Below are 57,671 nucleotides of genomic sequence, written 5' to 3' on the forward strand. Positions count from 1 at the left end.
GGGCCGAACTTCGGGGTCATGGGTTGATTGGTCGGGCGTTGGTTTTTTGCTGGCCATGAGAACTCCTTGCGGCCCTCGACTTAAGATCATAATCCCAGATCTGTCTCACCTATGTTAGCACAGAGGGGTTCTGCAAGTAGGTCTACGGATACGAAATCGGGCCTTGATACGACGACCGATGATGGCCCACTATTAAAGAGGAGCATTCCTATCATAATGATGGACACGATATTTTTCATAAACTATCCTTTCTTTAAACTCTCAGAAGAAACAATGATTATCAAGGAGCTAAAGCATCAGTGTTTGGTGCTTCAGGTTTTTTAATCTCGGCAGAACTCACAATCACGATCCAATAATAGTGAGTCTGTTTGCAAGATAGATGACGAGCGCAATGCTCAAGGGAAAAAGTGCAAGGCGATAAGGAATTGGAAGGAAAGCAGGAGAGCCACGCTGTTTGAGTAACATCCAGCCATCGAGTCCTATTCCTATCAGTAAACATACAAGCGCTATAGAAAGTGGGATAAACGCCCAGAGGATAGGCCGAATTGCAATATAGTGCTCAAAGGTATCACCGAGCGCTATGTTTTTCTGATACAACGTGAACCGGTATCGGATGATAAGCACATAATAACACTCGACAAGTAGCGCTATCACCATTCGTATGATCATGCGCCACCGATAGGGCGACCGACTCACGGGAACATGATATTCTGTGTCCATAGGATTATTCCTCACGATTAATGAGCATCTGAAGGGCCGTTACCTCAGGGCAATGGGTTTGGGCAACCAAATGCCAACGAAAGCTTTGGCCATCCTTCGAAAAGATTCCATCCGATTCACCAGGTTCACTATCGGCATAATCAATACTAAATCCAGCGACGGGCAGATTCGACTCAAAAAAGGCGGCGATCGCATCAGGATCACCTATCACGCCCCCGATGAACGTAATTGGGCCGGTGTCTTTTTCAAAACGTCCTTTGATCCGCGTTGTCGGTGGCAAGGGAATCGCCGCCAGCTCAGGTTGGGGCGGCAAGGCGGGGACCTCGGTAAAACATGCAGGTAACACTTCGGTCGGCGTTGGGGCAGGTGTTGCACTTGGTATAGCGGCTACTTGGGCTGGTGCTACCGATGGCGACGCACAGCTGATTAACCCGAACGCCACCAACACGCAGCCAAATACGGTCGAACGCATACACACGCTCATCTCTCGGCAATGCACCATTGCACATCGCCATGCCACCATCCTGAAGGGAATGGCTTGAATCTTAAACGTTGCTGTATTGTGAAGATAGGGTACGATGAGGGGACTCATCATTCTCTCAGAATACTGCTGCCAAGATTAACAAATGCTGCGAGGGATTTATATCACCCATCATGGTGGTTAATAGGGGGATACCGGCCAAAATACGACACTGCTGGCCAGAGTTATGCTATAGTGGGCCAATCCTGATACATGACCTAATTCTTGAGTGAAGAATTGAGGGTATGATGCGTTTCACCGCGCGGTTTGAGCGTGGTCAGCAAGCGATCTGGTTGCTTGCTCCATGGCTGCTTGGCACATGCTTGCTCGTTTTGCTGCCGTTGCTTGGCACGCTTGGGTTGCTGTTTACCCAATACGATGTTCTCTCGGCTCCTACCTGGGTTGGCCTCACGAATATCACACATGTTGGCAACAATCCCTTATTTTGGCGGGCCATCACCAATTCGCTGATTTTTCTTGCGGTGGCGATTCCCCTGCGCTTTGGCTTAACGCTTGGGCTGGGCGTAGTGTTGGCCAAGCCACGGCCCCATGCCCGTTGGTATCGCACGATTATCTATATCCCCAGTTTGATTCCTGATGTGGCCTATGCCCTGCTCTGGCTCTGGATTTTCAACCCAATCTATGGGCCATTGAACCTGCTGCTAACGGCACTCGGCCTCCCACCATCGCCATGGTTGCTCGATGCCACTAGTGCGCGGATGAGCTTGGTGTTACTGACCGTGTTTCAAATTGGCGATGGCTTTGTGATGATCATTGCTGGTCGCCAATCGCTTAGCCAACACTACTACGATGCCGCAGCGGTTGATGGGGCCAGCCCATGGCAACAATTTCGGCATATTACGCTCCCACTGCTGGCCCCATGGCTTGTCTTATTGATTCTGCGCGATTGTGTTGTGACCTTACAACAAACAATCACGACCACGGCCCTGATGACCAAAGGCGAACCCTATTATGCCACGCTGTTTTTGCCCTCGCTTATCTATCAAGAAGCCTTTGATCGGTTTCGGTTTGGTCCGGCTGCGGTCATGATGCTGGCACTGTTTGTGGGTTTGGGGCTGATTGCCGTCAGTGTAGTCATGATCACGCGGCGTACTCTGGGTCGAGGCTAGGTCATGCGTGTGCGAATGATCCTGAAGCAGGGGTGTTTGCTGCTCGTCTTGGTCATCTGGCTCTTGCCGTTATATTGGATGCTGCTAGCATCCTTGCGTCTGCCTGGTACACCACCAGCGCCTACGATTACATGGCTTCCGCAGCACCCATCGCTCAACAGCTATGCCCAAGCTGCGGCGATTGTGCCGCTCTGGACATTCTTGGGCAATTCACTGCTGATCATGGGCATCACGGTTCCGCTCACGATCGTGAGTGCTTCATGGGCAGCGTTGGGCATTATGTATTTGCGACCATCGCTCCGCATTTGGGTGCTTGGCACGTTGATTGGCTGTCTGCTGATTCCCACGCAGATGGTCTGGCTGCCGCGCTTTATCCTCTTTGCCAAACTGAAACTGATCGATAGTTATTGGCCGTTGATCGTGCCAGCTTTTATGGGGTCAAGCCCGCTCTTTGTGTTGCTGTTTTACTGGGCTATGCGCCGCATCGAGCCGGAAACGCTGGAAGCCGCCAGCCTTGATGGTGCGCATACGCTCCAGATTTGGGCCACGATTGTGATGCCCCATGTGGTTCCAACCACGGTGACCGTGATTGTGTTGACCACCGTGCTGTATTGGAGCGACTTCATTACCCCCTTGATGTATTTAAAATCGGAGTCGCGCTACCCGCTCTCGGTTGGCTTGTCCATCCTGCAACAAATGGATCGGGCCAATTGGCCGATTCTGATGGCGGGTGCGGTGATCATGACCCTGCCATTAATCCTTGGTTTTTTGCTGATCCAGCGTTTATTTTGGCGCAGTATGTTGGATTCACGCTAGCCCAAGCGAAGCAATCACGTGTATTGTGAGCCTATGTTGAGAGGATCGTTATGAAACACTGGATGAAACTACTCCTGCTAATCCCGTTCATTTTAACCGCCTGTGGTGCTGCCGAACCACAACCCATCCCAACCGTGAGCTTTATGGTGTTTGGCGATCCTGCTGAAAAATAAGCCTATGAAGCCTTGGTCAACGCATTTCACGCCAAACAATCGGCGGTGAAAGTGCAGTTAACCCATATTCCCGGCCAAAGTGAATATCGCCAACGGCTTACAGCAGATTTTGCTGCGGGTACGCCCGCCGATATTGTGTTGATTAACTATCGCCGTTTTGCAGGATTTGCTGCCAAAGGTACGCTGGAACCACTTGGCCCATACCTCGACAAAAGCAGCCTGATCAAACGTGATGATTTTTATACCGAATCGATGGGAGCTTTCGATTGGAATGGGCAATTGACCTGTATTCCCCAAAACCTCTCTAGCTTGGTGGTCTACTACAATAAAAATCTCTTCGATCAAGCTGGTTTAGCCTATCCCAAGGATGATTGGACGTGGGAAGAGTTTCAGGCAACCGCTCAAGCCTTGACGATTGATGCCGATAACGATGGCAATCCTGAACAATATGGGCTTGGTACTGAGGCCTCGATCTTTCGAGTCACGCCCTTTATTTGGCAAAATGGTGGTGATTTGGTTGATGATCCCGCCAAGCCAACCCGCCTCAATTTGAACACGCCTGAGGCAGCGGGAGCCTTGGAATGGTTCACCGATTTGCAAGTGAAGCATCATGTCATTCCGAGCCGTGAACAAGAATTGGCCGAACCGCATGAAGTCCGTTTTCTCAATGGACGTTTAGGCATGATTCTCAATAGCCGTCGGGGAGTCCCAACCTATCGCGAAATCACCAGTTTTGATTGGGATGTTGCGCCCTTGCCTACGGGCAAGAGCCGCGCAGGCATTTTGCATGCGGATGGCTATTGTATGGCCGCCGCCAGCCAAGAAAAAATCGCAGCGTGGGCCTTTATCGAGTTTGCTAATTCAGTCGAAGGCCAAACCTTAGTGGCAGCCTCAGGCCGGACGGTTCCCTCACTGCGCAGTGTGGCCGAATCACCAGCATTTCTCGACCCCAACGCTAAACCTGCCAATAGCCGCGTATTTCTTGATGTCATTCCGTATATCCGCAGTGTTCCGGTGATGGACACCTGGGTCGATATTGAGGAAATTATGAATATCGAGTTTGAACGAGCACTCCATGGCGATATTGGCTACGATGAGGCTATGCGTTTGGCAACCGAACGCTCAGCAGAATTCTTCCCCCAGCCCTAAGCCAATTGCAATACCTTATATCCACCAAAGCAACGCGGTTTACAGCATAAACCGCGTTGCTTGATCTATTTAATTAAGCTTATCGGCGTTTTGACCTAACGTTAGCAGTATTTTGCAGTTGCGGCTGGCGAGAGCCTTAGCGTGATTGAGCTTGGTGATTGATTGTGAGTGGTACAATAGCCGCTGCTGATGTGTGATTGGGGTTGGCGATGCGGCGACAAAAACCATTGGATTGGGCAACACTTGGGCCAATTGCGGTGCTGTTGGGCTTGTTATTGTTGATTGTCAATCAGCTTAATCAGCCCAAAACTCAATATGCTCCGTTGAGTGCCTATTTTAATGATGCAGCGGCGAGTGTGCCTCAAAGCCAAGTTACCCCCTTGCCTCCCACCAGCTTACAAGCGATTGAGCAAAGCAACGCCGCTGGTAGCTCTAACCAAATCGATTTAGTGCTCGAAGCCGAGCTGTATCAAGACCAAAGCAACGAATTAGCCAGTGAACTGCAGACGGCCCTCGATTATGTTCAAGAACGCACCAATATTCGTTTGGCCGAACGGGTGACGGTGGTGATCAGCCAAGATGCCCAATGTGGCTTCCATGGCGTAACCTATTCCGATGTGCGAGTGATTTATATCTACAGTTGTGCTGGGGTGGCGAGGAGCCGCGTGGTGAATATTGCCGCCCACGAATTTGTGCATCAATTGGAGCATGATCGCTATGGTGCTGCCCATTTGAGCGCCGATTTGGCGCTTTCCGAGGGCTTTGCAACCTGGGGCGCTGGCCGCTATTGGCTGGGTAGTGCCAGCGATTTTAGCAGTTTTGCCCGCGAGTATCAGTCCAATGGGCAAGCGTTACCCTTGGAAACTCACTATGCTAGCGTTGGCATCGACGGCATGAATGTACTCTATTACCAATGGGCTAGTTTTGTCGATTATCTGATTAACAACTATGGCCGTGAGGCCTTCGATCAATTGTATATTTCAGGTGGTGAACGTCAGCCTGGCGCAGCTAATTACGCTGCAATCTACAATCGCTCGTTTGGTTTGCTCGAGGCCGAATGGCGGCAAACGCTGGATTAGGCCGTGCTACAATGGCCCAAGCAATTGTGCAAAGGAGAGTCTATGCAACCGCCGTTTGGTCCGAATTTGCTTGAGTTAGGCCCGATTGTAATTCGTATGTATGCGATTGCAATTTTGAGTGGCGCGATGCTGGGGGGCTGGCTTGGCGCTCATCGTGCTCGCGCCCGTGGCTATAACCCTAATATCGTTTGGGATTGGTTGATCGTTGGTTTGATTTTGGGGGTTGCAGGTGGGCGAATTTGGTATGTAGCCTCGTCGTGGCCTCAATATCGCGATGGCCCATTTCTCGATATGATTAACACCACCAAGGGCGGTTTGGCCATCCACGGGGCCATCGTTGGCGCGGTGCTGACGGTGATCATCGCCGCATGGCGCACCAAAACCAATGCACTCACATGGATGGATGTTCTGGCCCCATGTTTGAGCGTTGGCCAAGCAATTGGGCGCTGGGGCAACTTTTTCAATAACGAAGCCTATGGCGGCCCGGTCACCAATGGTTTGCCTTGGAATTTGGATATTCCAGCCCAATACCGGATTCGTGGCACTGAGCAGTATGATGCCGCTACCCGTTTTCACCCAACCTTTTTATACGAATCACTTTGGAATTTAGGCGTGTTGTTCTCGATTGTCTTTATCGAACGCCGCTTCCGTGGTCGCTTACGCAATGGCGATTCATTGCTGATTTATGGCGTGCTCTACTCAATTGGCCGTTTTTGGATCGAAGATCTACGGGTGGATAAGCTCTGTACTGGCGGCGTTGGGGGTGCGATCTGTAACGATAGCCTCTCGACCGCTCGTTTGACCAGCATCGTTTTGATTGTTGGTTGTAGCGCCTTGTTTGTGCTGCGCCGCGTGTTGCAGCGCAATCCACCAGCCAGTAGCTACCAACAATGGGATGAACCATGGCAACCAGAGCCTGAAACGGCCAAAGCCACAGCCTAATCACTATCAGGAGCTTGGGGAATCAACCTCAAGCTCTTTTTTTCGCAACAATCCAGCTTTAACCCACGTATGTTTTGCAAGATTTTCAGCCTCAATTGGCCGTTGCCTACGATGTTCTTTTTGAGAAAGGGTCTGCTATGTTTGGAGTTCTGCGTGGGTGCTCGCCGCACCTTGATCAACCAACCCATGCCGCTTGGTGGAGCCATATTTGTGGTATGTGCCTGACCTTGCGCGACCAGCATGGCCAAGTTGCGCGAATTACCACCAATTACGATGCTGCCTTACTTTCGGCATTGTACGAAGCTCAACGCTCTGAGCAAGGCTCGCGCCGCACGAGTGTCTGTGCGTTACGTGGTTTTCGGGCACTCGATGTGGTCGCGGCTGATGATCATGGTTCGCGCTATGCCGCAGCCGTGAGTTTGCTGATGGCCGCAATTCGGCTGCGCGATAATGTGGCTGATCGTGATGGTTGGGCTGGTAAAGTGCCCTTGGTTGCTAACACAGTTGCTAAACGTTGGGATAAAAAAGCTGAGCAAACCGCGCGGGAGTTGGGCTTTGAGCCAGCTTTATTGCGCCAACAAGCCGTCGCTCAGGCTGAAGTTGAGGCCTTGGTTAATGCCGATTTTTGCACCTACTCGGCTCCGACCGAGGCTGCGGTGGGTGCGGCGTTTCGGCATACGGCGATTTTGGCCAACCAACCGAGCAATGCCGAGCCACTTGAGCAAATGGGCCGTATGTATGGCCGCATGATGTTGCTGCTCGATAGCTACAACGATGTGGCCGAAGATCAAGCCCGTGGCCATTTTAATGCCTTATGTGCCACACCCCAAGCCGAATTGCGCACGGTTGCTCATAAAATTTTCAACGATGCCTTTGCTAATTTGCGCCAACAATGGCAACGTTTGAGCTTGCTGCAAGCGCATTTGGTTGAAGTTTTGTTATTAAATATGTTGCCAGCGATTGGCTCAAAAGCTTTTGGCGCATGCAAGCGCCATAGTTTGGCCTGCGCCACGGCCTTGCCAGTTGCGGCGGCATTATTGCCAGCTATGGCCAGCGATTACGATGACGATCCTTCGCGGCGTGACCCCAATCGCGCCTACACTGGGCCAACCCGTGCCCTCAAGCCCCACGAAAATCCTGAATATCAAGGTCAATATCCGCAACAGCCGCCCTACCAAGGCCAATATCCGCAACAACCATATCAAGGCTATCCGCCACAGTACAATCCAAATGATCCGTCGATGTTGCCACCTGGCTCGTTGCCGCCAGCCAGTTCACATTCTGTTCCACCGCCAGGCCATTATCAAGATAGCAAACGTGATGTAGCCTTGGGTGCAGCTTTGTGCTGTTGCCAAAGTCGCCGCCATCGTCGCCACTCGCATCGTTCACGGATTCGCTGTTGTGATGATGATTGCTGTGATTGTTGCCAATGTACCTGCTGTTGTTGCGATGCGACCGATGTTTGCGAGGGCGATGGTTGCAGTTGCTGCGAATGTGGCGGCTGCGGCGATGGTTGCAGTTGCTGCGAATGTGGTGATTGCTGTAGTTGTGATTGTTAATATGCGTAAGCTCGTTATGCAACCAAGCTGCATGGCGAGCTTACCACAGCATCACAATCACAATCACAATGATACAACTAACGGCTACCAGCCAAGGCCAATTGCGGCGTTGATGGTATTCGGGCGAGGCTAAATACACTTGTTGGGCATGGGCAAAAACAGGCCGCGCATCAACTTGCAATAATTCACAATATTGCAGCAGCAAGGGCTTAATTTGCTTAAGCGGAATTTGCATAAATGCGCCTTGTTCGATTGCCTGCAAATAATCCCAGCGAATGCCTGTACGCCGTTCGGCAGCATACAAACTAAGGCCGGCTTTTTGACGAGCTTCGCGCAACAACGCTGCGCCGCTAGGCGGGCGAGTTGGCTGTGGTTCAGCAGGCTCAACTGCCAAACTCGGCAACCGTGGAACTGGCTCAAGCAAGGCTTGGCGTTGAATCAAGCGTTGCACGCGGGCAATTAATTGAGCCTGACTGAATGGCTTGGTCAAATAATCATCAGCACCTAAATTGAGACCACGCACCACATCATCGTCGCTGGCTTTGGCGGTGAGCATCAAAATCGGTACATTGCTTTCGGCCCGCAATTGTTGGCACAACTCCCAGCCGCTCAAATCAGGCAACATCACATCCAACAACACAATTTGGAAGCAATCGCTGGCCCATAAACGCAGCCCAGCCATGCCCGTGTTGGCAAGTATGGCTTGCCAACCAGCCTCGCGCAAATGCATCAGCAACAAACGCCCAATCGCTGGATCATCTTCGACGACTAAAATGTGGGTCGTGCCATTCACGCCGACTCCTGTAATAGCGGCAGATCGAGCAGGACTGCCAAGGCCCAAGCGCTACTAGCAGGATCGGCGCTTTCGGCTAATTGACTGAGGGTAAGCATGGTTGTTGGCTCGTTGCGCCAAGCTCGCAAGCCGTCGATCGCTCGCCGTCGTAAACTTAAGGGGGCGGTTTGATCAGCGGCTAAGGTTTCAACCTCAGCTAACACGGGCGTAAAACGAGCTTGACATAGACTGCTGAGGGCCAAGCTGCGAATAGCGAGCGCTTCACGATCATTGTGCAATAATTCGGCCAATTGCTGTAACGTAGCTTCATCGGCGGTTTCGGCCAACGCTTGAGCTACCCGCAAGCGCAAAGGCAAAGGGTTGTGAGGCCGCAAAAATTCCAAGGTATCGAGCGGGTTTTTTGCTGCTGCCAACAAAATTTCCAGTGCTAACAAGCGCGTGCCAATCGAGCCTGTGGTCGCCAATTCGCGCACCAAACCAAGATGAATCGCGCCTTCAAGTTCTAACAATACGCGCAAGGCATGTAGCCGAATCCGTGTGCTTTTGCCGCCAGCTTGAGCTAAACGATTGAGCAAAGCAATCGCGGTGGGTTCTTGCAACAAACGCAAACCATCCATCGCGGGGATTGCCAAACTAGGGCTGTCGTGCTGAGCGTAGCGCAAAAACAGCGCAATCGATTCGCGATCGGCAACCCGACCCAAACAACGTAATGCTGCCGCTGCGACCTCCAAGGTTGGCCGAGGGTCGCGCAGAATCTGGCGCACCGTGTTCAGACTGGCCTCAGAAACAGGTGCAACCAAACAATCCATTGCGGCCACATGCAAGGCTGGCTCAGCATGGTTCGATGTTAATAATGCTAACATCAAGCCTTCACTATGCGCCATGTGCAATTTATGAAAACTATGCACCGCATCGACCCGCAAACTCAACGGCGTATGATCATCAACGATCATGGTTTCGAGCAACGGCGCAAGATGGTTATCGCCACTCAGGGCGGTCAGCATGGCGCTACGGGTTTGCGGATCAAGCTGATTATTGATCAACATTTGGTGCAAACTGGGCTTGGCTTGGGCTTGTTGGCTCAGGGTATTGGCGGCAACCCAGCGCAATAACGGCTGGCCATTGCCAATTGTTTGGGCCAATTCATATTCGGCATCGCAATTGGCTAATTGCGCAGCAACCACAGGCGCAACCGTCAAACTATAGCGATCAGGATTGCCAGTCAGGGCTTCATACAGCACCGAACGGGCTGCCGAGCCGCCGATTGTGCTTAGAGCTTGGGCGGCAGCGGCCCGTACATTATGCACCTCGCGGGCGACCAACTCGGCCAAACTGGTTGGCGGATCGGCGCTGGTGTTGCCAACCGCCAAGGCTTCGGCCCAACGCCATTGTAAGGCTGGCGAAAAGCTGGCAACTGGCCATTGAATTGGTGGCTCATGCAAATAACCCATTGGCAGCTCGTGTTGCCACGCTAGCTCCAATTGCTGGGGTAATTCACCAATTACAATTGTGCGTAAAGCCCAAATGCCACTCTCATCGCGGCGCGTGCCAAGGCCAACGATCGCTGCTAGCAAGGCTTGCAGATCATTGCGTTCGTTTTCAACAATACCTGCTAAAACCGCCTGCGATTCATCATTTTTGAGCTTGGCAAGGGTGCTGATCGCCGCAGTTCGCACCATAAACGCCGATTGATCGCAAGCGAGGCCGAGCAAACGTTGCATAAATAATGGCTGAGTTTGCGGATCGCTGCGATAAATAATCCCGCTACGCAGGGCATTGCCAAGTTGAGGTTGCTCAAGCAGCCGAATCAGCCGCTCACTGGTTTCATTTTGACGTTGCATAATTGCTTGTGCTGCCTCTAAACGGGCAGCCAAGGGCAATTGTGAAGTAACTACTCGCAACAGCAAGGGATTCGCGCCGTTGCTTTCGAAGCGCAATAATTCGTGCAAGGCTTCATGACGAGCCGTCCAGTGCACATCATCGCCCAAGACCAAGCGCCCCAAAGCCCGAATGGCCAAACTGGGCGTTGCCTGTAACAAGGCTTGGCGAGCCGCCGCTCGTAAGGGCGCACTCGCCGCAGTACAGGCGTTCAACAAGGCTGGGGCGGTACGCTCAGTGGCACAACCCTGGAGCGCCAGCGAAGCATGCAAATGTACAATCTGATCAAGCTGATGATCATCGAGCAAGGCACTGGCGGTTGCCACGACGAAACGTGCCCCATTTGGCTCGCAATGCAGATAGAAAATCATGCGGCCTGCGTGCAGTTGCTCTTGCAAGTGGCAACGCCCAGCATGACTATTTTGAGCCAGTAAATAATTGACCAATAACTGGCTCCAGTCGTCGTGCTGGCGTTGAGCCAAGCTGATTAAGCGTGGGGTTAATTGAGTGTCGTGCATGGCAAAAAGTTGTTGGGCGGCACTTTGGCGCGTGTTATAGCTGAGGCGGCTATCGCTCAACATATCCAATAAATAGTCGAGCGCCAAATGGCTGGGCAAACTGCGCACAACTTGCAAAGCCCAAGCCTCGCCCTCAGAGCCATTGCTCAGTTGCTCGGCAATTGTGGCGCTAACCACGCTTTCCATGCTTTCCAGCAAATGCCAAATCTGCTCGGTATAGGCTGGCTCATGGCGGGCTACATGCACCAAGGCTCGAATAATTGCGGCGCTCCAGCCAGCAATCGGCACATGATGTTCACGCAAACAGCGCCCAAGCAGCAGCACCCGTTGGCTGGTTAGCGGTCGATTACCACGAATGGCATTGTAGAGTGGGGCGGGGTCGGCCAACAAACCCGCCGTCAAAGGCAATAATTCATGCCATAGTGGGTTATCCAAGTCGAAATCGTGCCAAGCATGATGCGCCGCCAAATGCAGGGCTGCGCAAAACAGGGCAAATAATGGTGATCGAAAGCGTACCAACCCGCGCTGATCAACCTGCACTAAGCCATTCAGGGCTACTAAACTTGGTTGCAACCAATAAACTGCTTTGATCTGTTCGCCTTGGAGCCAAGCATAACCCAATCCAGCCAAAGCTGTACGTACCTTGGGCAAATCGGCTCCGGCGATTGGGCGCAAAGCGCGATCAACGGCGGCGGCGTACATGCGCACGCGATTGGCCGAAAAGCCATGGGTTGGGTAGGTCGCGGCCAAAATTGCTACATCGGCAAAGCGCTCAGCCACCAAACGCCCGCGACCATCATTTAAGAGTGGTGGTAGTAATAATGCTGGCTCTTCATTGGGCAATAATTGGCGCAACCATTGCTCCAAAATCGTGGCATCGGGTGCTTGCACTTGCCAAGTGGCCCAGCCAGCCCAGTTTGGGTTGGTGGCATGGTCGGTGGCAACGGCGGCCAATGCTGGATAGCGCTCAGTCAAATCAAACAACCAATTGCGCCAATGCTCGGCAATATGCGGCTGCGCTTCCTCAAGATCATCGAGTAGCAACATCCATTTGCCCGCCGCCAAGCCGCGCTCGATGCCCATACGATCGTGGGCAAAGCCAGCTTCGGCCAAGGTGCGAGCCAGCGTTGCATCGGGCGATTCGGTAGCACTGGGCACATGCAGCAAAATGGGAAACAAGCCAGGCAAGCGTTCTTGGGTGGCGCACCATTGCAAGAGCATATTGATTAAAACAAACGAACGCCCGCTGCCCAAGCCACCCACCAAACGAATCCGTTGATTGAGTTGGAGGGCTTGCCAAAGGTTGGCTTGTTGACCATTGGCGGGAATGGGACTCAGTTGCAGCACCAAACTACCGATGGTTGGCAACACCCGCGCAGGAAAACGCTCGGCCCAACGCGCCTGCACATACCGCGCATAACTACGCTGGCGTTGCGCACGCCGTAGCCGAGGTAACAACAATCGATCAAATGGTGCAATCGCCATAACATGCCACTCCTTGCTTGGATAGTTCTAGGGTACTCGTTTGGAGCGGCTGGCTCAATTAATATAAATTACAGTTCGGTGACACTCGGCCATTTAAGCCCATTTTTTAGGTCTTGCGATCTTGTCAAAGCCTGTAGCCTCGGCGCACAATAACAGCGGAGGTTTTGACAATGCTACGTCTTTTTTCAGCGATCCAACTTGGCTCACTCGGATTAACCAATCGCTTGGTCGCCACGCCTAGCCCAAGTCGGTTTAATCATGGCGGTGGTTTTCTCAATCGCAGTTTGATTGTCGAATACGGGCGATGGAGTAGCTATGGCATTGGCCTGATTGTCAGCGAGCCGGTGTTGGTGCAAGCAAACTCAAATTTGCCGCGCCCAGCCTTGAGTGCCGATGCCCATATTCAAGTCTTTCGCAATTTAAACCAGTGCTTGCGAGAATATCAGAGCCATTGCTTGCCCTTATTGAGTTTGCTCAGCCAACCAGAAATCCAACTGCAACCGAGCAATTGGCCCAATTTACGTGAGCAGATGCTGCTGGCGGCATGGCGAGCCTACGCGGCTGGCTGCCCAGGGATCGTGATCGATGCCAATGCTGGCTCGCTTTTTCATCAGATGCGGATTAGCAAACAAGTGCCGCCAACCTCGCGCAGCCAATTGTTGCTTGAAAGCATCGAGGCGATTCGCGGCTGGCTTGGGCGACAGTTTGTGGTTGGGGTGCGTTTGGTGGTCGATGATTTAGTGCCCGATGGCGTGAGTTTGCAAGAAAGCCGCGTGTTGGCGCACGAATTGGTGGCCGCCGGAGTTGATTTACTCGATTTGGTGGTTGGGCGCTCGGTTGCGCCAATTGCTCAATTTCCTGGCTGGCAAATACCCTTGGTGGCCGGTATTCGCAGCATTGTGGATGTACCATTGATTGCCCATGGCATGCTGGGTGACCCGTGGATTGCCGAGGAAATGTTGCGCGAAGGCTGTGCTGATTTGGTGGGGCTTGAAGCAGCGATTTCGGCCACACCACATTGGCCAATCTGGGCCCGCCAACAACTTGAGCGCGAAGCTGAGGCAGCATGACGAGTGCCAGCCTGCGTCATGGTATAATAGCCCAACCATGGCGCTGAAAGAAGGATCGAAGATATGGCAAAAACAATCTTCATCATGGACGATGATCTCGCACTCCAGATGGTGATGGAGATCGCCCTGCGCGAGGTTGGCTATGAAGTCGTGCTGGCGAATAATGGGGTCGAGGGCATTGCCCAACTTGAAACCCTAAAACCTGATCTGATTATTTCAGATATTATGATGCCCGAGATGGATGGGGTTGAGGCATTCAATCAAATTCGCGAGCGGATACAGGATGAAGGCATTCCTATGGTGATCGTAACGGCGCTTAATCGTAAGCCATGGTTCAGCGACCTTGAAGAAGAAGGCGCTGTTATTTTACAAAAGCCGTTCGAGGTCGATACATTCATCGACTTGATCAACACTATGGTGAGTGATTAGTGTTCTTTTTGCGCCGACCAATGCGACCATGCTCGTCGCGATGGTCTCGTTTTTCGTTGTAATTTCGGCATTCTGCTGCTATTCCCCTTGTGGTCGAGCCGACCCAAGGGGCTTTTGCTGCCCCAAAAAGCCCCAATTGGCGAAATTGCTCGTTTTCTCATCCAAAATTCTTTTGATTTTTGGCGCTGAATATGATAGCGTAGCAAGCGACGAACAACCAACCGCCCTATGGAGGCTTTGCGATGAGTGATCGCCCAAATGAAGATAAGAAATTGCACGACCCAAAAGCAACTGTGCAGTTAACCGCTGACGATTTGGCCGCCATGCGGGCCGAATTGCAACAAGAAAAAGATAAAGCGAATCAATTTGCAACTGCCCGTTTGAGCGAGGCTGATATCGCTTCTGCTACCAATAAGAAGTTGGAAAATCCTTATGCCACGGTGCAATTGAACCCTGAGGAGATGGCTGCACTACGCGCCGAAGCCCAACGGGTTAAGGCTGAAGCTCAGGCTGCCCAAGCGGCCCAAGCTGCACCAGCTGCTGCACCAGCACCAGATAATATTAGCTCAATGCGCGGCGGGGCGGTTGCTAACACGCCACCAGTGCCTGCAGCACCCCAGTCGTTCCCTGATCAAACGGTGATTATGAGTCCAGGCCAAGCACGGGCACAATATGCCAATGCCCCGGTTGATCAATCATATGCGCCGCCCGCTCAGCAACAGCAATACGCGCCACCACAGCAACAACAATATGCGCCGCCACAGCAACAATACGCGCCACCAGCACAGCAGCAATATGCACCGCCACAGCAACCAGGCTATGGCCAGAATTACCAAAATGTGCAGCAAACCTATAATCCACCGGCGCAAACTGGCTTTCCAGCGCCGCCAGCAGCGCTCAATACCAATGAGAACTTCTTTCAAAAGTATGGGGTATATTTGCTGATTGGGTTTGGGGTAACATTAATCGTCGCAGCAATTTTGTTATTAGTCATTGGCTAATTGTTGGGAGCGAGCAGTAGCCTACTGCTCGCTTTTTTAGGGTTTGCATGATTGAGCTTTTGCAGACGATTGAGGCTAGTGTGCAGCAGGTCGCTGCCGAAGCCTGTAACTTAATTCAAGTTCCGCCATTTGTGGCCATGCTTCACCCCGATGATCCTGCGCCATGGTTCAACTATGCGATGCCGATGGCTGGCTTGGAGACGGCTGCCGCCAATTTACCAGCCTTGCGCCAAGTTTTTCACGCCCAACAACGCCAACTACGCTTTGAATGGACTCGTGAGTTATGGCCAGAGTTGGAAGCGATTTTGCGTGATGCTGGAATCAAGGTCGATCATGTTAATCCCCAGATGATTTGTCTGCTTGAGCAATTCAAGCCCTACCATAACCCCGCTGTTAGCTTGCGGATGCTGACAACTGCCGATGACTTGGCCAACTATCGCCAAGTAACGCGGCTGGGTTTTGGCGATTATTCAGCGATTAGCCAAGCCGATGTTGATAGTTTGCACAATGCTTTGACTGATGGTTGGCGCTATGCCATGGCCACAATCGAGGGCGAATTAGCGGCGGTCGGCGGCTATAAACCAACCAGTCTTGGTGTCGTCGAATTAGTGGCGATTGCGACTCTGCCTGTTTGGCGGCGACGTGGAGCAGCCGCAAGCCTGACCAGTTTTTTGGTGGCTGATCATTTTGCCAATGCTGGCAAATCGGCATTTTTATTTGCCGCCGATTCAATTGCCCAAGCGACCTATGCCAAAATTGGCTTTCAACAGATTGCCACTCACTTGGCAGCAACCGAGGAGTAAGCCTTACAGAGCTAATGATAGCTTATCGTATTTGCTGGGTCTTGTTTGTGCCCTCACCCCCTAGCCCCCTCTCCCGCACGCGAGGCGAGGGGGAACCACCGTATCATGTCCATTGGAACGCCCCTCGCCCACCGCAGTGGGAGAGGGGTCAGGGGTGAGGGTATGCTGGCGGGTTTTAAAACCTACCCCTGTAAAGAGGAGTAAACTCATGCGTCGTTGGCTTTATGGTGGTTTGGCCGTGCTCTTGATTGGCTGTGGTCAAGCCTTCAAACCGACCAGTAGCGAGGTTGAGCCAATTGCCGCGCCTGCTGCTGAGCCAACGATCGACTTGAATGCGCTGATTACGTGGCAGCCAGTGCCAGCTTATACCCCGCAAATTCCCACCCCAACCAATATTCCAATTCCTACGCCCATTCCCGATGTTTGGCCGAATGAGCAGGCTTTGGCGCTGCGCCCTGAATTTGCCGGCGATGGTACACATTCAACGATGCCGCGTTATACAATGCAAATCACGCTTGAGCCAAGTGCAGGTCGTTATAGCGGCAGCCAAATTATTACCTACACCAATACGACTGGCACTAGCATCAATAGTTTGGTGTTGCGTTCGTATACTAATTTTCCACCCGATGCCCAGGGCGATGGCGGTGATACCACGCTTGAGGTTAGCAAGGCTTGGAGTAATGATCGTGAACTAACCATTAATCGCGAAGCTGAAAATACCGCTTTTCGGATTAATCTTGCCACGAGCCTAGCGCCCAATCAGCAGGTTGTGATCAGCACCCAATTTGCTGGCACGATCAAGGCTTGGCCCGATGGTTCGTATCCCTTGCTTTCGGCCTATCCCATGCTAGCGGTTTGGAATGCAGCAGCCAACGATTGGCGTATGGATGTGACCCGTTTTCCTGATCGGGTGTTTGCTGAAACGGCGCTCTATCGAGTACAACTCAATCTGCCTGCTGAATATCAAGTAATTGGCGCGGGCCAGCTGCTAGAACAAAATGCCGATCGTACCAGCCGCACCTATGCTAGCGGGCCTGTGCGGGAGTGGGCCGCCGCGATTGGTCAATTTGCGGTTAGCACGAGCAATCTTGATGGGATTGAAGTTAATGCGTATGGCCCCGATTACCTCGATTTGGCGCGAGTGCGCGAGATGGCGGTTGGCGCTTTAGCTAGCTATCAAGCCAAAATTGGCGCGTATCCCTATCGCAAGCTTGATCTACATGTAATGCCATGGGATAGCGGCGGTGGCATCGAATATCCAGCCTATACCATTATTCTGGTGAGCGATGGGATCAATCGTAATACTGATTATGTGGTATTTCACGAGGTATCCCATCAGTGGTGGTATGGTTTATTAGGTAATGATGTCTATCGCGAGGCTTGGCTGGATGAAGCCATGGCAAGCTACTTGACCTATGTGGCGACCCAGGATGTGCTCGGTCAGGCCGCTGCCAACAGCTATTATGCTGGCGAAATTGAGCGCTTGGACCGGAGCAATCAAGCGAATGGCAATTGGCCAGCTGGCTTGGCGATCAATCAATATCCATCATTTAATAGTTACTATCGTGCGGTCTATGGCAAAGGTGCGGTGATGTTGCATCAGCTACGCATCAAGCTTGGCGATCAAAGCTTCTTCCAAAGTTTAGCTCAACTCAACGAGCAAAAGCGCTATCAGATTATTACCCGTAGCGATTTCCAAACTGCCATGGAGCAACATAGCGGCCAAGAACTAGGCGAGTGGCTGGATCGCTGGCTCAACTGGTGAGATTGACTCTCCCTGTGAGCGTTCGCTGGTTTTGGCCAACAAATCGACCTGCATGCCTTCGCGGGCTACAAAGGCCCAAGGATAAACCGCCTGCGCATCGGCCTCGATTTGGTCGATCTGGCTATCGGTGTGGGCTGGCTCGTGATGAAACAGGGCGACTTGCTTGATATTGGCGGCTTGAGCTAATTCAATTGCCATGGCCCAAGTGCTATGGCCCCAACCTTGGCGACTGGCCTTAGGATTGGCATATTCGGTAGGTGTATAATGGGCATCGTGGATAATTAATTCGCTATCACGGGCAAAATTGGCCAAACGCTGATCGGTGCCAATATACGATTCGATATCGGTGGCATAAATTGCGCTGACCCCATGTTGCTCAACCCGATAACACATCGAGCCACCGCGTGGATGGCCCAGCGAATGATAACTGCGAATTTCAACTGAGCCAGTTGGGCATAGCTCATCAGCATCGACGGCAACCCGTAATGGTGTAGCGGCATCGGCATTCCACCACAAACGTTCGCCACCTTCAATTAATAAAGTACGACGGCGGGCCAAAAGGCCAGGTCGTTCGGCCAACATCGAGTGCGATGAAGCGCTAGCCAATAATTCCCAAACCCGATCTTGATAGAGATTCCACGGAGCCACGATATAGATCATCTGATCTTCGCGATACAGCGGGGCAAAATGCGGCAAACCCTGAATATGGTCATGATGATAATGCGAGAGCAAAATTAAAATCGGGCGTGGATTAGGCTGCTGAACTAATTGCTGCCCAAGCTCGACAATCCCTGTGCCAGCATCAAAAATCAATTGCTGGCCGGCCACACGCATTTCAACACACGAAGTATTGCCACCTGTTTTAATAAAATCAGCGCCAGTGCTGGGATGACTGCCGCGCACTCCCCAAAATTGGGTTACAAATTCCTGCGTCATGAGTGCCCTCGATGTTGCAATGCTTACTCGTCACGTAATTCTACGATAGGGGTATTAGTTAAGAGATGTTCATGCACAATTCGGTTAATCGCTGTGCTATTAAGCTGGCAATAGACCACCCGCCCGGGCTGAATGATTGCATTTGGCCCACGTTCACAGCGACCAAGGCAGTTGCTCAGACGTAGTTCAACGGTTTCGGTTAAATTGGCAGCAGCAAGTGCTTGCTCAAAGGCTTGTTGCACGTGGCCTAGTTGGCTGCCACAATGCAATCCGTGACAAAGATAAATGCGATACGTTGATTGCTGATTCATTCAGTTTGCTATTCACCCGTTCTCGTATGGGTATGATAGGTCAGCGCCTAGCTGCTGTCAACAGGGATATAACCCATTTTTGCTGCCAAGCCAGTTTTATTAATTTTGGCTCAACGCCAGCCGCATCCTATCGCAGACCGTTAATCGTTGCTTAAAAAAGCAAGCTCTCGGGCTGATTCTGCAACGAGAGCTTGCTTTGAGTTATTGATGATTGACTGGTAGTTGTAAGGTGAAGATGCTGCCAACCCCCAAGGTGCTTTCAAGCGAAACTGTGCCATTGTGGGCTTCGGCAACGTGTTTGGCGATCACTAGGCCCAAGCCAGCCCCACCAATACTGGCGAGCGTATCATCGAGCCGCACAAATGGCTCGAAAATTCGTTCAAAGTCGTCTTCAGGAATACCTACGCCATTGTCACGAATTGAAACCCGCACCAATTGATCATCTTGATAGACCGAAACTTGAATTACCCCACCTGGGGCGGTGTATTGGGTGGCATTTTCCAGCAAGTGCCGCACCGCATTATCCACACCATGCACATCCATATGGATCATCAAGGGCGTTTGAATGCCGCTGACATAAATGTTGCGCACCAAGGTTTGGTTTTTTTCCAAGAAGGTTGGCTGCATATCGTTACAAATCGATTGAACCAATCCGCGCAAATCGGCTTGGGCAAAATCCATTTGGTTCGAGCGCACTTGTTGCAGGTAAATCAAATCGTTGATATGGCGTAATAGGCGGGTGCTATTACGCTTCATCAACTCGAGGGCTTCGCGCTGACCATCACTGACTGGGCCAAGCGCCTGCATATTGAGCAAATCAATATAGCCGTGAATCACGGTCAGCGGGGTGCGCAACTCGTGTGAAATCGTCGCCAAGAAATCGTTTTTAGCCTGATCAAGCCGGGTCAAGCGATTGTTGGCAGTTTCCAACTCGCGCACATGCGATTCCAAGCGCCCGACGAGTTGTTGGCTGTATTCGCGCATCACGCTCGGCGCTTCGGCAGTTTCTAAAACTTCACGTGTGCCACCGATATAGCTGGCGACCAAATCGGGCAAGGCCCGCGGGTCGATTGGCTTAGAAATATAGCCATCGCAGCCAGCCGCCAAAGCCCGTTCGCGATCGCCTGGAGTGGTATTGGCAGTTAAGGCGACAATTGGCACCGAGGCCAGTTGCGGTGTGGCTTTGAATTTGGTGGTTAATTCGTAGCCATTCAAACCAGGCAAATTAATATCCATCAAAATCAGATCAGGGCGATCAGTTTGGGCCGATTTCCAACCTTCGTTGCCGTCATTGGCGATGATAATCTGATAGCCACGAGTTGCTAGAACGCGTCGTACTAAACGTTGATTATCGTGATTATCCTCAATGTACAGAACCCGAGTCGAACCTGCCATGACGGTTATTTCCTTCTAACTAGGTGATTGTTGTTCAATTGGCGCTGGGATGCTGGCGGTGGCGATGGCAAATGAGAAGGTGCTACCAACCCCAACTTTGCTATCGACCCACAAATCACCATCGTGCAAATCGACCAACCTGCGGGTAATCGAAAGCCCCAAGCCCGACCCCAAAATGCCGCGTGCCCCAGCATGCACTTGCTGAAACTCTTGGAACAGCTTGCCCAAGGCTTCGGCATCCATGCCAATCCCAGTATCTTGGACGCTGATTACAATCCAATCGCCGGGCAATAAGTAGTGTGAGCCAATCGGGGTGGCTTCTTGTACCACCCGCCGAATTGCCCTCACCACAATTTGGCCTCGGTCGGTAAATTTTACCGCATTTGAAATTAGGTTAATCACAATTTGGCGCAAACGGGTTGGGTCAACATCCATTGGTGGCAAATCGGGAGCAATATCGATGCGCATGGTAACGGGCTTGGAATTCAGTCCATGCATAATATCGACTGCCGATTGCACGACTGGTAGCACCGCCGTTGCCTCCCGATGCAGGGCAAATTTGCCTGCTTCGATCCGTGCCATATCCAAAATATCGTTAATCAGATCGAGCAAGTAGCGGCCATTTTTGTTGATTGTTTCAAGGTCTTCGCGCTGTTCTTCGACCAATAAGGGCGAAAGTTCATCGAGCAACACCGTTGAGAAGCCAATGATTGCATTCAGCGGGGTGCGTAATTCGTGCGAAATGCTGGCCAAAAACTGCGATTTCAAACGATCAGCTGCTTGAGCACGGTCGAGAGCTTCGCGCAACTCGCCAGTGCGTTGGGCCACCAAATCTTCCAAGTTTTGGAACGAGAAGGCGTTTTCAATTGTCAAGCCAACCATATCGGCAAAGTTGAGCAACAACGCCGCATCTTGCACCGTAACCAAACGTCCTTGCTCATAGTAATCGGCAGAAATCAAACCCAGCACTTTTTCGCGACCCAAAATTGGCGCTTGCACATACGAATCGCCGCCCGAAATAAACTGCTTGGCCTGAATTACCTGCGGATGTTCCCAAGGATTATCGACGATCACCGCTTGGCGCGATTTGATCACGCTGGCTTCAATCGTGTCGCTATCGATCGTAATTGGCTCAGACAGCGCTGCCCGCATAAAATCGTATTCAAGCTCGTAGTTGTTGGGGCCAAACGAGGCTGAAACTACCTCGATCACCTCATCGCGCAGCAGATATAGCACCGCTCGATCAAAACCAAGTCGTTGACATAATAATTGTGGAATGTGATCAAGCACCGTATTCAACGAACGTAAGCGTTTGAGTTCATTGCTGGTTTCATTGATCGCGGCCATCTGTTGGGCATTAACTTCCAAGGCATCGACTTTTTCACGCAAGGCGGCAGTCATCTGATTGAACGAAAGGCTCAAGCGGCCAATTTCATCATTGCCATGCACGATCAACTCTTGATCAAGTTGGCCTGAGGCGATGCGTTGAGCGCCAACTTCAAGGTCGCGCAATGGTCGAATGATCGTTCGCGCCAAGCCTGTGGCCAAAATAATAATCAAGCCTGAGGTGATCAACAAAACTGCCAAGAAATTGCGGCGTAGTTGCTCTTGCTCGCGTTCGATTGCCAAACTCGCGTCACGGGCTGGGCTAATCACATCATCGATTGGCAGCACCAAGGCCACGACCCAGCCAACCGTGCGCATCGGCGAATAGGCCAGATAGCGGTCGCCACCATCGAGTTGCAAGCGCGTCACGCCAGCCATATCGTTACGAATATTTTCGCGCAATGAGACAAAATTTGGGTCGTCGCTCTCAAACAAATTTTGTTTCTTAAACGTTTCGTCCCAGCGGGTATTGCCAGCCTCAAGCTCAGGCCGAATCAAAATATTACCATCGTGATCCATCACAAAGGCATAGCCCGAACTGCCTGCATCAATTCGCAACACATCCGATTGAATCGTGGTCAGCAGCAAATCCATGCCAATCACGCCAATCAACTGATTATTGACTTTGACTGGAGCCGAGACCGTGATATTGAGTTGGTTGGTGACGGCATCAACATAAGTTCCAACCCAAGTTGGGCCGGTGGCATTTTCGGCAGCTTGATACCAAGGGCGTTTACGGGCATCAAAACCATCGGGCAACACACTGACTACTCGCACATCATCGAGCACCATCACGCCTTCTTTGGTGGCCAAATAGCCCAAAGAAATCAGCGGATTCAGATCGACGTTGCTTTGGAGTGCCCCAGTAATTTGGCGAGCGCGAGCCACGGTAAGCCGGAGTTGATCAGGCGGAATCAGGGTTGGGCCACTACCAGCCAGCCAAAAGGGGTCGGGGCGGGTATCAGCTAGCCGATCAAGCGGACGGCTGAAGGCCTGTTGGGTAATATTAACCATCGTTTGGACTTGGCGCTGCACACTCAACAAAGCCTGATCATACAGCTCGGCTTTATCGATTGCGCGACTCATCAGCATGTTTTCAGCTTGAATTAAGAGCGTATTTTCGCTTTGTTTGACTGCGGCCAAGCGGGCTTGGGAAATCCCATTCAAGCTCAACCAACCCACAATAATCAAGGCTGGCAGTGAAACCCCTAATGCCAGCAACAAAACCCGCGCTTGAACCCCAAACCGAACATTTCGTGGTTGTGATGTCATAGGCCAACGCCCCGTGTATTGCTGGAAGTCGAGTTAGATCTGTAGGTAGGTTTAATGTCCCCTAGTGTAGCATAAAATAGTTGATTAGAGATCGGATGAATAAGGATGAGCGATGAATTATTTCGGGCCTAGGTTACCAAACACCCGCAATGATTGAAGCGGCGTGGATCGGATAAGGACGATTATCCATTAAATTGTGACCACATCATTTACCGAACGCACGATCGAGGAATCGACGATCGGAGCACCAGCCTTGTGCAATGGATTGACAAGACATCGTGCGTTTGGTATGCTCCCGCACGAGATTAAGAGTCACGCCATCCTTCTCCTCATCCATCATACCCACCACATTACATTCCCTTAATTTCAGGAATGAAGCATGTTCGTAGTGAGGATGATCAACCACTATCCCAGTATTTGCTCTCTTTGTATGTCTAATAGAAATATTTTTTAGCGATAATAGTAACACTTGTTATTATTATTGCATTATTTAGGGTATTTATGAAAATGAATAATAAAATACTCTTCTATTAGTATTTAAAAATTTCATACAAACACATTAATCACTTGAATCTCAATAAAATATTGTATTGACAAATAAAATAATACTATTATGCTCAAAAAGAATTATTTTTGGAGGAATGTATGAAGGTTTCATGGATGAAAGCGGTGAGAAGGTTCATGTTGGTTTTTGCATTCGAATTAATGTCTATCGTCGCGTATGGGCATACCTCGGCACAAAGTCCTCAAGATAGCCAGACAACTAATCAAAAGGATACACCTTTTGTCGGTCATCCCATTGATGAAAAATCTGTTGGCAAAGGATGTGCTGAACAGGCGTTGGAGGATGCAATACGGAACGGTGAAAAAATCGGGTCTACGGAATGTAATACACTGACAGCAGCTGACGAAAATAGTCCGATGGGCATTGTCTTTTCCGGCAGTAATGAAAAATGCGTCTTAGCACCGTATGGGTATGTTTGTACCAAAGCCGATTATGGGGTCTATAGTCCCAACGATAACAAACCCAATATTGTCCGCCTCAATACCGTCTATGTCATCCGTACCCGGCTTGATCCGAATTTTTCCTGTAACTGGTCTACAGAAGCACGCGTGACCAGTAATGGTGTCCTTGTTCTCCAAGGAGGTACTCCCATTCAATATAATTGTGGGACACGCAATGTTGCAACCTATAGCTCAGGAAATGATGTGAAGCGCGGATCGGTTGCCTGCGGCAAATTTTTGGAAAATAATGTAGTACAAGCTGAGGCATGTACCGTTATTTCTCCATAAACGCACCATCATGTGTCATATCGGAGGGGAGCCAGCGATTAGGTGTCGCTCGCTCCCTAGCTGGATAGCTTATTCAGTAACGAGGTTTTCGATGCTTTTGTCGCTTTTTCTTATTGGGATAAGTTTAATTCTATGGATGAGCCTGTGTTATGGCTATGCTTTTTTCAAAACAAAAATCCGTTGGTTCCTCCTCCATAGCTTGCGCTGGATCAGTATCGGCCAATATTTTGCACTCTTTACCTATCTGATGGCGATTGGAGTGCTCCCACTCCCGTATCGCGAACTCATCATTGTAGTGCTGATCGGCCTCATCATTACCCGAAAATATGTGCCAATGGTGCGTAATGCCTACACAGAGGGAGCCTATCAAGCACGCGATATCATCTTGTTTCGCGTCACTGAACCGACAATCGCTCCCGAAAAAGGCGTATTTGTTCCGTTTCATCATGCGGTTGATATTGGGGCACAACGTTCACTCCGAACCCAGCTTCTGATACATGGCGGAATTATCATCATTAATTTCCTCATTCTGTATGGCGCATTTGTGGTTTCTCCCTAACCACAAGTGCGCTGCGGCGCAACCATGAAGGCCGCGAAGGGCACGAAGGGTTGAAACCGCGAAGGACGCGAAGAACGCGAAGGGTGTTTTTGATCCACGAATTCCACTAATTATCCTTCTAATCCCAAACCCATATCTTCATCCCTCATCCTCATCCCTCTGCGTAAAACCTAGCCCCTGATCCCTGAATCCTGACCCCTATGTTCTATGTTCTTTGCTCGCTGCTGTTTTCAGCTTCATCCTTCATCCCTCATAATTCATCCTTATCAAAGCGGTGGTTGTTTGCACTTTTCTTGTATACTTTGATCTGATTCTCTGGTGCTTTGGGAGGCACTGCATGAGCGAACACCAGTCCGAGCAGGATGTGGGCGTGGATAGTCCAGCTACGCCATCACTGCTTCAACGGAATCGTTGGTTGCGGCGATTGATGAAATTTGGCTTTGTAGTAGTTGGCCTGTTTTTCTTTATTTTAGCCTTGCGCTTGTTAAGTAAAGGGGCAGGCGGCTTAGGGCCATTTCTGACTAAAACCTTGGGGATCGAAAATGCCCTGAATACCTTGGGCTTTGGTTGGCTCTTTGCCTATGGGGTGCTGAGTGGCTCGCCCGTAGCGGGGATTGCACTTTCATTTCTCGATAGCAAAGTAATCGATCCGCTTCAGGCTTTTACGATGATTACTGGCTCACGGCTGGGTGCATCGTTTATTGTGTTGGTGATTGGCTTTATCTACTTTTTGCGAGGCCGTGAAAAAGCTGCATCACTTTCAATTGGCGTGCTGGCACTCAGCGTTACTGCCACCACCTATCTACCTGCTTTGGCAATTGGCTATTGGCTATTGACTGATAGCGGCCTTGATAAAGTGCGGATCGCCTTGCCATCGGCAATTTTCGATTTCGTCGAGCAGGTGTTTGATCCGATTGTGGCTTGGCTGATTCGCACGATTGATAGTGGCATTATCAATATCTTTGGGGCAACTCCTGCCACAACTGGGGTTTTGCCAGCTACCAGTGTTGTGATTTTTGTGGTTGGGGTTGGTATCCTGCTGTTTGCCTTTAACCTTTTAGATAAAGCGCTGCCACAGGTTGATGCTGAACATAACGCTTTTGGGCGGATTGGCGGCCTGATCTATCGACCATGGGCGATGTTTTTATTGGGAGCGTTCGTTACCTCATTAACCTTATCAGTTTCGGTTTCGCTCTCAATCCTGGTACCACTTTCGGCCCGCGGCTTTATTCGGCGTGAAAATACTTTGCCCTACATTATGGGAGCCAACATCACCACCTTTATCGATACCCTGATTGCCTCATTGTTGATCAAAGATCCATTTGCTTTTACAGTAGTGCTGGCTGAAATTATCAGCATTAGTGTAATTTCATTAATTATTCTGATTTTTCTCTATCGCCCATATGAGCGGTTAATTTTGCGCTTGCTTGATCGAGTGGTCAACGATACGCCGATGTTGGTTACCTTCATGGTGGTGATGGTCGTGACCCCGATTCTGCTGTTATTTATCTAGGATCAACTATGAAGCCTTTTAATTTGATGATTTACCTTGATGGCTCCTCGGCTGCGCGGCGCATGGTGGCCTATCTTGCGCCATTAGCTCGTCAAGCGCATGTCAAAACGACTTTTTTGGTCGATGAAGCCCATCAAGATGAAGCCGAAATGTATTTTTTCAATGCCGAGCAATTGTTGCAAAGCGATCAAGCACCAACTCGCACGATGCGCGGAGCCACGCCTGAACGGGCGATTGTGCTCGAAACTCGCGCCAGCCAACCTGATTTAGTAGCGTTTGGGCCGTTGCGCAAAGAGGGTTGGCGGCGTTGGCTTGGTCAATCGGCGATTGGTTCGTTGGCTCGGCGTTTAACCTGCTCAATGTTGCTGATGCAAGGCCGTCCGAATGAGTTGCGCCGAGCCTTGGTTTGTGCTGCTGGTGGCCCCGCAACCTTGCACGATGCCCAAATGACGGCCTCAATTATCGGGCCGCTGGGTGGGCAGGTGACAATTTTGCATATTGTTTCGCAACTATCGCTGACCTATAAGCCTGAGGAGCGTGACCCCGAGCGGCTCGCCGATTTGGTGATGGAAAAGCAGGGCGAGGTGGCGCGTAATATTGCCGCCGCCAAAACAATTTTGACCGATCGTGGCATTACTACCACCGTGCGAATTCGCGCTGGCATGGTGCTTGAAGAAATTCAAGAGGAACTCAAAACTGGCGGCTATGATCTTTTAGTGATTGGGGCGCATCGGGCGCGAACGCCGCTTGATCGGGTTTTGCTCGAAGATGTTAGTGCTGAGATCTTGTTTAATAGTCCAATTCCTGTTTTACTTGTGCAAAATACCAGCGATTTCTAAACCGCAATCAAGGAGTTTGCTATGGCCGTCTTGCTACTCGATAACTACGATTCCTTTACCTATAATTTGTACCAATATTTCTGCGAACTTGGAGCCGAGGTGGTGGTCAAGCGCAACGATGAAATTGAGGTCGATGATATTCGCCACATGGAAGCCATCGACCGGATTGTGATTTCGCCTGGGCCATGTACTCCCGCCGAAGCTGGCATTAGCGTGCCACTCATCCGCGAGTTATGCATGGAATACCCTATTTTGGGCGTTTGTCTAGGCCATCAATCGATTGGAGCGGCTTTTGGCGGGCGAGTGATTCGTGCGCCCCAATTGCGTCACGGCAAAACCTCTCCGATTACTCACCTGAATGTGGGGATTTTCGCTGGCGTGCCTTCGCCCTTCACCGCCACCCGCTATCACTCATTGATTGTTGAAGAAGCGAGCTTGCCGAGCGATCTTGAGGCCACCGCTTGGAGCGATGATGGCTTGATTATGGGTTTGCGCCACCGCACCTTGCCAATTGAAGGCGTGCAATTCCACCCTGAATCGATTATGACTGAGCATGGCAAAGTGTTGCTGGCCAACTTCTTGAGCATTGCTAAGCCCGAGTTAGCGGTAGAAAGAACATAGAACATAGAACATAGAGCAAGGGGAATATGAGGCTATCGGCATTTAAGGCTATAGGTTTCAGGCTATGGACTATCGGGAATAGGTTGGAGTACCAAAAGCCAAAAGCCAATTCTCTCTGTGATTTCAGCTGGGATTAGTAGATTTCGAGTAATATGCAACAATTAACATTAAAACCGGAAGAAGTGCCCGCTCATTTGGCCGAATGGCTGCGAGCTAGCCAACAAACCACCATCTTATTGGCGGTTGAGCTTGATGCCGATGGTTATCTTTCGCTGCAAGCCTTGCCCGAAGTAGACCCGCAGCTTGTACCACGGGTACGCAAAGCCATGGCCCAATATGCCGAAACCTTGCGGAGGCTGCTGTGACCCAGTATTTGGGCCTGGCCGATGCCTTTATGCTGCAAGCGATGGTTATTCAGCACATCGGTGGGATTCATGGCATTACTGAACAGGGCTTTGAGAAATTAGCCACGGCCTTGGCTGTGCCCCAACAAACCATGTTTGGCGAGGATCTCTACCCTGATACCTTTAGCAAGGCCGCTGCTTTATTCGATGCACTGATTCATGGCCATTGTTTTAGCGATGGTAACAAACGCACCGCCTTACTGGCGATGATTGAATTTCTGGCTCGGAATGGCTATGCCTTCAACACGCCCGACGACGATAGCCTTTACGATTGGATTTTGCTCGTAGCGGCAGAACGTGGCATGGATCGCGAACAACAGGCCGCTTGGATCGAGCAACGTTGTGAGCAATTATGAGTGAAGAAGCGACATTGCACTATATTACGCTTGAAGAAGCCTTACATATTCGTGATGCAATTGCCGCAGAATATGGCGAGAGCTTCGATGTTTTGCGCTTTCAACAATTACTTTCGGCCTTAGCCACGCCCTTTCAATCGATGTTTGGTGAAGAGCTTTTTCCAACCCTGTGCGCCAAAGCAGGCATGCTTCTGGCTGGGCTGATTCGCAATCATCCATTTTGGGATGGCAATAAACGCATCGCCATCGCGATTACGGCCCGATTTTTGGCTTTGAACGGCTACCAATTAACCGTTGATGCAGCAGAGGCCGACCAATTTACTACGGCTTTGGCCATGCATCGCCAAGATTATGAAACTGCCAGTAGTTGGCTGGCTCAACATTCGCAGCCAATTGGCGAAAATCGTAGCTAAAAAGCCAAAATGGCTGTGGTATAATGGGCCACAAATAGCCCACCGTAAACCACACAACCATAGAAAGAATACCCAAATGGCCATCGCTGACGATCACGCACAATCAGAGCGAAGTGATGCTGTTTTGTTGGAGGCAATTACCACCAACAACGATATGTTGGCGTTGCAACAATTGTTTGATCGCTATCGCCAGCAATTGTTTCAGACTGCCTTGGGGATTACCCGCGATCAGCAATTGGCCGAAGAGGTCTTACAAGATTGTTTTTATCGGTTGTATCGCCACGCCAAAAAGCTTGATGGCAGCATGCCACTGGCCCCTTGGCTCTATCGTGTAACGGTGAATTTGTGCTATAGCCGCATCAAGCGCCAACGCCCATGGTACGAGCCATTTCATCAATTGGCTGAGCGCTTGCGGGCTAGCTCTCGTTCTGCGCCCGATGTGGTAGCTGAACGCCGTGAGATGCAAGATGTTGTGCGCCAAACCCTAGAGCGCCTTTCACCACAGCATCGCGCGGTTTTAGTCTTACATTATTTTCACGATTACTCCCTGACGGAGATTGCCGAAATTCTCGAATGCCCTGAGGGAACGATTAAATCGCGGCTGTTTTACGCCCGTAAAATTCTCAAAGAGCAGCTGCACCAAGCTGCGATCGAGGGCGAACCACTGATTGACGGAATTTCCTTCTAAGATAGTTAGTGCCGAGGAAGATTCAACCATGTCTATCTCCGTCCCACGCATTACACCACGACTATTAATGTCCGGTGATCCACTATTTAGCTTGGTGCGGTTGATTAGCCTTGGCTTAATTTTGGTCGTCGGCGCTCGCATCGATCAACATACGGTTATTCCGCCAACCACCCCATTTGGCTTAATTTGGTGGGCTTATGCAATTTATGGCATAGCGATGGCTAGTTTGGCCTTTGTGCCCCGCTTTCGCAACCTGCCATCGTGGATTTTCATTGTTGATTTTGGCTTTATTGCGCTGTTTGCGTTGTTTAGCGGTTTGCCACCAGCCTTGTTGGTGGCGTTGATTATGCTGCCAACGGTGTGGGCTTCAACCAATCGTTCGCCTGCCCAAGCAGTTGGCACAGGCGTTGGTGCGGCAGTTGTCTATGCAGGCATCACGCTGTATCGGCGGTTTGGCGATGCCAGCAATGTTGGCAGCGAAGAGATGTTTGTTAGCATTGCGGTTAACTGCACAGCTTTGATTTTGGTTTCGTGGTTGGTCAGCACGCTTTCTGGTCAATCTAGCGAAATTAATCGTGAACATGTGATTGCTGCACGGCGTGATGTCGATAGCGCTCAGCGTGATGCTGAATCGTATCGTGACCGCATGCGAGCACTCTACGAAGTTGCCTATAAACTCAGTACCACCATGAATTTTCAAACGGTGCTTGATGCAACCGTGACAGAATCGATTCGTTTGATCAATGGCCGCAGCAGTGTCGTGCTTTTGCCAACTGGCGAGCCAGATGAATTGTATGTAGCAGCAGGCGTTGGGGTTGGCTCTGGTGATCTCAATTTACGGATTGCGATTGAGCCAACTGGCATTATGGCCTCGATTTTGGCCTCGGGCACGCCACGCATTTTGAACGATTTACGTCAATCGCATGCCTTGAGCAGCGTGCCATCGATGCAAAACTGCGCATGTGTTTGCTGTGTGCCGCTAAGTGCAGGCCGCCGTAACTATGGGATTGTGGTGGTCGGGGTTGATCGCGACCAGATCAATGAAGATGAATTGGGTATGGTTTCGGCTTTGGCCAATTACGCGATTATTGCCATGCTCAATGCCCAATTGGTTGGCGAATTGCGCGACGAACGCACCAAATTGATTAGCAAAGAAGAAGAAGTGCGCCAACAACTTGCCCGCGATTTGCACGATGGCCCCGCCCAATCGGTGGCCGCCATCACCATGAATATTGAGTTTGTTAAGCGTTTGCTGGAGCGCGAACCAAGCCGCGTGATGCAAGAACTCACCAAAATGGGCGAATTGGCCCGTCGCACCACCTACGATATTCGCACGCTCTTATTTGAGTTGCGCCCCTTGACCCTGGATAGCCAAGGCCTCGTCGCAACTCTGCGCGAGTATGTGACTCGTTTTAAAGATGGCCCAACCCAAGTGCTGCTCGAAGAAACAGTTGGCGAGTTGCGGCTTGATGCTAAGCGTGAAGGCACCTTGTTCAACATCATTCAAGAAGCCAGCAACAACGCCATGAAACATGCTCAAGCCAAACATATCTGGATTCGGCTGACGCGCCAAGGCGATGAGTTGATGGCCACCGTTCAGGATGATGGCAAGGGCTTCGATTTGCAAGCAGTTCGCGCTAACTACAGTAAACGTGGTTCGTTTGGCCTCTTAAATATTGATGAACGAGCACGCATGGTTGGCGGGAGCGCCGAAATGACCTCAGCAGTTGGCGCTGGTACAACCGTGCGGGTTATTGTACCGCTCGATGCCAGTAGCATTTAGATAATGAATCTGCTGACCCCGCGACGAGTGCTAGTCGCGGGGTTTTGTGGTTAATTGCCCTCATCCCAACTCCTCTCCCACTGCGGCGGGCGAGGGACATTCCTGCTTACCCCTCGCTCGCTTGGCGGGAGAGGGGGCAGGGGGTGAGGGAACAAGCGATAAAAATGCACATAAACTGCTATTGGTTGTACACTAAGCAGCATACGATTTAGCTGGAGCAAGCATCGATGCTGCAAACATATCAAGATGCCATGGATTGGATCTATAGTTTCCTCGATAGCGAGAAGAAGTTACCTAAAAATCCGACAGAGTTTAATTTGCCCCGGGTCAAGGCCATGCTAGAGCTATTGGGTAATCCTCAGTTGCGCTATCCGGCGGTGATTGTGGCTGGCACGAAGGGCAAAGGCTCGACCTGTGCCTTTTTAGAGTCGATTATCCGCCAGAGTGGCCTAAAAGTTGGCTTTTTTAGCTCGCCGCATTTGCACTCTTACCGCGAACGCATGCAAATCAATCGTGAGCCGATTAGTCAAAGCCAACTTGTCGATTTGATTAACGAAGTGCGACCGCTGTTGGAGCCACTTGACCCCGAAATTGGTTCGCCGACCACCTACGAAATTGGGGTGGTCTTGGGCTTGTACTACTTTGCTACGCAGGCAATTGAGTTAGCAGTACTTGAAATTGGCTTGGGTGGGCGCTATGATGCGATCAACACTGTTAACCCTGTGCTCAGCGTGATTGCCTCGATTAGCTATGATCATACGGCGATTCTAGGCGATACCTTGGCCAAAATTGCCTATGAAAAGGCTGGAATCATCAAGCAGTATGTGCCAGTCATTAGCACTGTGCAGCAGGCCGAGGCGGCTGAGGTGATCGCTCAGGTTGCTGCGGAGCAAACGGCTCCGTTGTTTATTGCCGGGATGGCGGGGTTGCAGGAGCAGGCCTCAGGGGTAGTTGCCGAATATCCACTGGTGATTGTACCTGACCAACTGGGCTTGAAGGGTGATTTTCAGATGCAAAATGCCCAACTTGCCACCAGCGCCGCATTGCTCTTACGTGAGCTAGGTTTCCCCATTAGCGATGATGCTATTCGCCAAGGTTTGGCAACGACCCAATGGCCTGCTCGGTTTGAGCAAATTGCCAACGAACCGTTGACGCTTGTTGATGGAGCGCATAACGGCGATTCGGCGCGGGTGTTGTTGCAAGCGCTCAAACAACATTACCCAAACCGACCACTCACCTTAGTTTTAGGCACATCAAGCGACAAAGATATTCAGGCAATTATTCAGCAACTCGCCAATTCGGCAACTCACCTAATCACAACCTGTTCGCGCCATCCGCGGGCTTTAGCGCCCGAAAAGCTAGCTGAACTGATTCAGCAGCAGGTGAATCGCCCTGTTCATCAGACTAACAGCGTGGCCGAGGCCTTAACGCTGGCCCAACAACTCACATCCGCCGCTGGCCTCATTTGCGTAACTGGATCGCTGTTTGTGGCTGCCGAAGCGCGTGAAACCCATGGCCTAGCCCAGCCCGATTAGCCGATCGTAAACTGACTCGTAATGCCAAATCGCGACACTAGCAACAGCAGAGAAGCCTTCGCGATTAGGCATGGAGCAACGAGCATTGGAGTTTGTATGCATATTCTACTTGTTGAAGACCATGAAATGAATCGCGATATGTTGAAGCGCCGCCTTGAACGTCGCGATTTTCAGGTTTCGATTGCCGTCGATGGCCAAGAAGCGATTGATTTGGTTGAAAGCTTGCAGCCCGATATCATCTTGATGGACATGAGTTTACCGAATGTTGATGGCTGGACGGCCACCCGAATCATCAAAGCCAATCCAGCGGTCAATCAGATTCCGATTATTGGTTTAACTGCCCATGCCATGGCTGGCGATCGAGAGCGCTGTTTGGAAGCAGGTTGCAACGAATATGAGATTAAGCCAGTTGACTTTACTAGCCTCGTTAGTAAGATTCAGGCCTTAGTCGAGGATACGCCACTATGACCGCAACCCAACCTCGTATTCTCGTTGTTGACGATAGCGAAGATAACCGCTATTTGCTGCAACGCCAACTATTGCGGCGCAATTATGGAGTAGTGCTTGCTGAGAATGGTCAGCAAGCACTTGATTATGTTCAAAGCCATATGATCGATCTGATGTTGCTGGATATTATGATGCCCGTGATGAATGGCTTTGAGGTCTTGCAAAATCTCAAACAGAACGAAAAATTACGCCATATTCCGGTAATTATTGTTTCGGCAGCTGATGATATGGAAAACGTGGTTAAGGGCATTCAAATGGGAGCCGAAGATTATTTGGCCAAGCCATTTAATACGACCTTGTTGCGAGCACGTATTGAAGCATCATTAGAAAAAAAGCGTTTGCACGACCAAGAACAGGCCTATCTACAAGCGATCGCCTTAGAACAAGCTCAATCCAACCGCCTCTTGCGCAATATTCTGCCGCAAACGATCGCCGACCAACTCAAAGGTCAAAAGGCTAACATCGCCGAATATTTTAGCAGTGTCAGTGTATTATTTGCTGATATTGTTGGTTTTACCGAGTTATCGGGTCATATTAATGCCCAAGAACTGGTAGCATGGCTCAATAGTTTGTTCTCACTTTTCGATCAGATGACGCTTGATGCTGGCTTGGAGAAGATCAAAACCATCGGTGATGCCTATATGGTTGCCGCAGGCTTGCCCATTGCCCAGCCCGACCATGCCGAACGTTTGGCGCTCTTTGCTACCTCGATGTTGGCGGCGATTGAACAAATTCCGATGCCCAACGGCCAGCCTTTACAAATGCGAATTGGCATTCATAGCGGGCCAGTTGTTGCAGGCGTGATTGGCATGATCAAGTTTAGCTACGATCTGTGGGGCGATACGGTTAATATTGCTAGCCGCATGGAAAGTAGCGCTCATCCTAACACGATTCAGGTTAGCGCCGAAACTTATGCCTTGTTGCAAGATCATGAGCATTTTAGTTTGCAGCCACGCCATGGGGTCGAAATGAAACATCTCGGCACGCGCACGACCTATATTCTTACTCGCCACCGGCATCATTAAGCTTAGGAATTGTTATGCACTGGCAAATTCCATCGTATACCTTTCCCACCTTGATTGCGAGCAGCGTTTCGTTTGCAATCGCAATTATTGTCTCACGTCGCCGCTTTGTTTCACAGATGTGGCCGTTTGCTATTTTAGCCTTCACTGTTGCCTTTTGGACGTTGGGCTATGCATGGGAATTGGTCAGTGTTGATTTAGCGACCAAAGTTATTTTTGCTAAAACTCAATATTTAGGCATTGCTACGCCACCAGTAGCGTGGGTGGCGTATGCGTTATATTACACCGGACAAGAGCGTTTTGTAACCAAGCGTAGTTTTTTATATGCCATGATTATTCCTGCAATCACAATTGTTTTAGTCTGGACAAATGAATGGCATCATTTGATCTGGACAAAAACCGAAATTGCGATGTATGGCGAATATACCATGCTCCAAACTTATTATGGGCCATGGTTTTGGGTGCATACGGCCTATTCATATGTGTTTATGGCGGCTGGCACGTTAATTTTATTGCAAGCGTTGGTGCTTTCTTCATCGCTGTACCAGAATCAAATTATTGCATTAATTTTAAGTGCGCTCGCTCCATGGGTTACTAATGCATTTCATATTTTAGGCTATCGGCCATTTCCGTATCTTGATTTAACTCCGTTTGGTTTTGTAATTAGTACGGTTGCTTTGGCGTGGGGTGCATTGCGCTATCGGTTGTTCGATACGATTCCGATTGCGCGGCATATTTTGATGGAAAATCTTAGCGAGGGTGTGATTTTTCTCGATGCCAAACGCCGCGTGATGGATATGAACGCCACGGCTGGTAAGTTGTTAGATATTCGGCCTGATCAACAAATTGGTCAATCGGCGATCGTCAGCATTTTAGAACGTTTGGATACGCCGCAATCGGCTGATCCTGATGAGCATTTGCGCTGGGAATATACGCTCCATCGCGATGAGAAAAAATTAGTGCTCGATGTGCAATTATCGCCATTAAGCGATCGCAATCGCTATCTCGGCCATTTGTTGTTGCTGCGCGATATTACTGAGCGCCATCAATACGAAGATTTGCTACGCTCACAGCGTAATTTATTTGCGGGCTTGGTCGAGGTTGCCCGCGCCACCAGCGCCCAAATAGATCTTGACCAGACCTTACAAAGCACACTGGATGTTGCTTTGCACTTAACGACCGCTGAGCAAGGCAGCATCTTTTTGCTCGATCAGCATCAAATGGTCACCCACAGCATTTTGGCACGTGAAAAAGCTACCCGGATCGAGCAACAAAATTTGGTTGGGCGGGTGATGCGTCAAGGCTTGGCTGGCTGGATTGTCGCTCACAATCAAATTGCTCTGATCAAAGACACCCACACCGATGATCGCTGGTTGCATTTGCCAAACGCGCCCTACAATGCCCGATCGGTGCTAGCCTTGCCGATTTTTGGTACAGCTGGAATTTTAGGCATTTTGATGCTGTTGCACTCAGAGGTTGATCATTTTCGCCAAGAGCATGCCGAATTGATGGAAGCCGCCACAGCTCAAATCTCGTTTGCGATTGGCAATGCCCACGTGTACCAAACCCAGCAACAATTGACTCGCGAGCTAAGCCGTGCCAAGGATGCTGCCGAGGCTGCCAGCCAAACCAAAAGCCAATTTTTGGCCAATATGAGCCACGAATTACGCACCCCGCTCACCGCGATTATTGGCTATGCCGATGTGATGCGCGAAGATTTGCTTGATTCCAACGACCAAATTTATTTAGCCGATTTGGATCGGATTCGCTCGGCGGGAGCACATTTGTTGGGCTTAATCAACGACGTGCTTGATCTCTCGAAAATTGAGGCTGGCAAAATGCCTGTCTATTGGGAGCAAACGCGGGTTAGCATTCTATTAAATGATGTGATTACGACCGTGCGCCCACAGATTGACCGCAACCATAATAGCCTGATGATCGACCAAACTTACCATAACTTGATGTTTTGGACTGATATTTCCAAATTGCGGCGGGTTTTGATCAATTTGCTGGGCAATGCCGCTAAATTTACCGACCATGGCACGATTTCGCTCTCGCTGTTTCTTGATGAGACCGATGAGCCTGCTTGTTTGCAAATACGGGTTTGTGATACGGGTATTGGTATGACGGCTGAGCAAGTTGCCAATTTGTTTCAAAATTTTAGCCAAGCCGATGCCTCAACGACGCGTAAATATGGCGGCACTGGGCTGGGCTTGGCCATTAGTCGTAATCTCTGCAAATTAATGGGCGGCGATATTGAAGTCACTAGCGAACTTGGTCATGGCTCAACGTTTATTGTCAAATTGCCATGGGTCGAGCAGCCATTTAGCGATCAGCGTGAAGTTGGCTCCGATGGACCACCCTACCTGCTTTGATCACCATTGCAACCGGATTTGTACCAAACTTATAGCCAATATGGCGTTCGTCGGGCACATTGAGCAGAGCAATATCAGCTTGCATGCCGACTGCCAAACTACCGACCCGCTCATGCTGGCGAATCGCAAATGCTGAATTGACTGTGGCGGCGTTCAAGGCTTCGGCTGGGGTCAGCCGCAAATAGCGACAACCAATCGCAATTGCCATCGGCATCGATTCGCAGGGGCTGGTGCCTGGATTACAATCAGTGGCTAGTGCCAAAATTCCGTTGGCTTCGATTAAACTGCGAGCTGGGCTGAATTGGCTCTTGCCCAAACCAAACGGCGTGCCCGGCAACGAAACGCCGACGGTTTCCGAGTTGGCCAAGATTGCGATATGCTCAGGCGGCGTGGCGACCAAGTGATCAACCGAGATTGCCCCTAGTTCAACGGCCAGCGGCGTGCCGCCCAACGGCTCAAACTCATCGACATGCAACTTCAATCGAAAGCCTAGTTCCTTGGCCTTAACCAAAATTCGCTGGCTTTGGGCCACTGAAAATGCCCCGTTTTCGCAAAAAATATCGCAAGCCAACGGTTCTTGCCAGATCGATTGTTGCTGCCACCAAGCCGCTACCGCAGGCAACATCTCCTCAATCACCAAATCCACAAAGCCCTCGGGATTGTCGCGATACTCGGCGGGGATGGCGTGCGCTCCCATAAATGTTGGCACGATGCCAATTGGATGGGTTTGGGCTAGCTCAGCGATCGCTTCGAGCATGGTTAATTCGGTGGCAGTATCCAGCCCATAACCACTTTTGATTTCGACAGTAGTTGTGCCATGAGCCAAAAATTGATCAAGCCGTGGGCGGGTTTGGGCCACTAATTCAGCTTTACTCGCCGCCCGAGTGGCACGAACTGTTGACATAATTCCGCCGCCAGCCGCCATTAATTCGCTATAGCTTGCGCCTTTGATCCGTAGCTCGAATTCATGGGCGCGATCGCCTGCATAACAAGCGTGGGTGTGGGGATCGACAAAACCAGGGATGGCCAAATAGCCTTGGGCATCAACCACTTGATCGGCTGTCCATGCACTAAGCTCAGCTTGGTTGCCAAGTGCCACAATTTTGCCTGCTTGGACAGCGACGGCAGCTTGATCGATAGAGGTTAATTGGGCCAACTGCTGGCCACGTAAGGGTGCTTGCGGACCAGTAACCAAGCGACCTATATTGGTAATTAATTGATCTGCGTGAGGCATAACTCCTCCTTGAGTTAACAGCGATGATAACCGCTGTATCCTACCACAGCCATAGTTGATGGTATGAAGTGATTTCTATGATTCGCCACCCTTCCGTTCCTCCGCTGGAGGGAAACGCAGGTGGTTTTCATCGCCCTGCACCCCCTAAATGACAATTGATCAGGCATTGAAGCTTTGTGATTTTCCTAATGATCGTGTGGGGAGTGTAAACTTAATCATCATGCCCTATAGCTGAAAAGGTCGGCTTATCTGCTATAATAGCCGTACCAATAAGGAGGATACACGGTCATGACAATCAATCGCCGTTCGACGCGGGCGCGTCGGCGACCACCAATTCGCAATATCAAAACATCATCATCAGCCGGCATAAACCCAGATGTGGAATATATCTACATTCGCCATGATCTGATTCGGATCATTTTGATGGGTGGTGGGTTGTTGGCACTTATGGTCGTGCTAGCTGTATTAAATGTGTTCTAGCCGACACATTATTGGCTTGCTGCTGGCACGGCCTATGCCGTGCTTCTTTTTTGAGCAGCGCCTATGCTTGAGGTTGCTATGAGCGATGAACGTTTAGCCAGTAAAGCAGCACGTTTACGCTGGATTGAACGCAAACTCTATAATAATCCCCAAGGCTTGCGGGTGATGGATTTGGCCGAGGCCACGGGCATGGATCGGCGCACCATCTACCGTGATTTGGGTGCGCTTGAAGACATGGGCGTGCCAATGTGGCAATTTGAGGGCAAATTTGGGATTAATCGTGAAGATTATCTCTCGACGGTGCGCTTAAATTTGAATCAAACAATTTCCTTATTTTTTGCTGCCCGTTTGCTGGCTCACCATAGCGACGAGCAAAACCCGCATGTGGTGGCGGCGCTTGAGAAAATTGCGGCCTCGCTGCCCGATGAAACAATTGCTAAACATTTGAGCAATGTGGCGGCCCAAATTCAGTTGCGCCCAACCCGCCGCGAATATATTTTGGTGCTCGAAACCTTCACTCGCGCTTGGGCTGATCGGCGGATGGTCAAATTTTCGTATTGGGCCTCGAACCGTGAAGAGCCTGAGGAGCGCACAGTTGCGCCGTATGTGCTCGAAGTATCGCGGTTTGAGCCAGCCTCATATGTGATTGGCCACGATCCGTTACGCAATGCTTTGCGCACATTTAAGCTCGAACGAGTGCAACGCGCCGAAATTCTCGATGATGAATATGTGATTCCTGCTGATTTTGACCCGTATTCGATGTTGGCCGATAGCTGGGGCATCATGGACGAGGGCAATACCGTCACGGTGCGTTTACGATTTAGCGCAGTTGTGGCTCGCCGCGTCAAAGAAAGCACTTGGCATCGTTCGCAAGAAGTGCTCGATTTGCCCGATGGCGGCTGTGAGCTTTCGATGAAGCTTGCTGGTACGCGCGAAATGCGTTCGTGGGTGCTGGGCTGGGGCGCTGATGTTGAAGTATTGGCTCCGGCTGAATTGCGTGATGAAGTCGCCGAACACGCCCAACGTATGGTTCAGCAATATCACTAATTAATCAAGCTTATTTGGATGCATCAGTAACCCCTGATCTCGTGATTGAGATGAGGGGTTGGCGTTTAATGTCAAAAATTACTCACCCGTCGTTAAGCGATATGCTCGGGCTGACGGTTCAACACGCGGTACAATAGCAAATAATGCGGAGTATCAGGCGTTGATTTAAGGATGAATGCATGCAGCATGTGGTGATTGTTGGTGGTGGTTTGGGTGGTTTGGCAGCAGCCTTGCGCTTGCGAGCTGCGGGTGTCGCCGTAACCTTATTCGAAAAAAACGCGACCCTTGGTGGCAAAATGGCCCAAGTTGTGCAGCATGGCTTTCGTTTTGATACCGGGCCATCGCTATTTACCATGCCATGGGTGGTGGAAGAATTGCTGGCCAGCGTTGGGCGCAAGCTTGCCGACGAATTGACGATCAAGCCGGTTGATCCAACCTGCCGTTATCAATGGCCCGATGGCACGCGCCTCGATGCTTGGAGCGATCTGCCCAAACTCTTAAAAGAAATTGAACACCTCGAACCAGCCGATGTCGCAGGCTTTTTGGGCTTTATGGCATTTAGTGCCCAGATTTACCAGGCTGCCGCTGAGCCATTTTTGCTTGAGCCATTTCAGGGCTTGCGCACGATGCTGCAACCACGTTTGTTGCGCGATGTGTGGAAAATTGCTCCTTTAAAAACCGTTGATCAAGCGGTACGCCACTACTTCAAACATCCCTATCTGCGCCAGTTGTTCAATCGTTATGCAACCTATAATGGCTCCTCGCCCTATCGTTCGCCCGCGACATTTTGCATTATTCCCTACGTTGAAATCGCCCAAGGCGGCTGGTATATCGATGGTGGCATGTATCAATTGGCGGCGACCCTAGGCCGCATTGTTGGCGAAATGGGTGTTGATATTCAGCTCAATAGCTTGGTTAGCGAAGTTATCGTAACCAACAAAACCGCTACTGGTGTGCGTTTGAGTGATGGTCGCACGATTAATGCCGATTATGTGATTGTTAATGCTGATGCGATGTATGCGCTTGATCAATTGATTCCAACTACCAAAGCGCCAAACCACGAATTAGCTTGCTCAGGCTTTGTGTTGCTGTTGGGAGTCAATCGCGATTACGCCCAATTGCAGCATCATAATATTTTCTTCAGCGGCGATTATGCTGCCGAATTTCGGGCTATTTTTGAGCATGGTGTGCCTGCGGTTGACCCAACGATCTATATCGCCGCAACCTGCCGCTCGAACCCTGAGCATGCTCCGGCTGGAATGTTAAATTTATTTGTCTTGGTTAACGCTCCAGTTACAGGCCGCGTGAATTGGCAGCGCGAGGCGACGGCCTATCGCGATTTAGTGGTGCGCCGTTTGGAGCAGCATGGTTTGGTTGGGCTGAATCAAACGATTATCAGCGAAACCATGCTCACGCCTGCTGATCTGGCGAGCATGACCAATGCCCAGCGCGGATCGTTGTATGGCCCAGCTTCACATGGCTTGCAAGCAGCCTTTTTGCGGCCAGCCAATCAGCCAGCAGGCTTGCACAATCTAGCCCTCGTTGGTGGGGCAACTCATCCAGGTGGCGGAATTCCGCTGGTGCTGTTGTCGGGTAAAGCTGGGGCACGCTGGGCTATGCAAAGATTAGGAGTTGCTGAGAAGCCCAAACTTGGGACTATTTTCTGATAGTCAGTTTGCCCAAAGATCGTTACGATGCGACTGTGGCAGCAGCTTGCTTGCCAAAATACAGCTGTTTTACGAAAGGAATAATGCTATGAGCAACACCCCCAAACCGCGCCAAGGTCGCCAGCGAGTACGTGAAAAGCGCTCGTTTTTGCCATTTTATTTACTGCTCGGCTTAGGTGGTATCGTTGGCTTAACTTTTGTGTTTATTCAAGCCTTGCAAGCTCCGGTTGCTCCGCCGAGTGCCAGTATTCCAGTACGGCCTGTGATCAATGCAGCCGTTGGTCAAACCTCGGAAGGCTATTGGTATAAGGGCGATCCCAATGCTCCAATCAAGGTGATTGAATTTGCTGATTTTGAGTGTCCTGGCTGTCGGCAACTTGAGCTTGATTTAGCCAATGCCAATTTTGATGCCGAATATATTGAAAGTGGCAAAGTCCAATGGATTTATCGCGAGCTTCCTTTGCGTAGTATTCATAAAATGGCCCAATATACGGCTGAAGTAAGCCGCTGTGCTGGCGATCAAGGTGTCTATTGGCCGGTACACATGGCGCTTTACGATAGCCAATTGCAATGGACCAATATTGAAAATCCGCAGCCACTGATTCTTGATGCGGCAGTCAAGGCTGGAGCCAACCTTGGTAAGTTAGAAGATTGTATGGATGCACAGACGCATACGGCAGCAATCAACGCTTCATACGATTCGGCCAAAAGCTTAGGCCTTGATCAAACGCCGACCGTTTTTATCAACGATGATCGGATTAATTTTGTAGGCAATTTTTATAGCGATTTAAAAGTAGCGATTGATGCGAAATTAAGTGTTACTCCCTAGGAGGCGTATGATGGACGAACGTCCAGATTGGCCGCGCATGGCCATGGCTTTTTTGGCGCTTGGCGGCCTGATTAATTCAAGTTATTTAACCATTCACCGTTTGCGACCAACCCAGAGTGCCCCGTTGGTCTGTGGCGTGGTTGGCAATTGCGAAGCTGTCCAAGCTAGCAAATACAGTGTTTTCCCGCCGACCAATGGCATTCCGGTGGCGTATATTGGCTTCGTGGGCTTTTTACTCTTGTTGGTGCTCAGCGTGCTGAGTTTGCAGCGATCGCAGCTTGGGCGGTTTAGCCTGCCAACAATCAACTTGGTGTTGGCAAGCGGCGGGCTGGCATTTTCAGCCTATCTAACGGCAATTGAGGCGTGGGTGCTGCACGAATGGTGTCAGTGGTGTATCATCTCGGCAGTTGTGGCAGTGCTATTTTGGGCTTTAGCTGGGTTTGATTGGTGGCAAGCCCGCCGATTAACTGCTACGGAACAACTCGACCCTGCCAACGCGACTGCGGTATAATACAGATTATTATTCAAGTAAGGACCAGCGTTTATGGCGCATTTTGAATCGATCTTTAGTGTGCGTTTGTGTCACCCTGAAGATGCTCCTTTGCTCGCTCCGTTGATTTCGGCTTTAGCTACGGAAGAAGGTGTCACGCCACCCGAACCTGAAGCTTTGGAAGAGATTATTCGGGCGATGCTGACTACTGGCTTTAGCGATTTTGTGATTGCTGAGCGTGGCCCCAACGAAGATGAAGTTGTGGGTTGTATTCAGATTAATTATCGGCTTTCGACCTGGGCCGCCGCGCCCTATGCCTATTTAGAAGATTTTTACCTTGTGCCCGAGGCGCGTGCTCAAGGGATTGGCACCAAATTGCTCGATTATGCCTGTCAGCGGGCCGAGGGCAAAGGCTGCCAAAATGTACAACTTGATGTGCGTGAGGCCAATAAAGGCGCAATGCGTTTATATGCCCGCTATGGCTTCAAAGTGACCAACAGCATGATTTGGAAACGTGCTAAGCCAGAGTGCGAGCACGATTACAGCGCCGAAATCAACGAATTGGTCGATCATTTACGTGGCAATGAGGAAACGGAGGCAGCCTAGTGTGGAGCATGCGCATCGGTAATGTCAGCGGTATCCCGATTAAATTGCATCTCAGCTGGCTGATTTTGGCTGGCCTGAGCATCTATAGCTTTGAGCAACTGTTTACGCTCAATGGGCAATCGGGCTTACCGCTAGCCTTGCTTGGCACATTACTGCTGTTGTGCTCAATTGTGCTGCATGAAGTTGGTCATGCCCTGATGGCTCGGCGGTTAGGCTTGCGAGTAACCGCAATCACGCTGTTTTTAACTGGTGGCCTAACCGAGCTAGCCGATGATGTCGATTTGCCGCAAAGTGAATTTAAAATTGCCTTAGTTGGCCCGTTGGTCAATGTTGGCTTGGCAATTGCCGCCTTCGTGGGGGCTTGGTTTTCCCAAGGAGTTTGGGCTAGTTTTTGGGCCACCTTGGCAATTATCAATGGCTTGTTGGCGGTGTTTAATTTACTACCTTGTCATCCGCTCGATGGCGGGCGCGTGCTCCGCTCGATTTTCTGGTTTTTGAATGATGATCTGTTGCGAGGCACGCTCCAAGCCAGCATGATTGGGCGCTATCTTGGTAATGGCTTGATGATTATCGGGCTGGTGGCTTTGTTTAGCAATGCCTTAACTGGTAGCTTGCTCTTGCTGATGGGCTGGATGACTAATCGGGCTGCGGTCAGTAATTTTGTGCAAACAACCCTAAACTACACCCTTAGCCGAGCCTTAGTTGGCGAAGTGATGACCCGTAGTTTTCGCACAGTTTCGCCGCATTTAACCCTCGATTTATTTGCTGGCCAATATTTGCTGGGCCAAGCTGAGCCTGCTTTTCCAGTCGTACACTCCGAACGCTTGATCGGCATGATCAGCGTGCAACATCTGTATCGCTATGCCATGGGCGAATGGCGCAGCATCTCGGTTGGCGATGCCATGACTCCAAAGGCTGATCTGCCACGCCTCAACGTTGGTGATAGTATGCAAACTGCCTACTACACCATGCTCGGCCAGCGTTACGATAGCCTGCCCGTAACCGATGGCGATGCTGTTGTGGGGATTGTGCGCCATCGCGATGTGGTAGCCTTTGTCCAGAGCGCTCTCAAAATCAAAGTTTAAATCCAGATGGGAACTACAATGAGCGATTTTGAATGGCCGCCAGAGCTTGTCACCACAATTGATGGCTTGGCCCAAGGCGGCGATGGAGTTGGCCGCTACGCTGGCCGACCGGTGTTTGTGGCGGCGGCCATGCCTGGTGAGCAGGTGCGGGTGCGCCTAACCGAGCGCCGCAATGGCTGGGCACGTGGGGTTTTGCTGGAGCCACCAAGCAATCCGGCAGCTGAACGAGTTATTCCAGCATGTCCGGTCTATCAGCGCTGCGGCGGCTGCGATTGGCAATATCAAACGATTGAAAGCCAGCGCCAAGCCAAACAAACGATTTTGGCCGAGCAATTGCGCTTTGTAGCTCAGACCGATCAAGCCGAGGTTGCGGCTACGGCGGCAGGCGAGCCATGGCATTATCGTTCGGTTGCTCGTATCCATGTTGATGGTCAACGGATTGGGTTTTACGCTGCTGGCGGTCGCCAGATTGTCGAATTTGAGCAGTGCTTGATTATCGATCCACGCTTGAATGCGGCGATTGAACGGTTAAAACCTTTGTTGCCCTTAGTTGGTTTGCGTGAAATTAGCTTGCGCCTGAGCACCACTGATGGCACGATCCACGGCCATTTGATGGGGCAAGGCCAAAGTGCTTGGCGTAGTTGGGCACGGCGTTGGATGGTGGCTGATGCCACAATTGCCGGAGTTTCTTCGGCGACCCGCGAGGGTTGGATGGCCTTGGCAGGAGCCGAATATCTGTATGAGCAATTGGGCGATGTGCGTTTGCGGATTACCCCAACCAGCTTTTTTCAAGCCAATGTTGAGCGGGCGCGGGCAGTTTTGCAGCAGATCGAGCGTTTTTTGCCGTTGAATAACACCACCCGTTTGCTTGATGGCTTTTGTGGAGTTGGCACGTTTTTGTTGCCTTTGGCACATAAAATTGGTCATGGCTGGGGGATTGAGGAACATCCGGCGGCGATTCGCGATGCTCAGGCCAGCGCCAAAGCCAATCAACTTAACAATTTGACCTTGAAAACTGGCAAGGTTGAGATAATTTTGCCCCAACTCAAGCAGCAATTTGATTTGGCGATTGTTGATCCGCCACGGCGTGGCGTTGAGCCAGTGGCGTTAAATGCTCTGATTGCTGCCCAACCAACCATGATCGCCTATGTTTCATGTCATCCTGGTACGTTGGCACGCGATATTAAAATTTTGCAGGCTGGCGGCTATAGCATTCAACATGCGCAGCCCTACGATTTCTTTCCGCAAACCAGCCATGTTGAGAGCTTGGTGTTGCTCGTCAAAGCCTAATGATTAGCCCTCACCCCAACCCCTCTCCCACTGCGGCGGTAGAGGGGCGTTTTTAATTTGGGTTCCCCTCGTATATCACAACGGGTTAGGGAATGTTCACTTTGCAATCAGTCGAATATTGGTAATTTCGGAGATATAATCGTGGCCGTTGGCATAAATCTCGAGGTGCGAGATGCGGCGCATATTGCCAAGATCATCTTTGAGATCGAGGGTTTGATCAGTCCATTGGCGATAGGGCAACTTGAGCGAACGAATATATTCTTTATTCGAGATACTGCCTGGGCCAGCATCGTCGCGGGCGTAAAAGCAATAGGTGGTTGAGCCAAGTTGGTTGGCGGGATTGTAGTAGAAAACTGCAATCGCCAAAGCACATTCTTCGCCAATGTCACCCGCCCGATTGAGCGATTGCTCATAAATTCGCCCAGTAAAGCTCAATTCAAGTTTGCTATACGAGGTTGTATCGAGGTCAATTGTTTGGGTGATGCCTGTGCGAAAACTCTTGGTATGGTCGATGCCTTCGCTAATGTCACGATGAAATTGCGCTACGTTGATTAACGGGCGCAAGCAATTATTTGGCTGCTCGGTGCTCCGTTGGGCACAGCCGCCAACCACATAAAAATAGCCATCTTCCTCGGCTTCAGGCGAATACAACGAGCCAAATACCCGCCATGTATCAGCCCGCACAATATCGGTAACCGAAACTGGCACAGTCGCATTATTGTTATATTCTTGGGCCGTAAACTCGGTAAAGTTGCTATCGCGAGCTAATTGCCATTCGGCAGGCTGTGGTTGCGATAAGCGGCCTTGGGCAATTTCGAGCTTTTGTTGGTTGGTGATGCTGCGGCTCTGGCTGCTATAGGCCAACGTGATGCCACCTTGTTCAACCACATATTCGCTGATCGTGGTTTGTTTGAGCCGTTTACGTTCGCTAGCGCTGGTGGTTGGTGCATTGGCATCAAGCAAACGCACGCGATAGGTTCCACCTGGTTTGAGCAAAGCCTGCTCGACACTATAACCAGCCTGCTGCACAAACACGCTGAAATGTACATCTTGATATTGTTGCGAGGCGACCGAAGCCAAACGCAAGCGCACCAAGCCCGATTCCAAGCGCAAGGCTACTTCTTGGTTGCGCGAGCTAAACCGTGTGGTCTGAACTTTTTCAAATACCACACTTGTGCCAGCCCACAGATCAAGCTTGCTGCCATCGAATAAGGTGATTGTGGCGGCGATGCCAGCTGGTGCTTTGCTGCTGACGTTAATTCGATCGCCTTCATAGATGATCGTTTTGGGCGGCGTGGGTAGTTCAGGCTGAACCATGCCAGCCCGAATAATTTCAATCCCACTCACATAGGTATCAAGCGTGCCTGGTTCAGCTGGCTGAGTGCGGGCAAAAGCCTTGACGCGCCATGCCAAATAGCAACTACTCGCAATCACAAAACAAAACGCCAGAAAGCCCAAAATGATCAAGCGCCAAGCGATGCGGGTATATTCTTCGGTTGAACGAACGGTCACGCCGCTCATGCCTTGTCCCCTTGGGTGCGTAACGAGTTTAAACGAGCAGCACGGCTGGCTTCACGCACAGCATGCGGGATAGTTTGGAAGCGGCTGAGCCAATCATCCATAAAGCTTTGATAGCGATCTTGCAGAATTGCTTCACGCGCTTGTTCCATCAGCCGAATCAAAAAACGCAGATTATGTAGGGTTGCCAAGCGCAGCCCAAGCACTTCCTCGGTGCGGAACAAGTGGCGCAGATAGGCGCGGCTAAAACGTTGGCAGGTCGAGCAATCGCAGGTTGCATCAATTGGCGCATCTTCGCGGGCATATTTGGCATTGCCAATATTCAAGCGCCCTTCGGGAATAAATAAGGCTCCATTACGCCCCAAACGAGTTGGCAGTACGCAATCAAACATATCGACCCCACGCGCCACGCCTTCGAGCAAATCTTCGGGCGAGCCAACACCCATCAGGTAGCGCGGCTTGTTGCGCGGTAGCAAAGGTGTAGTTTCTTCGAGCATGCCATACATTTGATCTTTGGGTTCGCCAACACTCAGGCCACCAATGCCGATACCAGGCACATCTTGTTGGGCGATAAAGCTCGCACTTTCACGGCGTAAATCGGCCTCAACCCCACCTTGGACAATCCCAAACAAGGCTTGATCGTCACGGGTTTTGGCAGCGATACAGCGCAATAACCAGCGATGGGTGCGCTCCATGGCGGCTTTGGTATAGGCATGGGTGGTTGGTTGCGGGGCACATTCATCGAAAGCCATAATAATATCAGCGCCCAATTTTTCTTGAATGCCAATCGCGCTTTCGGGGGTAAAGCGATGTTTCGAGCCATCGATATGCGATTTGAAAGTTACGCCATCTTCATCGATTTTGCTATGTGGCCCCAAGCTAAACACCTGAAAGCCACCCGAATCGGTCAGAATTGGCTTAGGCCACTGCATAAAACGATGCAAACCGCCCATTTCAGCCACCAAATCGGCACTTGGGCGCAAATACAAATGGTAGGTATTCGATAAGATAATTTGCGAGCCGATCGCCTCTACTTCCAAGGGATCAAGCGTTTTAACCGTGGCTTGCGTGCCAACCGGCATAAAGACAGGCGTTTGAATAGTGCCATGCGGCGTGCTGAATTGGCCAGCCCGCGCCTCACCATCGCTATGTTCAAGGGTGTAAGTAAAGTTGTTCATAATGTGGACAATTATAGCGCTATTTTGGCTGACTGAAAAAGCTCTGAGCATAAGGATTTGGTAACAAAAACCAATCGGTTGAGCGCCTGATTTGATCTGCACTAGTAACCCGATTGTCAGCATGGGCTTGTGATTGGTAGGCTAGGCCATGTCACTTGGAGCACCAAAAATATACTGAAAGGATGGCTAATGTCTCCATTAACTCCTGCGGCGGTTGAGCTTGTGCAGCAAACCTTTGCCGAGGTTGGCCGCAATCCACAACAATTGGTCGAAGCGTTCTATGGGCAATTGTTTAGGTTGGCTCCCGATTTTCGGCCTTTGTTCCCCGAGGATATGAGCGAGCAAAAGAAGAAGTTGTTACAATCGTTGGTCTTGGTGGTCAACAATCTCAAAAAGCCGGAAGCAGTTTTACCTGCGGTACAAGAGCTTGGTCGTCGCCATGTGGATTATGGGGTCAAGCCCGAACACTATCAAACAGTTGGCGCGGCCTTGATTTGGGCTTTAGCGCAACAGCTGGGTGAGCAGTGGAATGCCGAAGTACAGGATGCGTGGGTTGCCGCCTATACCCTCGTTGCCAATGTGATGATTGAGGCGAGCCAAGCCTAATTCAACGAAAGTGAGAAATCCGCCGCCTGTTCGAGTGGAACGGGCGGCGAGAAGAAGTAGCCTTGGCCTGCTTGGCAGCCAAGTTCACGCAGCACTTGAATATGCTCAGCGGTTTCGATGCCCTCGGCAATTGTGGCCAGTTGCATGGTTTGGGCCAAATTGATAATGGTGCGCACAATCGCTAAGCTACGCTGATCTTCGAGCGCTGCTTGAATAAACGAGCGATCAATTTTGATTGTATTCAGCGGAAAACGATGTAAATAGGTTAATGATGAATAGCCAGTGCCAAAATCATCAATATGTAAATGCAAGCCAAAATTACGCAAGGCATTTAAAATTGGTTCAGCCCGTTCGGTATTTAATAATGCGCCTTCGGTAATTTCTAAATGCAATTGTTGGCGTGGAAATTGATAGCGCTCGAAAATTGATTTAAGCGTTGGCAACAGCTGGCTATGCAATAATTGGCGTGGCGAAAGATTAATCGCCAAGGTCATGTGCTGCATCATCGGGTCGGCTTGCCAACGCGCAAGCTGTTCGGCGGCAACTTCCAACATCCACCAGCCCAATGGAATAATTAAGCCAGTTTCCTCGGCAATATCCAAAAATTGGCCAGGTGAGCGCAAACGGCCATCGGGATGTGCCCAACGAATCAAAATTTCAAAGCCTGTGCAATGGCTATGCTCAAAGTCGATAATTGGCTGGGCAAACAGCCGAAATTCTTGGCGTTGCAAGGCTAGGCGTAAGGCTGTTTCGTTGTGCAAACGAGTGCTAAAATTGGCATACAGGGTTTGATCAAAAATTTCGATGCCGCCGCGACCGGTGTGTTTGGCTCGATAGAGCGCCAGATCAGCGTTGCGCATCACGGTTTCAATCGGCACTTCACTGGTGATTAATTCCAAGCCAATGCTGACATTACAGAAAATTTCTTGGCCATTTTCGATCATAAATGGATCTTCAAAAAGCTGGCGAATGCGTTGTGCGGCATTGAAGGCCGCAGGCAAATCGGGCAGCCGATCAAAAAAGATCGCAAATTCATCGCCATCGAAACGCGCCACGACATCGCCAGGCAAATAGAGGGCACGGCGTAAACGCTGGGCAATTTCAGTCAGCATCGTATCGCCGATGTGATAGCCCAAGCCATCATTGACCATTTTAAATTCATCGATATCGAGCAAAATAATCGCAAAGCTATAATCATGATGATGGCGTTGGTATTCTAACGCCCGCGATAAATGTAATTGAAATGAACGGCGATTAGGTAAGCCAGTTAATGAATCATGCAGCGATTGATAATACAACGCCTCTTCCATTTGTAATTGGGCTGTGTGATCGCGCAAAATCACAATTGCCCCATTATTTTGGCCGTCGTTATTGAGCAATGGCGTAACATGTTCTGTGATTGAGGTTGCATGACCATCACGAGCATGCAAATAACGCTCAAAGGGCAAGGCAAACACTGGTTCGTTACGCAGCGCTGACTCAATCACATCGATTCGTTGATCGTTGAGACTGCTGCGAATCACCACCACTTGATTAAAATCCTGCTGGAGCGCACTGCGATAATCCCAGCCGGTCATGTGCTCGGCGGCAGGATTGATCCACTGAATTTTGCCACGCTGATCGATTGCCACCACGCCATCGCTGACATTGGCTAACATCGTTTGCATCCAAACCTCAACACGGCTAAGCCGCTGGGTCAAATTGCTGCGTTCAATGATCGTTTTGAGGGTGAGCACAAGGCTTTCGGTGCTAATTGGCAAGGTCAAAATATCGATGGCGGTAGGTTGATTGGGCATTTGGGTGGCTTGCTCAGTGGTTTGACTTAAGTAGACCACTGGAACTGGACAGGGTTGCTGATTAATTTGAGGCACAAAATGCAGCGTTGCCAACACCAGATCAACACTCTGCTCGCCAAGCAGGTATGCTGCGGCTTCCCATGTGTTCAGGTGGGCCATAACGCTGCAACCAGCCGCCGTCAATTGAGTGCTGAGGTCTTGAGTGCTTGTAGGCGTATGATCAAGAATCAAGATTCGTGGATTACTCATGGGATGCACTCCAATGGAAATCGTTACGCTGGCACAGGTACTCAGCCCATGGAGCGCGTAGATCAAATGTGTCGCAATACCATGCCACCTCACCAACACTGTTAATTAGTATTGATGCAAAATAGGCCAAAATTTTGGAGTGGATTTAGCCAATTTATCTTAGGTATATCATGAACTTGCTGGAATTTATAGCTAGTTGCATGGATATTCCTTAAAAAGTAGTAAAAGTAGCCAATCGTGGGCATAAATGTGGATGAATGATGCCAGAAGTGAACGGCGTGGTTCAGCCTCAAATCTAAGGTTTGATCATCTTAGCATAGGCTGTGCCAAAATTTGGGGGGATTTAAGTGGTAGTGTTGGCCTCAACACTACCACTTGATTGGCTACTGTTTGAGCATCGGAATATGCACGTTGCGCTCTTGGGCCACAGCAATTGCTTCATCGTAGCCAGCATCAACGTGGCGTACCACGCCCATGCCAGGATCGCTGGTGAGCACACGTTCTAAGCGTTGATCGGCTTCGGCAGTGCCATCAGCCACAATTACCATGCCAGCGTGTAGCGAATAGCCGATGCCAACGCCGCCGCCATGATGTACGCTGACCCAGGTTGCGCCATTGACCGCGTTGATCATCGCATTCAAAATGGGCCAATCGCCAATCGCATCGGAGCCATCGCGCATAGCTTCGGTTTCGCGGTTGGGCGAAGCGACTGAGCCACAATCGAGGTGGTCGCGGCCAATCACGATTGGCGCACTTACAACTCCATCGCGTACTAGTTTGTTGAATAACGCGCCAGCCTTGGCCCGTTCGCCATAGCCCAACCAACAAATTCGGGCGGGCAAACCTTGGAATTGTACGCGCTCTTGGGCAGCGCGAATCCAGCGATGCAAGGCTTGATCCTCTGGGAACAATTCGAGCAAGGCTTCGTCGGTTTTGGCAATATCGGCGGGGTCGCCCGAGAGTGCGGCCCAGCGGAATGGCCCTTTGCCTTCGCAGAACAATGGGCGAATATAGGCTGGCACAAAGCCAGGGTAAGCAAAGGCGCGATCGTAACCTGCGGCCTTGGCTACACCACGCAAATTATTGCCATAATCAAACACGATCGAGCCAGCATCAGCAAAGGCAACCATGGCTTTCACATGCTCAACCATCGAGGCGGTTGAATGCTTGACATATTCTTGGGGGTCGCGTTGGCGTAATTCAAGTGCTTGCTCAAGGCTCATGCCTGCGGGCACATAGCCTTCAAGCGGGTCGTGGGCACTGGTTTGGTCGGTCACAATATCGGGGCGCACACCACGTTTATACAATTCGCCAAAGACTTCGGCGGCATTGCCCAACAAACCAACCGAAAGCGCTTTGCCATCGCGCACCGCTTCATCGACCAACGTCATAGCTTCTTCAAGCGTATCAACCGCCACATCGAGATAGCGCGTATCCAAGCGGCGCTGCATGCGCTGACGATCAACTTCAACCACCAAGGCCACGCCATCGTTCATGGTGACGGCCAGTGGTTGTGCACCGCCCATACCGCCAAGGCCAGCGGTGAGCGTCCAACGACCGCGCAACGAGCCACCAAAATGTTGGCGGGCAATTGCGGCCAGCGTTTCATAGGTGCCTTGTAAAATTCCTTGTGTACCAATATAAATCCACGAACCAGCGGTCATTTGACCATACATCGTCAATCCGGCTTGCTCCAAATCGCGGAAGTTTTCCCATGTGGCCCAATGCGGCACGAGTATCGAATTGGCAATCAGCACCCGTGGGGCATCGCGATGGCTGCGAAACACAGCAACTGGTTTGCCCGATTGTACCAACAAGGTTTCATCATCGTTGAGTTCTTGCAACGAACGTACAATCGCATCGAAGCATTGCCAATTGCGGGCAGCCTTCCCCGTGCCGCCGTATACAATCAAATTCTGTGGATCTTCAGCTACATCAGGATCAAGATTATTCATCAGCATTCGCAACGCTGCTTCTTGCGCCCACCCTTTGCACGATAATTCTGAGCCGCGTGGTGCACGCACAATGCGCGATGAAGTCATGAGACAGTTCTCCTTGTACACAGGATTGTCGGTTGGCTCTATGATAGTTGATTTTGTTGAAAATAAGAACATAGAGCAAAGAACATAGAACATAGTATAGGGGTCAGGGGCTAGTTGTCAGAGATCGGTTTTAACGCAGAGGTGAGAACATTGGTAAGGATGAAGAATGGGGGATGAAACCAGTGGAAAATGCACGAACAATCGCATTCAAACCCTTCGCGTCCTTAGCGATCTTCGCGGTTCCATTCTTCGTGCTCTTTATGGGTCAAAAACTCCTTATCCCTAGCCCCTGCCCCTCGTTCCTAATTCAATCATTGACAGCGGCAAATTGAAACCGTTACAATACCAAGCAACTGTGCAAGCTCTTGTCAACCTCTAGAAACCGGAAGGACTCCAATGCAGATTCGTGTAGTACAAGGCGCTGTTGCTCAACAAGCCGATGCCATTGTTGTTGTTGGTACATGGGCGAATGAGGAACTGCCTGCCAGCGTTGCTGGTTTAATTGAAGCGAGTGATTGGTCAGGAAAGTACAAAAAAACCATTTTGCTCTATCTTGGCGCACAAGCGACAGGTATTCCCGCCTTCGCCAGCCGCCGGGTGCTGTTGGTTGGTTTGGGCAAGCGCGAATTATGGAATGCTGAACGTGCTCGCATTATCGGGGCAATTTTGGCTCAACGGGTGCGCGATTTAGGCCTGACGAGCTATAGCCTGCCCTTGCTTGGGAGCGAGGTCTTGGGTGTTAGCCGTAGCGCCGAGGCTTTGAGCGAAGGCGCATTATTGGGTGCTTATCGTTTTGATGGCTTTAAAACCTTGCCCGACGATTTTGTGCCAGCCGTTGCTTTAGAACAAGTGACGTTGGTAGCCGAAGCTGAACTGGAAGCAGCTGAATTTGGCGCGAAATGGGGTATTAGCTTGGCCCATGGGGTCAATCTTGCCCGCGATTTGGGCAACAATCCGCCAATTGTGGCAACGCCAACCTACTTGGCCGAAGCCGCTCAAACGATCGCCCGCGATTATGGCATGACCTGTTTGGTGCTCGACCACGACCAACAAAAAGAGTTGGGTATGGGTGCATTGATTGGGGTTGCCAAAGGTGCGGCTGAGCCAGCTAAGTTCATCGTTTTGGAGCATGGCCAAGCAGAGCCAGGCAAACCAACGATTTGTTTGGTCGGCAAGGGCATTACCTTCGATACAGGCGGGATTTCGATCAAGCCAGCCGATAACATGGACAAAATGAAAATGGACATGCAAGGCGCTGGCGCGGTGATTGGCACGATGGAAGCGGTTGGGCGCTTGAAATTGCCAATTCACGTCGTGGCCTTGGTGGCGGCAACCGAAAATATGCCTGGCAGCAATGCCTACAAACCAGGCGATATTCTCAAGGCCATGAATGGCGTAACGATCGAAGTGCTTAATACCGATGCCGAAGGCCGTTTGGTCTTGGCCGATGCCCTTTCCTATGCCCAAAAATACAATCCCGATGCGATTATCGACCTTGCAACCCTGACTGGCGCGTGTGTCGTGGCGCTTGGCTCGTATGCCGCAGGCGCAATGACCAATAATCCAGCCTTGTTGCAACGGGTGCAGCAAGCCGCCGAAGGTTCAGGTGATCGGGTTTGGGAACTGCCATTGTGGGATGAATATCGCCGTCAAGTGCGCTCCGATGTTGCCGACATCAAAAATACTGGTGGCCGCAACGGTGGGGCGATTACCGCTGGGGCGTTCTTGAGCCACTTCGTTGGCGATTATCCATGGGTGCACTTGGATATTGCCGGCGTGGCATGGACCGAAGATCAACCCAAGGAATACAACCCTAAAGGAGCAACCGGCTATGGGGTGCGCCTCTTGACGGAATTGCTGCGCGAGTGGAGTGGCGTTTCGTTATAGCGGGAGTGTGGTCTATGGCTGGGACAATGCGGGTCACATTTTGGGGTGTTCGGGGTAGCTATCCGGTTCCCGGGTCGGATACTGTGCAGTTTGGCGGCAATACGCCATGTGTCGAAGTCGAAGCCAATGGGCATACGATTATTCTCGATGCGGGGACGGGAATTGTACGCCTCGGCAATGATCTGTTGCGGCGAGCCAAAGAGCGCGGCGGCCCGGTGCGGGCAACCTTGCTATTTAGCCATATGCACCATGATCATACTCAAGGCTTTCCATTCTTTACTCCGGCCTATGTTGGCTCAAGTATTTTGAATATTTTCGGGCCACGGGTGTTCGAGCGTGATCTTGAGGAAACGTTGGCGCATTCAATGTTGCCACCAAGTTTTCCAGTGTCGTTGGGCGAAATGAACTCGCTGAAGTTTATGCGCAACATGACCGAGACCGATGTATTGCTGTTTGATGCCCATCAAGATACGGTGACGGTCAAGAATTTTTACCATGATCAGATTGCTGATGATCCTGATGTGGTGCAGATTCGAGCCATGCGTTCGTATGCGCACCCCGAGGGTGTGTTTGTTTATCGGGTGCAATGGCAGGGTAAGAGTGTGGTCTATGCGACCGACACCGAAGGCTATGTCAATACCGATCAGCGCTTGGCGGCGTTTGCTAACCAAACCGACTTGTTGATCCACGATGCTCAATATAGTGAAGCGCATTATCTTGGCCACGCTGGTTATAATGCGACCCAAGGCTGGGGTCACTCTACGCCGCAGATGGCGTGTGCGGTAGCCATGGCTGCGCAGGCCAAACGCCTCGTCTTGTTTCATCACGAGCCACGCTACAATGATGCGATGATTCGTGAATTGGAGCAGGCTTCGCAGACGATTTTTGCCAACACCACTGCCGCCTACGAAGGCTTAACAATCGAGATCTAACTGAATGGATTCAAGGCCAATCGTGGTATGCTGAGGCTACTACGATTGGCTTTTTTTGTTGATGAGGAGCTGGCATGTCTCCACGGCGCGATGTCCGAGTTGAACGCACGGCGCAGATTATCGAAGCAGCAACCCGCTTGTTTGCTCAGCATGGCATCGATCAAACTAGCATGGATATGCTGGCCAAGACCGTTGGCATGAGCAAAGGGGTCTTGTATTGGTATTTTGAGAGCAAAGATGCAATCATCCTCGCGTTGTTGGAGCAGTTATTCAATCAACCACTGTTGGAAGTGCAAGCGCTGTTGCAAGCTCCTGAATCGACTGCTCAACGTTTGACTCAACTCACCACCAATTTGGCCGCCGCATTGGAAGAATTACACAGCCTTGTGCCATTAGCGCAAGAATTGTATGCCCTTTCGGCTCGTAATAATGGCGTTCAAAGCTTTTTGGCAAGCTATTTTCAGCGCTATCGGGCTAGTTTGGCGGCGTTAATTCAGCAAGGCCTTGAGCGCGGCGAATTCAGTTCAATCAACCCCGAGCAAATTGCCTGGCATTTGGCAGCGCTCTACGAAGGCTCAACCGTGCTGTGGCTGCTAGAGCCAACTCCCCAGCGTTTGACTGAGCAATTGCAAGCAGCCTTGCTGCTATTGCTCAAGGCAATTGTTGTTCGTCAAGATTAATGCGAGTTGGCTGAATGAAGAACAAACCTAAACCATTCAGCAAACTAGCGCCACCCATGACGAGCGCAGTCGTTCCAGAGAGCGCTTCAGCGTACAAAGTATTAAACGAGGCGATGATTAGCGAAGCCGCTAGCCAACTAACCAGCATTGTTGGAATCCAATGCAGCATGCGATAGCCAGCTTTGCGTAAAATCCAGGCTTGAACACTGCTTATTACCAAACATGTGATGGAAACTGAGATTAATTGTGGTTCTATCCAGTGGACGAAGGGATTGCTTGTATTAGAAGTACGAAACATCGAGAAGAGAAGATGATCGATACTCAGCATATTTTTCGCAATGCTCACTGCACAATATGCCCCAAGCGTTGCCCTAAACCAGTGTTTGAACAAGTTTGGATCAATTGTCCGTTTTAAAATCCAAGCCTGACCATAGCTCATACTCCCAATGCCGATTAATGTGAGGATAATTATCAAGCCAAAAAGAAATAATTCGCCGCCATCAGGATGATCTTGGTAAAAGTAGGGTATTACTAGGGCATACAATACCAGTGCTGGAATATGCACACCTATCCAATAAAGCCATGTAACGATCGGAATATGCAGCCGTCGTGAACGTGCATGGGCAACCTCATACATTGTCAACCTCTTTCTCGAATTATTGGAGCTGTTTTAGCTAAATTTTTGAAATATAAATTATTCAGGAGTATGATTATTCAGATTTCGAGATTCTTGTAGGTTATCAACAGATTCTTGGTTTATTAGAAAATTTGATGATTCACCATCTCTTCTTGGAACTTTATTATCAACACGGCATATATGTTTAGATATATTTATGGTAATAATTGCAATGATTTTATCTTCATCCTCTATGAAATTCAAATGGTAATTTGGCGGTGCTGGTTCAATTTGAGATATCATATCCTTTATATCGCGTGAGAAATCCTCTCGTTCTTTAGGAGTTATTAGATTTTCTATACCTTTTATCTCTTTAGTTTTATCATCAACCCCAATTATAA

Annotated in this window: 52 protein-coding genes (1 of these 52 running past the window's edge); 38 read left to right on the forward strand and 14 right to left on the reverse strand. The window is 50.5% G+C overall.

Features of this window, described 5'->3' with window-relative positions; translation table 11 throughout:
* Positions 1 to 724: 724 nt before the first annotated feature.
* Positions 725 to 1,192: a hypothetical protein gene (locus ABEB26_RS20160; RefSeq protein ID WP_345723863.1), complete on the reverse strand. Its 468-nt coding sequence runs from the start codon at positions 1,190 to 1,192 to the stop codon at positions 725 to 727.
* Between the two features lie 293 nt (positions 1,193 to 1,485).
* On the opposite strand from ABEB26_RS20160, the gene ABEB26_RS20165 reads away from it, so the two are divergent.
* From ABEB26_RS20165 to ABEB26_RS20195, 7 genes are all read left to right on the forward strand, one after another.
* The gene (locus tag ABEB26_RS20165) at positions 1,486 to 2,370 is read left to right on the forward strand and encodes a carbohydrate ABC transporter permease (RefSeq protein WP_345723864.1); all 885 of its coding nucleotides are present in this window, start codon (positions 1,486 to 1,488) and stop codon (positions 2,368 to 2,370) included.
* Positions 2,371 to 2,373: 3 nt separating this feature from the next.
* A complete protein-coding gene (locus tag ABEB26_RS20170) occupies positions 2,374 to 3,186 on the forward strand; it encodes a carbohydrate ABC transporter permease (protein WP_345723865.1) in 813 nt (270 codons plus the stop codon).
* 50 nt (positions 3,187 to 3,236) lie between these two features.
* Complete coding sequence (locus tag ABEB26_RS20175; protein ID WP_345723866.1) at positions 3,237 to 3,359, forward strand: hypothetical protein; 123 nt, start codon at positions 3,237 to 3,239, stop codon at positions 3,357 to 3,359.
* 12 nt (positions 3,360 to 3,371) lie between these two features.
* Complete coding sequence (locus ABEB26_RS20180) at positions 3,372 to 4,508, forward strand: ABC transporter substrate-binding protein (RefSeq protein WP_345723867.1); 1,137 nt, start codon at positions 3,372 to 3,374, stop codon at positions 4,506 to 4,508.
* 209 nt (positions 4,509 to 4,717) lie between these two features.
* Positions 4,718 to 5,587: a hypothetical protein gene (locus ABEB26_RS20185; protein ID WP_345723868.1), complete on the forward strand. Its 870-nt coding sequence runs from the start codon at positions 4,718 to 4,720 to the stop codon at positions 5,585 to 5,587.
* A gap of 42 nt (positions 5,588 to 5,629) precedes the next feature.
* The gene (gene lgt, locus ABEB26_RS20190; RefSeq protein WP_345723869.1) at positions 5,630 to 6,529 is read left to right on the forward strand and encodes a prolipoprotein diacylglyceryl transferase; all 900 of its coding nucleotides are present in this window, start codon (positions 5,630 to 5,632) and stop codon (positions 6,527 to 6,529) included.
* Between the two features lie 137 nt (positions 6,530 to 6,666).
* The gene (locus tag ABEB26_RS20195) at positions 6,667 to 8,088 is read left to right on the forward strand and encodes a DUF5685 family protein (protein WP_345723870.1); all 1,422 of its coding nucleotides are present in this window, start codon (positions 6,667 to 6,669) and stop codon (positions 8,086 to 8,088) included.
* Between the two features lie 40 nt (positions 8,089 to 8,128).
* Here the strand turns inward: ABEB26_RS20195 and ABEB26_RS20200 are convergent, their stop codons facing one another.
* Together ABEB26_RS20200 and ABEB26_RS20205 are read right to left on the reverse strand one after the other, a co-directional pair.
* The gene (locus tag ABEB26_RS20200) at positions 8,129 to 8,881 is read right to left on the reverse strand and encodes a response regulator (RefSeq protein WP_345723871.1); all 753 of its coding nucleotides are present in this window, start codon (positions 8,879 to 8,881) and stop codon (positions 8,129 to 8,131) included.
* On the reverse strand, positions 8,878 to 12,762 hold the full coding sequence (locus ABEB26_RS20205; RefSeq protein ID WP_345723872.1) for a HEAT repeat domain-containing protein: 3,885 nt from the start codon (positions 12,760 to 12,762) through the stop codon (positions 8,878 to 8,880). Before ABEB26_RS20205 ends, ABEB26_RS20200 begins: the two co-directional genes overlap by 4 nt.
* 170 nt (positions 12,763 to 12,932) lie before the next feature.
* Here ABEB26_RS20205 and ABEB26_RS20210 point away from each other — a divergent pair, with 170 nt between their 5' ends.
* From ABEB26_RS20210 to ABEB26_RS20230, 5 genes are all read left to right on the forward strand, one after another.
* A complete protein-coding gene (locus ABEB26_RS20210; RefSeq protein ID WP_345723873.1) occupies positions 12,933 to 13,832 on the forward strand; it encodes a hypothetical protein in 900 nt (299 codons plus the stop codon).
* Between the two features lie 63 nt (positions 13,833 to 13,895).
* A complete protein-coding gene (locus ABEB26_RS20215; protein WP_012188143.1) occupies positions 13,896 to 14,261 on the forward strand; it encodes a response regulator in 366 nt (121 codons plus the stop codon).
* A gap of 242 nt (positions 14,262 to 14,503) precedes the next feature.
* Positions 14,504 to 15,262, forward strand: a complete 759-nt coding sequence (locus tag ABEB26_RS20220) for a hypothetical protein (protein WP_345723874.1) — start codon at positions 14,504 to 14,506, stop codon at positions 15,260 to 15,262.
* Between the two features lie 47 nt (positions 15,263 to 15,309).
* Positions 15,310 to 16,065 (forward strand): GNAT family N-acetyltransferase, encoded by a 756-nt coding sequence (locus ABEB26_RS20225; RefSeq protein ID WP_345723875.1) that lies wholly within the window; start codon positions 15,310 to 15,312, stop codon positions 16,063 to 16,065.
* Positions 16,066 to 16,273: 208 nt separating this feature from the next.
* The gene (locus tag ABEB26_RS20230; RefSeq protein ID WP_345723876.1) at positions 16,274 to 17,830 is read left to right on the forward strand and encodes a M1 family metallopeptidase; all 1,557 of its coding nucleotides are present in this window, start codon (positions 16,274 to 16,276) and stop codon (positions 17,828 to 17,830) included.
* Here ABEB26_RS20230 and ABEB26_RS20235 read toward each other — a convergent pair.
* The 4 genes from ABEB26_RS20235 to ABEB26_RS20250 all read right to left on the reverse strand — a co-directional run bounded on the left by ABEB26_RS20235 (position 17,795) and on the right by ABEB26_RS20250 (position 23,130).
* Entirely contained in the window at positions 17,795 to 18,766 is a 972-nt protein-coding gene (locus ABEB26_RS20235) for an MBL fold metallo-hydrolase (protein ID WP_345723877.1), read from the reverse strand. The two genes, ABEB26_RS20230 and ABEB26_RS20235, sit on opposite strands and share 36 nt — an antisense overlap.
* Positions 18,767 to 18,789: 23 nt before the next feature.
* On the reverse strand, positions 18,790 to 19,077 hold the full coding sequence (locus ABEB26_RS20240) for a (2Fe-2S) ferredoxin domain-containing protein (protein ID WP_345723878.1): 288 nt from the start codon (positions 19,075 to 19,077) through the stop codon (positions 18,790 to 18,792).
* 201 nt (positions 19,078 to 19,278) lie between these two features.
* Positions 19,279 to 20,472, reverse strand: a complete 1,194-nt coding sequence (locus ABEB26_RS20245; protein ID WP_345723879.1) for a hybrid sensor histidine kinase/response regulator — start codon at positions 20,470 to 20,472, stop codon at positions 19,279 to 19,281.
* A gap of 15 nt (positions 20,473 to 20,487) precedes the next feature.
* Positions 20,488 to 23,130, reverse strand: a complete 2,643-nt coding sequence (locus tag ABEB26_RS20250; protein ID WP_345723880.1) for a sensor histidine kinase — start codon at positions 23,128 to 23,130, stop codon at positions 20,488 to 20,490.
* 645 nt (positions 23,131 to 23,775) lie between these two features.
* Here ABEB26_RS20250 and ABEB26_RS20255 point away from each other — a divergent pair.
* From ABEB26_RS20255 to ABEB26_RS20320, 14 genes are all read left to right on the forward strand, one after another.
* Positions 23,776 to 24,423, forward strand: a complete 648-nt coding sequence (locus tag ABEB26_RS20255; protein WP_345723881.1) for a hypothetical protein — start codon at positions 23,776 to 23,778, stop codon at positions 24,421 to 24,423.
* Positions 24,424 to 24,514: 91 nt separating this feature from the next.
* Positions 24,515 to 24,982 (forward strand): hypothetical protein, encoded by a 468-nt coding sequence (locus ABEB26_RS20260; RefSeq protein WP_345723882.1) that lies wholly within the window; start codon positions 24,515 to 24,517, stop codon positions 24,980 to 24,982.
* Positions 24,983 to 25,319: 337 nt separating this feature from the next.
* Positions 25,320 to 26,495, forward strand: coding sequence for a hypothetical protein (locus tag ABEB26_RS20265; RefSeq protein WP_345723883.1), 1,176 nt, complete (start codon positions 25,320 to 25,322; stop codon positions 26,493 to 26,495).
* Between the two features lie 8 nt (positions 26,496 to 26,503).
* A complete protein-coding gene (locus tag ABEB26_RS20270; protein ID WP_345723884.1) occupies positions 26,504 to 27,334 on the forward strand; it encodes a universal stress protein in 831 nt (276 codons plus the stop codon).
* A gap of 21 nt (positions 27,335 to 27,355) precedes the next feature.
* A complete protein-coding gene (locus ABEB26_RS20275) occupies positions 27,356 to 27,955 on the forward strand; it encodes an anthranilate synthase component II (protein WP_345723885.1) in 600 nt (199 codons plus the stop codon).
* Positions 27,956 to 28,107: 152 nt separating this feature from the next.
* Complete coding sequence (locus ABEB26_RS20280) at positions 28,108 to 28,320, forward strand: hypothetical protein (RefSeq protein ID WP_345723886.1); 213 nt, start codon at positions 28,108 to 28,110, stop codon at positions 28,318 to 28,320.
* Positions 28,317 to 28,715, forward strand: coding sequence for a type II toxin-antitoxin system death-on-curing family toxin (locus ABEB26_RS20285; RefSeq protein ID WP_345723887.1), 399 nt, complete (start codon positions 28,317 to 28,319; stop codon positions 28,713 to 28,715). Before ABEB26_RS20280 ends, ABEB26_RS20285 begins: the two co-directional genes overlap by 4 nt.
* Positions 28,712 to 29,128 carry a type II toxin-antitoxin system death-on-curing family toxin gene (locus ABEB26_RS20290; RefSeq protein ID WP_345723888.1) on the forward strand — a complete coding sequence of 139 codons (417 nt, stop codon included), beginning with the start codon at positions 28,712 to 28,714 and terminating at the stop codon, positions 29,126 to 29,128. Before ABEB26_RS20285 ends, ABEB26_RS20290 begins: the two co-directional genes overlap by 4 nt.
* Before the next feature lie 76 nt (positions 29,129 to 29,204).
* Complete coding sequence (locus ABEB26_RS20295) at positions 29,205 to 29,816, forward strand: RNA polymerase sigma factor (RefSeq protein WP_345723889.1); 612 nt, start codon at positions 29,205 to 29,207, stop codon at positions 29,814 to 29,816.
* Positions 29,817 to 29,844: 28 nt separating this feature from the next.
* Positions 29,845 to 31,599 (forward strand): GAF domain-containing sensor histidine kinase, encoded by a 1,755-nt coding sequence (locus ABEB26_RS20300; protein WP_345723890.1) that lies wholly within the window; start codon positions 29,845 to 29,847, stop codon positions 31,597 to 31,599.
* Between the two features lie 227 nt (positions 31,600 to 31,826).
* Positions 31,827 to 33,134 (forward strand): bifunctional folylpolyglutamate synthase/dihydrofolate synthase, encoded by a 1,308-nt coding sequence (locus ABEB26_RS20305; RefSeq protein WP_345723891.1) that lies wholly within the window; start codon positions 31,827 to 31,829, stop codon positions 33,132 to 33,134.
* A gap of 96 nt (positions 33,135 to 33,230) precedes the next feature.
* A complete protein-coding gene (locus ABEB26_RS20310) occupies positions 33,231 to 33,602 on the forward strand; it encodes a response regulator (RefSeq protein WP_345723892.1) in 372 nt (123 codons plus the stop codon).
* Positions 33,599 to 34,666, forward strand: coding sequence for an adenylate/guanylate cyclase domain-containing protein (locus ABEB26_RS20315; RefSeq protein WP_345723893.1), 1,068 nt, complete (start codon positions 33,599 to 33,601; stop codon positions 34,664 to 34,666). The genes ABEB26_RS20310 and ABEB26_RS20315 overlap by 4 nt, the downstream gene beginning before the upstream one ends.
* A 14-nt stretch (positions 34,667 to 34,680) precedes the next feature.
* Entirely contained in the window at positions 34,681 to 37,038 is a 2,358-nt protein-coding gene (locus ABEB26_RS20320; RefSeq protein ID WP_345723894.1) for a histidine kinase N-terminal 7TM domain-containing protein, read from the forward strand.
* Here ABEB26_RS20320 and hutI read toward each other — a convergent pair.
* On the reverse strand, positions 36,989 to 38,272 hold the full coding sequence (gene hutI, locus ABEB26_RS20325; RefSeq protein WP_345723895.1) for an imidazolonepropionase: 1,284 nt from the start codon (positions 38,270 to 38,272) through the stop codon (positions 36,989 to 36,991). The genes ABEB26_RS20320 and hutI overlap by 50 nt on opposite strands.
* A 288-nt stretch (positions 38,273 to 38,560) precedes the next feature.
* Between hutI and ABEB26_RS20330 the strand changes: the two genes are divergently transcribed.
* The 8 genes from ABEB26_RS20330 to rlmD all read left to right on the forward strand — a co-directional run bounded on the left by ABEB26_RS20330 (position 38,561) and on the right by rlmD (position 45,766).
* The gene (locus ABEB26_RS20330) at positions 38,561 to 38,752 is read left to right on the forward strand and encodes a hypothetical protein (RefSeq protein ID WP_345723897.1); all 192 of its coding nucleotides are present in this window, start codon (positions 38,561 to 38,563) and stop codon (positions 38,750 to 38,752) included.
* A gap of 63 nt (positions 38,753 to 38,815) precedes the next feature.
* Positions 38,816 to 39,799, forward strand: coding sequence for a helix-turn-helix transcriptional regulator (locus tag ABEB26_RS20335; RefSeq protein WP_345723898.1), 984 nt, complete (start codon positions 38,816 to 38,818; stop codon positions 39,797 to 39,799).
* 179 nt (positions 39,800 to 39,978) lie between these two features.
* A complete protein-coding gene (locus tag ABEB26_RS20340) occupies positions 39,979 to 41,466 on the forward strand; it encodes a phytoene desaturase family protein (protein ID WP_345723899.1) in 1,488 nt (495 codons plus the stop codon).
* Positions 41,467 to 41,554: 88 nt separating this feature from the next.
* The gene (locus ABEB26_RS20345; RefSeq protein WP_345723900.1) at positions 41,555 to 42,295 is read left to right on the forward strand and encodes a DsbA family protein; all 741 of its coding nucleotides are present in this window, start codon (positions 41,555 to 41,557) and stop codon (positions 42,293 to 42,295) included.
* A gap of 7 nt (positions 42,296 to 42,302) precedes the next feature.
* Entirely contained in the window at positions 42,303 to 42,806 is a 504-nt protein-coding gene (locus ABEB26_RS20350) for a vitamin K epoxide reductase family protein (protein WP_345723901.1), read from the forward strand.
* A 33-nt stretch (positions 42,807 to 42,839) separates the two neighbouring features.
* A complete protein-coding gene (locus ABEB26_RS20355) occupies positions 42,840 to 43,391 on the forward strand; it encodes a GNAT family N-acetyltransferase (protein WP_345723902.1) in 552 nt (183 codons plus the stop codon).
* An 8-nt stretch (positions 43,392 to 43,399) separates the two neighbouring features.
* The gene (locus ABEB26_RS20360; protein ID WP_345723965.1) at positions 43,400 to 44,476 is read left to right on the forward strand and encodes a site-2 protease family protein; all 1,077 of its coding nucleotides are present in this window, start codon (positions 43,400 to 43,402) and stop codon (positions 44,474 to 44,476) included.
* An 18-nt stretch (positions 44,477 to 44,494) separates the two neighbouring features.
* Entirely contained in the window at positions 44,495 to 45,766 is a 1,272-nt protein-coding gene (gene rlmD, locus ABEB26_RS20365; protein ID WP_345723903.1) for a 23S rRNA (uracil(1939)-C(5))-methyltransferase RlmD, read from the forward strand.
* Positions 45,767 to 45,862: 96 nt separating this feature from the next.
* Here rlmD and ABEB26_RS20370 read toward each other — a convergent pair whose 3' ends face one another.
* Both ABEB26_RS20370 and tgt read right to left on the reverse strand, forming a co-directional pair.
* A complete protein-coding gene (locus ABEB26_RS20370) occupies positions 45,863 to 47,287 on the reverse strand; it encodes a hypothetical protein (protein WP_345723904.1) in 1,425 nt (474 codons plus the stop codon).
* A complete protein-coding gene (gene tgt / locus ABEB26_RS20375; protein WP_345723905.1) occupies positions 47,284 to 48,462 on the reverse strand; it encodes a tRNA guanosine(34) transglycosylase Tgt in 1,179 nt (392 codons plus the stop codon). The genes ABEB26_RS20370 and tgt overlap by 4 nt, the downstream gene beginning before the upstream one ends.
* Before the next feature lie 189 nt (positions 48,463 to 48,651).
* Here tgt and ABEB26_RS20380 point away from each other — a divergent pair, with 189 nt between their 5' ends.
* Positions 48,652 to 49,068 carry a globin family protein gene (locus tag ABEB26_RS20380; protein WP_345723906.1) on the forward strand — a complete coding sequence of 139 codons (417 nt, stop codon included), beginning with the start codon at positions 48,652 to 48,654 and terminating at the stop codon, positions 49,066 to 49,068.
* Here ABEB26_RS20380 and ABEB26_RS20385 read toward each other — a convergent pair.
* Positions 49,065 to 51,113 (reverse strand): putative bifunctional diguanylate cyclase/phosphodiesterase, encoded by a 2,049-nt coding sequence (locus ABEB26_RS20385; RefSeq protein ID WP_345723907.1) that lies wholly within the window; start codon positions 51,111 to 51,113, stop codon positions 49,065 to 49,067. The genes ABEB26_RS20380 and ABEB26_RS20385 overlap by 4 nt on opposite strands.
* Before the next feature lie 383 nt (positions 51,114 to 51,496).
* A complete protein-coding gene (hutU, locus tag ABEB26_RS20390) occupies positions 51,497 to 53,155 on the reverse strand; it encodes a urocanate hydratase (protein ID WP_345723908.1) in 1,659 nt (552 codons plus the stop codon).
* 396 nt (positions 53,156 to 53,551) lie between these two features.
* On the opposite strand from hutU, the gene ABEB26_RS20395 reads away from it, so the two are divergent.
* The 3 genes from ABEB26_RS20395 (at position 53,552) to ABEB26_RS20405 (ending at position 56,654) form a co-directional block, all read left to right on the forward strand.
* Positions 53,552 to 55,042, forward strand: a complete 1,491-nt coding sequence (locus tag ABEB26_RS20395; protein WP_345723909.1) for a leucyl aminopeptidase — start codon at positions 53,552 to 53,554, stop codon at positions 55,040 to 55,042.
* Between the two features lie 14 nt (positions 55,043 to 55,056).
* Positions 55,057 to 55,974 (forward strand): MBL fold metallo-hydrolase, encoded by a 918-nt coding sequence (locus ABEB26_RS20400; protein ID WP_345723910.1) that lies wholly within the window; start codon positions 55,057 to 55,059, stop codon positions 55,972 to 55,974.
* A gap of 74 nt (positions 55,975 to 56,048) precedes the next feature.
* Complete coding sequence (locus tag ABEB26_RS20405) at positions 56,049 to 56,654, forward strand: TetR/AcrR family transcriptional regulator (protein ID WP_345723911.1); 606 nt, start codon at positions 56,049 to 56,051, stop codon at positions 56,652 to 56,654.
* Here the strand turns inward: ABEB26_RS20405 and ABEB26_RS20410 are convergent.
* Both ABEB26_RS20410 and ABEB26_RS20415 read right to left on the reverse strand, forming a co-directional pair.
* Positions 56,626 to 57,291, reverse strand: a complete 666-nt coding sequence (locus tag ABEB26_RS20410) for a hypothetical protein (protein WP_345723912.1) — start codon at positions 57,289 to 57,291, stop codon at positions 56,626 to 56,628. The two genes, ABEB26_RS20405 and ABEB26_RS20410, sit on opposite strands and share 29 nt — an antisense overlap.
* Positions 57,292 to 57,348: 57 nt before the next feature.
* A protein-coding gene (locus ABEB26_RS20415; RefSeq protein WP_345723914.1) for an AlbA family DNA-binding domain-containing protein crosses the window boundary here: on the reverse strand, positions 57,349 to 57,671 show its final stretch. Its footprint extends 472 nt past the window's final position; the window shows 323 of its 795 coding nt (coding positions 473-795); its start codon lies beyond the right edge, outside the window; the stop codon is at positions 57,349 to 57,351.

Origin of the sequence: Herpetosiphon gulosus, assembly GCF_039545135.1 — a bacterium.
In the GTDB taxonomy this organism is placed as follows: Bacteria; Chloroflexota; Chloroflexia; order Chloroflexales; family Herpetosiphonaceae; genus Herpetosiphon; species Herpetosiphon gulosus.

What these genes read in the sequence shown, in the direction of transcription:
- ABEB26_RS20160 (WP_345723863.1), bottom strand. Translation starts at nt 1,192, where the DNA reads ATGCGTTCGACCGTATTTGGCTGCGTGTTGGTGGCGTTCGGGTTAATC.
- ABEB26_RS20165 (WP_345723864.1), top strand. Translation starts at nt 1,486, where the DNA reads ATGATGCGTTTCACCGCGCGGTTTGAGCGTGGTCAGCAAGCGATCTGG.
- ABEB26_RS20170 (WP_345723865.1), top strand. Translation starts at nt 2,374, where the DNA reads ATGCGTGTGCGAATGATCCTGAAGCAGGGGTGTTTGCTGCTCGTCTTG.
- ABEB26_RS20175 (WP_345723866.1), top strand. Translation starts at nt 3,237, where the DNA reads ATGAAACACTGGATGAAACTACTCCTGCTAATCCCGTTCATTTTAACC.
- ABEB26_RS20185 (WP_345723868.1), top strand. Translation starts at nt 4,718, where the DNA reads ATGCGGCGACAAAAACCATTGGATTGGGCAACACTTGGGCCAATTGCG.
- lgt (WP_345723869.1), top strand. Translation starts at nt 5,630, where the DNA reads ATGCAACCGCCGTTTGGTCCGAATTTGCTTGAGTTAGGCCCGATTGTA.
- ABEB26_RS20195 (WP_345723870.1), top strand. Translation starts at nt 6,667, where the DNA reads ATGTTTGGAGTTCTGCGTGGGTGCTCGCCGCACCTTGATCAACCAACC.
- ABEB26_RS20205 (WP_345723872.1), bottom strand. Translation starts at nt 12,762, where the DNA reads ATGGCGATTGCACCATTTGATCGATTGTTGTTACCTCGGCTACGGCGT.
- ABEB26_RS20210 (WP_345723873.1), top strand. Translation starts at nt 12,933, where the DNA reads ATGCTACGTCTTTTTTCAGCGATCCAACTTGGCTCACTCGGATTAACC.
- ABEB26_RS20215 (WP_012188143.1), top strand. Translation starts at nt 13,896, where the DNA reads ATGGCAAAAACAATCTTCATCATGGACGATGATCTCGCACTCCAGATG.
- ABEB26_RS20220 (WP_345723874.1), top strand. Translation starts at nt 14,504, where the DNA reads ATGAGTGATCGCCCAAATGAAGATAAGAAATTGCACGACCCAAAAGCA.
- ABEB26_RS20225 (WP_345723875.1), top strand. Translation starts at nt 15,310, where the DNA reads ATGATTGAGCTTTTGCAGACGATTGAGGCTAGTGTGCAGCAGGTCGCT.
- ABEB26_RS20230 (WP_345723876.1), top strand. Translation starts at nt 16,274, where the DNA reads ATGCGTCGTTGGCTTTATGGTGGTTTGGCCGTGCTCTTGATTGGCTGT.
- ABEB26_RS20235 (WP_345723877.1), bottom strand. Translation starts at nt 18,766, where the DNA reads ATGACGCAGGAATTTGTAACCCAATTTTGGGGAGTGCGCGGCAGTCAT.
- ABEB26_RS20240 (WP_345723878.1), bottom strand. Translation starts at nt 19,077, where the DNA reads ATGAATCAGCAATCAACGTATCGCATTTATCTTTGTCACGGATTGCAT.
- ABEB26_RS20245 (WP_345723879.1), bottom strand. Translation starts at nt 20,472, where the DNA reads ATGGCAGGTTCGACTCGGGTTCTGTACATTGAGGATAATCACGATAAT.
- ABEB26_RS20250 (WP_345723880.1), bottom strand. Translation starts at nt 23,130, where the DNA reads ATGACATCACAACCACGAAATGTTCGGTTTGGGGTTCAAGCGCGGGTT.
- ABEB26_RS20255 (WP_345723881.1), top strand. Translation starts at nt 23,776, where the DNA reads ATGAAGGTTTCATGGATGAAAGCGGTGAGAAGGTTCATGTTGGTTTTT.
- ABEB26_RS20260 (WP_345723882.1), top strand. Translation starts at nt 24,515, where the DNA reads ATGCTTTTGTCGCTTTTTCTTATTGGGATAAGTTTAATTCTATGGATG.
- ABEB26_RS20265 (WP_345723883.1), top strand. Translation starts at nt 25,320, where the DNA reads ATGAGCGAACACCAGTCCGAGCAGGATGTGGGCGTGGATAGTCCAGCT.
- ABEB26_RS20270 (WP_345723884.1), top strand. Translation starts at nt 26,504, where the DNA reads ATGAAGCCTTTTAATTTGATGATTTACCTTGATGGCTCCTCGGCTGCG.
- ABEB26_RS20275 (WP_345723885.1), top strand. Translation starts at nt 27,356, where the DNA reads ATGGCCGTCTTGCTACTCGATAACTACGATTCCTTTACCTATAATTTG.
- ABEB26_RS20280 (WP_345723886.1), top strand. Translation starts at nt 28,108, where the DNA reads ATGCAACAATTAACATTAAAACCGGAAGAAGTGCCCGCTCATTTGGCC.
- ABEB26_RS20290 (WP_345723888.1), top strand. Translation starts at nt 28,712, where the DNA reads ATGAGTGAAGAAGCGACATTGCACTATATTACGCTTGAAGAAGCCTTA.
- ABEB26_RS20295 (WP_345723889.1), top strand. Translation starts at nt 29,205, where the DNA reads ATGGCCATCGCTGACGATCACGCACAATCAGAGCGAAGTGATGCTGTT.
- ABEB26_RS20300 (WP_345723890.1), top strand. Translation starts at nt 29,845, where the DNA reads ATGTCTATCTCCGTCCCACGCATTACACCACGACTATTAATGTCCGGT.
- ABEB26_RS20305 (WP_345723891.1), top strand. Translation starts at nt 31,827, where the DNA reads ATGCTGCAAACATATCAAGATGCCATGGATTGGATCTATAGTTTCCTC.
- ABEB26_RS20310 (WP_345723892.1), top strand. Translation starts at nt 33,231, where the DNA reads ATGCATATTCTACTTGTTGAAGACCATGAAATGAATCGCGATATGTTG.
- ABEB26_RS20315 (WP_345723893.1), top strand. Translation starts at nt 33,599, where the DNA reads ATGACCGCAACCCAACCTCGTATTCTCGTTGTTGACGATAGCGAAGAT.
- ABEB26_RS20320 (WP_345723894.1), top strand. Translation starts at nt 34,681, where the DNA reads ATGCACTGGCAAATTCCATCGTATACCTTTCCCACCTTGATTGCGAGC.
- hutI (WP_345723895.1), bottom strand. Translation starts at nt 38,272, where the DNA reads ATGCCTCACGCAGATCAATTAATTACCAATATAGGTCGCTTGGTTACT.
- ABEB26_RS20330 (WP_345723897.1), top strand. Translation starts at nt 38,561, where the DNA reads ATGACAATCAATCGCCGTTCGACGCGGGCGCGTCGGCGACCACCAATT.
- ABEB26_RS20335 (WP_345723898.1), top strand. Translation starts at nt 38,816, where the DNA reads ATGCTTGAGGTTGCTATGAGCGATGAACGTTTAGCCAGTAAAGCAGCA.
- ABEB26_RS20340 (WP_345723899.1), top strand. Translation starts at nt 39,979, where the DNA reads ATGCAGCATGTGGTGATTGTTGGTGGTGGTTTGGGTGGTTTGGCAGCA.
- ABEB26_RS20345 (WP_345723900.1), top strand. Translation starts at nt 41,555, where the DNA reads ATGAGCAACACCCCCAAACCGCGCCAAGGTCGCCAGCGAGTACGTGAA.
- ABEB26_RS20350 (WP_345723901.1), top strand. Translation starts at nt 42,303, where the DNA reads ATGATGGACGAACGTCCAGATTGGCCGCGCATGGCCATGGCTTTTTTG.
- ABEB26_RS20355 (WP_345723902.1), top strand. Translation starts at nt 42,840, where the DNA reads ATGGCGCATTTTGAATCGATCTTTAGTGTGCGTTTGTGTCACCCTGAA.
- ABEB26_RS20360 (WP_345723965.1), top strand. Translation starts at nt 43,400, where the DNA reads ATGCGCATCGGTAATGTCAGCGGTATCCCGATTAAATTGCATCTCAGC.
- rlmD (WP_345723903.1), top strand. Translation starts at nt 44,495, where the DNA reads ATGAGCGATTTTGAATGGCCGCCAGAGCTTGTCACCACAATTGATGGC.
- ABEB26_RS20370 (WP_345723904.1), bottom strand. Translation starts at nt 47,287, where the DNA reads ATGAGCGGCGTGACCGTTCGTTCAACCGAAGAATATACCCGCATCGCT.
- tgt (WP_345723905.1), bottom strand. Translation starts at nt 48,462, where the DNA reads ATGAACAACTTTACTTACACCCTTGAACATAGCGATGGTGAGGCGCGG.
- ABEB26_RS20380 (WP_345723906.1), top strand. Translation starts at nt 48,652, where the DNA reads ATGTCTCCATTAACTCCTGCGGCGGTTGAGCTTGTGCAGCAAACCTTT.
- ABEB26_RS20385 (WP_345723907.1), bottom strand. Translation starts at nt 51,113, where the DNA reads ATGAGTAATCCACGAATCTTGATTCTTGATCATACGCCTACAAGCACT.
- hutU (WP_345723908.1), bottom strand. Translation starts at nt 53,155, where the DNA reads ATGACTTCATCGCGCATTGTGCGTGCACCACGCGGCTCAGAATTATCG.
- ABEB26_RS20395 (WP_345723909.1), top strand. Translation starts at nt 53,552, where the DNA reads ATGCAGATTCGTGTAGTACAAGGCGCTGTTGCTCAACAAGCCGATGCC.
- ABEB26_RS20400 (WP_345723910.1), top strand. Translation starts at nt 55,057, where the DNA reads ATGGCTGGGACAATGCGGGTCACATTTTGGGGTGTTCGGGGTAGCTAT.
- ABEB26_RS20405 (WP_345723911.1), top strand. Translation starts at nt 56,049, where the DNA reads ATGTCTCCACGGCGCGATGTCCGAGTTGAACGCACGGCGCAGATTATC.
- ABEB26_RS20410 (WP_345723912.1), bottom strand. Translation starts at nt 57,291, where the DNA reads ATGTATGAGGTTGCCCATGCACGTTCACGACGGCTGCATATTCCGATC.